Source organism: Bacillus sp. AFS002410, assembly GCF_002556365.1.
GTDB lineage: Bacteria > Bacillota > Bacilli > Bacillales > Bacillaceae_G > Gottfriedia.
The window spans coordinates 230,687-288,357 of the sequence record NZ_NUEU01000001.1 but is presented as its reverse complement, the minus strand read 5'-3'; the positions used below and the strand labels follow the sequence as shown (position 1 = coordinate 288,357).

Sequence of the window (57,671 nt, the reverse complement as noted above, 5' to 3'; positions counted from 1 at the left end):
TAGAAAATAGAAAAGTTCGAACAATAAAAGCAATTGCGATTCCGATAAAGATTGCTTTTCCCCAATCAAATACTTCTTTTCTTAGCATAAACAAACTCTCTCCCTTTTGAGTAATAATGCTTTATTGCTCATCAGATGATTGAGGTGTACCCTTTTTCTCTGTTGTTTTTTCTTTGATGTCCATACGTTTCTCAATCACTTTTCCAACAATCCACAATATAAAAATAAAGATTCCTATATATAATGCTTTAATTGGATTTTGAAACACAGAAGTTAAATCTTTCCCTAAATAGCTAATCACAGCAATCATTGTAAACTTTCCAAGTACTAATGCGATTAAAAACTGGGAAATTTTAATACGGGACAAACCCGCTACAATATTTATTAAAAAAGATGGAGAGAACGGAAAAGCAAACATGATAAAAATTGGACCAAATCCTCTTTTTTCAATCCATCCAATTGATGATTCTACTTTATTATGCTTACTTAAAAATGAAAAAAATCGTTTCTGACCAAATTTCCTCACAGCATAAAATAATAAAATGGAACCTAAGCAAGAACCAATCCAAGAATATAAAAATCCTAATAAAGGTCCAAATGCCGCAGCATTAGCAAATATAAAAACGACCAAAGGTAAAATTGGGCATAATGCTTCAAGAAATGGCATGGATATCCCAACTAATGGACCATAATCTTTGTATTGTTGAATAAGATGTAAAAAATGTTCCTCTGTAAAAAAAGCCTTTATGTCAAAAACGTTCATCTAAATATGAATCTCCTTAAGCCGTATTTCTATATTGATATCCTTACTGTTAACATTATCACATATAACTATTTATTCAATAATAATAAATGATTCTAACTACTATTTTTTGTCATAAATTGCCTCTTTTTATTTGAAGTACTTTTTTACTAATTTATTCCTAATAATCCTTAATTAAATTCTAATAAATGATCGATAAATACACTAAAAAAACTACTTTACTAAATGTAAAAGTAGTCAAATTTTAAACTTCCTCTTTATTTTTCGTGTACCGTTGCTCCTTTTATATAAGAAGTAATTTCTTTATCAGGAACTAATCTATAATTTCTTTGTTGTGCAGCATTCTCTTGATTGAGTCGATCCTCATAAATAGCTCTTAAATGGGCAGTTCGATATAATTGATTTTCAAATGAACCGCGGGATATATCTAGTGGGAGTTCAACACCATTAAAAAATTCAACAATTGATCGATTATATTTACCGCCTTTGAAGTTTGAAACGTGATTGTAGGAGATCCAAGAACATTCTACTTTTAAAGAAGATGAAGTGGGGAAAAAGAAAATTTGATTCATTGAGCTGATTGCAATTGGTGGTTTGTGAGTAATGGATATCATTTGTTTTGTGCCTTCACGCCTGCCGCGATAACTGCTTCCAAAATAAGCGCAGCTTCTCTCAATAATTTCAATCGGCTTCATTAGTACATAAAAATTATCATTTGATTCCAATACCTTTGAAATCACTACTAAATCCACCGTAAACTCAGGTATGATTGCCATTGTTGATTTGTTGATTTCATACTCGTTTAGTACCTTGACTTTTCCTTTCGAATTATTCATCATTACAACTCCTTCTGTTATTAGTTTTGAGTTCTGTTAAATGTCGAAAAGTATTAAAAATACCATTCTCTATATTTAACAACACCAATAAAAAATTTTTTAACACGAAGTATAGTAGCAAACATAGATGTTAGAAAAATAATATCATAAATTATTAATAGCAAAATCAATATTTAAATAGTTTAACAAAAGTGTCAATGTTTACTAAATTTTAGGATAATAGCCATAAAAAAACCACTTTCTCTTCTAGTAGAAAAAGTGGTTACTTTCATTAATTAGATGAAAATTGTTGTTCTTCTGTAGAACCTTTAAGAGCTGTAGTTGAAGAAGTTCCTCCAGTAATAACTTGAGCTACTTGATCAAAATAACCTGTTCCTACTTCGCGTTGATGTCTTGTCGCAGTGTAGCCATGTTGCTCACTTGCAAATTCAGCTTGTTGAAGCTCTGAATATGCTCCCATTCCACGCACTTTATAATTTCTAGCTAATTCAAACATTCCAAAGTTTAATGCATGGAAACCAGCCAGTGTAACGAATTGGAATTTGTAACCCATTGCAGCAATTTGCTGTTGGAATGTCTCGATTGTTTCGTCATCTAATTTCTTCTTCCAGTTAAATGAAGGAGAACAGTTATATGCAAGTAATTTACCAGGGAATTTTGCATGTATTGCATCTGCAAATCGTTTTGCATCTTCTAAATTTGGCTCTGATGTTTCACACCAAACTAAATCTGCATACGGTGCATAAGCAAGACCACGAGCAATTGCTTGGTCTAACCCTGCCTTTGTACGATAAAATCCTTCTGGTGTTCTTTCCCCTGTGATAAATTGCTGATCAACTGGGTCAATATCACTTGTAATTAAATCTGCTGCATCAGCATCAGTTCGTGCAACAATTAGAGTAGGAACTCCCATTACATCCGCTGCTAATCGAGCAGAGATTAAGTTACGGACTGCAGTTTGAGTAGGTAATAATACTTTTCCGCCTAAATGACCGCATTTTTTCTCAGACGACAATTGATCTTCAAAATGTACTCCAGCCGCTCCCGCTTCAATCATGCTTTTCATTAGTTCAAATACATTTAATTGGCCACCGAAGCCTGCCTCTGCATCTGCCATAATCGGTGCGAAGTAATCTACTTCCTCTCCACCTTCAACATATTGAATTTGATCTGCACGTTGGAAAGCCTGATTTATTCTTTTTACAACAGCTGGTACAGAATTTGCTGGATATAAGCTTTGATCTGGATACATTTGACCAGAAAGATTTGCATCTGCAGCTACTTGCCATCCACTTAAATAGATTGCCTTCAAACCTGCTTTTACTTGTTGAATTGCTTGATTTCCAGTTAATGCTCCCAATGCATTAACATAGCTCTCTTCGTTTAAAAGCTTCCATAATTTTTCTGCACCTTTTTTAGCTAATGTTTGTTCAATATCAATTGATCCTCTTAATTTAATAACATCCTCAGCTGTATAAGTCCTTGTAATACCATTCCACCTAGAATCAAGTTCCCAGCTTTCTTGTAATTCAGCAATACGTTTCTCACGATTTTTCGTCATATTCATTACCTCCTAATTTTATAAAAAGTTATATCCTTTTAAAGTTAGAAAATCTGCAAATTCATCGTTGCTAATTAAGTCATCAAATAATTCAATTGCTTTTTTAAATTGCTTTGCTTCAAATACTTCTTTACCGATTTGTAGTTGAAGCTTCATCATTTCTTCGTTTTTTAATGAATCAACTAATTGTAGAGTAATGTTTGTACCGTCCTCTAAAATACCCTTTTCATGACGTACCCATTGCCAAATTTGCGCACGCGAAATTTCAGCAGTTGCAGCATCCTCCATTAAATTGTAAAGTGGTACAGCTCCTCGTCCACTTAACCATGCCTCAATGTATTGGATCGCAACTGTTATATTCGTTCTAAGACCTTGTTCTGTAATGACTCCACTAGGAATCTCTAAAAGATCTGCTTCAGTTACATATACATCCTCGCGTTTTCTATGAATCTGGTTTGGTGTAGGCATAAATTGATTAAATTGTTCAAGTGCAACAGCTACTAAACCAGGATGAGCCACCCAAGTACCATCGTGACCATCTATTGCTTCTCGCTCTTTATCTTTTCTTACCTTTTCAAACGCAGCATCATTCCGTTCCTTATCACCCTTAATTGGAATTTGAGCAGCCATTCCTCCAATTGCCGGAGCATTTCTACGATGACATGTTTGGATTACTTTATGAGAATATGAGCGCATAAAAGGTACTTCCATCGTCACAACGGAACGATCTGGAAGAATAATTGATTGATCGTAACGCATCATTTTTATAAAACTAAAAATATAATCCCATCTTCCACAATTAAATCCTGCCGAATGATCTTTTAACTCATACAGAATTTCATCCATTTCAAATGAAGCAGCAATTGTTTCGATTAGTACAGTTGCTTTAATCGTTCCATTTGGAATATTCAATTCGTTTTGAGCAAATACAAAAACATCATTCCATAATCTTGCTTCCAAATAACTTTCCATTTTAGGCAAATAAAAATAAGGACCTGAGCCGTTTTTTAATGCCTGTTTTGCATTATGAAAAAAATAAAGTCCAAAATCTACTAAGCTACCAGACATATTTTCACCATTTACAGTGATATGTTTTTCTTCTAAATGCCAGCCTCTTGGGCGGACTAATAGTACAGCTGGCTTCTCTTTTAATTGATAGGTTTTTCCTTTTGAATGAAGTGAAATCGTTCGATTCACAGCATCTCTTAAATTGACCTGACCTGAAATAATATTTTCCCAAGTTGGAGAAGTTGCATCCTCAAAATCAGCCATGAAAACGAACGCATCTGAATTCAATGCATTAATTATCATTTTCCGATCAACCGGTCCCGTTATCTCTACTCTTCGATCTTGTAAATCCGTTGGAATAGGCGCAATTGTCCATTCACTTTCACGAATATGTTTTGTTTCCTCCAAAAATTGAAGCTTACCTCCATTTTGTAAAAAGCGCATTCTTTCTTTTCTGTTTAATAACAGCTCTTGTCTACGTTGATCAAATTTCAGATGTAATTGTTCTAAAAAATTTAAAGCTTCGGTCGTAAGAATGTCAGTTGAACCCTCTACATGATTACCTAGAACCTTAATTTTCGAAAGCTCAGTTGTCATACGATCCCTCCATTCAGTTATATAACAGTTTTTATATACTTACGTTATTATATAACAGAGTATTCAAAATGGATATTAATTTCTGAAAATTTTTCCAAAAGATTTTTCGACAGTTATACTCTAAATAAATAGAAAAATTTCAGTTAATTTTCTTACTTTTTGATCGAATTTTTTACTATATAAATTTTACTGAACTGAGAGATACAGATGATTTTCATGCTATTATTCTTTTTTAAGATGAATTCTCCGCGCACAAAAAAAGCTTGTAGACATGTGACATGCCTACAAGCTAAAAATTCAAAAGGAATTTTTATTTATTTGTTACCATTTCTTTTCTCAGCTGCCTCTAAATACTGCATTCTTTCTAACATAGTCGGATGATCATATCTAAATAACTTCACAAGAAATGGAGGATTTACCTGGGAAAGACTGTTTTTTGATAATTTTTGAAAAGCAATAATCCCTGCTTCAGGATCATGTGTTAACTTAACAGCATATAAATCCGCTCTTTTCTCCGCACTTCTAGAAAAAGTATTTGAAACCGGGTCAGAAATAAATTCTACAACTCCACTAATGATTAAAAATAGTGTTAAGACAACTGCCATTTTTTCAGCCTGGTTACTGCTCCTACTTTTTGATAGAACATACTTCATTAATAAGTGAATGATATACAGACCAACTAAGCTTCCGGCTAGCAAGCCAAACATTGATTTATAGATATCTTTGTGTACGTAATGAGACATTTCATGAGCCATGATGAACATAATCTCATCCTCAGTTAACCCCTTTAGAGTTGTATCCCATAAAACAATTCTTGCATTTTTACCTATACCTGTAACGTAGGCATTATAAGTCGTGGTCTTAGTCGACATATTTACTTCATAAACCCGATGTGCAGGAATATTCGCCTCTTTAGCTAATGTAATAATTTTCTTTTCTAAGTTTTTATCTTTCAATGGATAAAAATCATTATATAATGGATCGATGACGACCGGCTGAATAAACGTTAAAAATATTGTAAAAGGAATACTTAATAGCCACGCCGTTAGCCACCATTTCTTTGGTTGTTTTTTGATTAATAAATACAGCACATACAGCACAAAAAACATCATTCCAAAATTTATCCAAAAACTAATCATTTCATCTTTCATATACGCATTAAATGTTTGAACAGACAATCCATATTTAGTTGATAACTTAAATCGATATAAGTCAATTGGAAATGTAACAATATATGTAATGACTGAGACAAAGAAATAATATAAAAAGACTTGGATAAACTTAAATCTAGTCAACTTAGCTAACGATTCACCTAATCTTTCAATCGCTCCACTTAATAATAAAAGTGATAAAACAATCCAATCAATCGGTAAGCTAATAAAGTAAAGAACATTTTTTAATGTGCTATAACTAGAACTTAAATTAGCTTCTTTATGATTCATAAACGTATGTGGATCTACAAAAGTGCCTTTATATTTTGAAGGTAGGTCAGGACTTGTAAATACATAAAAGTATAACAGGATTAAAATGATATAGACGAGATAACCTAGACAAATGTATTTGGTCAACTTCGTTTTCGTAGCTTTTTTCATAAAATCTCCCCCCACTCTATATTATCAACTTTGTCCAATTTTTTAGAACTTCAACCTATTATATTTTTAAATACTTTTTTCTGTTAGACTCAAAAAAGTTAACTCCATTACATAAATTTTTAAAATTACATTACCGAATTTTAAAGTCTAAAAAATAAAACCACGAATCGTTTCGTAGTTTATGTTCAAACAGATTTCATTTTGGATTTAAATGTTTTTCTCTTATTTTCGCATACACATGGAGCTTAATAAAATCTAATACTTTTTGTAGACACATGAATTCTTCATCTTTTTTACGAGCTTTTGCAAGTTTATCAAATTGATCTTTCCCGATATGTAAGTGGAATGGATCAAACTCCTTCACTTCCTCTGGTGCTTCATCATGATGATAATGGTTGTGAAATTTCATAATTGCTCCAGCACTATTTTCCCAATCATAGAAATAAGCTACTATTTTATCAGATTTTTTATCTATGTATTCTATACATTTTAGATCAGGAATGTATGATTCAAACGTAAACTTTATCCTTTTTGCCTGACAATACACGTTGGGACCATAGTGTTTTGGGATATCAGCAGTTGGGATATTTTGAATTTCTCGAATTATATCTTTATAATATAATTCAATTAAGTGAAATTTAGTTCTTTCAATCTCAATTATTTTCTTCATTTTTTGCTCTATTTAAGAAGAAAGACCACATTGATTTATCTGTATCTTCTTCTGGAGTTAATTCGTCCCATTTTTTATGACCAAATACTTCTTCAAATGTACCGTGGTATTTATTTATAAAGTAATCGTTATATAGTCTGATTTGTTCTTCTTCTGTATTAACCGAGAATTCTCTTTCAAGTATTTCATGTTCTTTCTTATCTGCATAATATGCTTCAGCAATATCTTTTAATTTTAAGCGAACTCCAGTTGGAGCCTCGAACAAAGTGTTTGGATGGAAACGTAATTTTTCATTAATATTAGAACGCTCAACGTTAATAACTTGACCAGCCGCTTGTTCAATAAAAAACTTTCCTTCTTTTACCCAGTTATTAATTGTTGTAATGCTTACATATAAAAATTTTGCAATCTGACCAGTCGAATATCCTTGCATTTCTTTTGGTATTCTTTTTGCAACTAGAGGATTTTCAGTAAATTTTCTTTGTGGCTTCTCGACGGAATCGAAGGCTAAAAGTAATAATTCAGCAAGCATCTTTTTATTTTCTACTGATACAGCTGAACTATAACGGTGGTTAGATGAGGTTTGATTTAACTCGACAATATTATTCATCATTTTAAAAAATGCACTTCGAAAATCCTTATTGGAAAAACTTTTTGATGCCCATTCTTTAAAATCCATTTCTTGTAACTCTAAAGCAGACTCTTGAAAAACCTTTTTATCGTGATTAGTTAATGGCATTTTCATCACCTCTTACCTCCATTCTATCAATAACTGCAACTAACTGCAATTAACAAAAACTAACTAAAACCCAATACCTATTATTATTTTAGATAAAAGAAATTATACCTCCAGATAATTTGATAAATTAAATACACTCTGTTTGTAATTAATTTCTCACCAAAAAGTACAACCATATTCGGTTGTACTTTTATTACTGTTCCCTATTGAATAACAGAATCCTTTAATGCTCGTCTAAGTATTTTACCTGTTGCATTTTTTGGTAGCTCAGAAATAAACTCGATTGATCTTGGTACTTTATATTTTGCAAGATGTGCATTGCAATATTCTGCCAGTGTTTCTACACTTAATGATGGGTTTTTAGAAACGACATATGCTTTTACACTTTCGCCGAAATTATCGTCTGGTAATCCAATTACAGCACATTCAACAACATCAGGATGGTTGTAAATTACTTCTTCAACTTCACGCGGATACACATTATAGCCACCTACAATAATCAGTTCTTTTTTGCGATCGACTATATAGAAATAGCCATCCTCATCTATTCTTGCTAGGTCACCAGTATATAGCCAGCCGTCACGAATCGTCATTGCCGTTTCCTCTGGCATATTATAATAACCTTTCATAACATTTGGTCCTCGGACGATTAATTCACCTACTTCGCCAACTACAACTTCTTCACCAAGTGCATTAACAACTTTATTTTCTACATTGCTAATATTTGTTCCAATTGATCCTGCTTTTCTCGGACGATCTAATGGGTTAAATGTAGTAACAGGTGAAGCTTCTGATAATCCATAACCTTCTGAGATCATAACATTAAATTTCTTCTCAAAATTTTCTAATAGTGCAACTGGCAATGAGGAACCTCCCGAAATGCATAATCGAATAGACTCAAAGTCCTCTGTATTTCCTTCAGGGAATTGATATAGGAAATTATACATTGTTGGTACACCGGCAAATACTGTTGCCTTATAAGAACGAATGATATCAAATATTTCTTTTGGACTAAACTTAGGCACTAAAATAACAGTAGCTCCGTACATTAAAGGCGCATTTAAAGCTACAGTTAGACAGAATACATGAAAAGCAGGTAAAGTTGCTATTACTTTTTCAGAACTCGAAAAGCTTAAAAAATGGCCTGCATCCATTGCATTCGAATATAAGTTCTTATGCGTTAACATAGCTCCCTTTGGTTTTCCTGTTGTACCAGAAGTATATAAGATAACTGCTAAATCATCTTCTTCTAATTCAGGCCCTTTGAAATTTACATCTCCAAGGTCAACTACATTTGTAAACGATTTCAATTTATTGTTTTTAAATTCATACGGATTTTCTTGCTTTGTTTCACAAATAATGAAGTGTTCGATGTTTGGAAGAATCGGTGAAGCTTTTTCTACTAGTGGAAGAAATAAGTCTAAGGTGATTACTGCTTTTGCGTCGCCGTTTGTTAATATGTATACTAATTCATCTGGCGAATAAAGAGGATTAACTGGTATAACAGCCGCTCCAACCTTTAAGGCACCATATAGCGCTATAATAAAATGAGGAGAATTACCAACAACTAAAGCTACTTTATCTCCTTTTTCAATTCCTAGTTTTGAGAGACCACTCGCAAATTTCGTAATGTAAGTATCTAGTGTTGAATATGATAGAGTTTGTCCTTCAAAGATAACGGCAGAGTGTTCAGGATTCTTTAAAGCTGATTGTGACAGTGTTTCAACTAAATTCAAGAAAAACTACCCCCTTTAAATATAAAAATTTAAAATATTCTAAATATATTATATTGCTAGAAAACAATTCTGACAAGTGAGAATACTAGCACTTTTTAGTCTTTGATTTGCTACACCAAACAAAAAAAGAGTAGTTTCCTACTCTTTTTTTAAAATAATAAACTCATAAATTCTTCTTTAGAGACGTTACCAAAATAATGTGTAAAATTAACTTCATTTAGCTTATTTTCAATCTCTTGTTTATCAAATTTACTACCTATAAGAAGCTGTTCTATATCAGATACATCTCCAACTCCAAAGAAGTCACCGTAAATTTTAACATTTTCAATACTTCCTTTGTTTACATCTAAACGAATATCAATTGATCCAGCTGCAAATCTCTTATTTTGTTGAATATTACATTTAGGAGATTTCCCAAAATTCCAATCCCAATTGCGATATCGACTCTCAGCAAGCTCTTTAATATTCTTAATATCCTCATCTGTCCATTCGTAACGTTCTATTTTGCCGTGTTCTTTAAAAATTGATTGTAATATTAATTCTTTAAATTCTAGAATCGTAATATCTTCTTTTAAAAATTCCTTAATGTTTGCAACTCTACTTCTAACAGATTTAATCCCTTTGGATTGGATTTTTTCTAGTTTTACATTTAATGCATTTACAACTTCATCAATATTACTATTAAACAACAATGTACCGTGACTAAACATTCTACCTTTAGTAGAAAATTGTGCGTTACCAGAGATTTTTCTACCTTCAGCTAAAATATCATTTCTGCCACTAAGCTCGGCATTCACACCAAGTTCTTTTAGTGCATCGATTACTGGCTCAGTAAACTTTCTAAAATTATGAAAGCTATCACCATCATCCTTTGTAATAAAACTAAAATTTAGATTCCCTAAATCGTGATATACCGCTCCGCCACCAGATAATCTTCGTACAACATGGATGTTATGATCATTTACATAGGCCGCATTAATTTCCTCGGCAGTATTTTGATTTTTACCAATAATGATTGATGGTTCGTTAATATAAAATAAAAAATATGTATTTTCAGGATCTAGATTTTTTAGCGCATATTCTTCTATCGCTAAATTTAATGTTGGATCCGTAATTCCTCTATTATCTAAAAATAACATGTGTATTCTCCTATCCTTTTGATTTCCATTCAAATCCTGTATAAGCTAAATGAACAATTCCATTATAATACTTCTCTGCTTCAATGATTAAATCTTTTGTATTTCCCTTATGAGGAAGATGAGATAAAAGTAATTCTTTTACATTTGCTTCATTCGCTATCGTCGCAGCATCTTTACTGCTCATATGTCCCACTTTAGCTCCATCTTGGTGTTCAAACATATTACAGTCACTTATAAGTAAATCCGCATTGGAAGAGAATGGCATGAACTCTTCCGTAAAGCTTGAATCTGCAGTATATACGACCGAATGATTTGCAGTTTCAATTCGGAATGCGAAACAATCAACTGGATGAACAGTCTTAAGAAAACGTATTGTAAATGGACCTAGATCTAGGGCCTCATTTGGTTTATATTCATACCCTTTTGTTGCCTCTTTATATGTTAATGAATTAAATTTTTCTTGATTAAAGTTATGACCATATATAGGTAAAGCAAACTTAAGCTTATCAGCGTTTACAAGCTTGTAGTATTGTAGTACTCCTATATCCGCAATATGATCATGATGATAATGTGAAAGGATTACAGCATTTAAGCTATTAGGATCAATGTAATTTTGTAAAGCAGCTAACGCGCCTGAACCACAATCAACCAATAGATTAAAATTTTTAGATTTAAATAAATAACATGATGTTGCTTCACTTTTACCTGGATAGCCGCCCCAATAACCGATTACGGTTACTTTCATAAAAAAACACGCTCCTTTCTACTTATTATTTCTATGAAAATTCAAATTTATAAGTCGTCCTTACTGTTTAACTGAAAATAGGCATTTAGATTATTTTTTAAAAATTGTACTAATACAGATTGACATAAAATAAGTTGTAGTAATACAATACTAATAAGTTAATTAATCAAAGGAGATGGTAGCATGCTTGTAAAAATGTCCGAATTTTTTAAACAATTACCAAAGAAACTTTGTAAACAATGTAATTCGACGATTGAAGAACAACATGATTGCTACAGTAATACTTGCTCAAAATGCTTAAAAGATAGTTTTTGATTTAGAGGCCTTATTGTTTCACTAAATTCTTATAACACAAAACTGTTATAGTATAGCGTCAAAATAAAAAGAGCAACCTCAAAAGTATCAATCTACTTTACGGTTGCTCTATTCTTTAATAACTTGGAACAGATTGTTTTTCTTTAGAGAATAAGAACTCAATCGTATCTGAAACTGCTTTTTCACCTTGATCTATGCAATCTGGTAAACCTGAACCATAAAATGAGCAGCCAATCACTGATACTCCTGGCATTTCCTTTTGTAAATATTGTTCCATATTTTTCGTGCGCTCTTTATGATTAATCGTATATTGAGGCATCGCATCTTTCCATCTTGAAACAATATAAAATTCAGGTTTTTCAGTTATATCCATCGTTTTTCTTAAATCTTCTAAAACAATTTCAACAAGTTCTTCATCTGTTTTATCGACTATTTCCTTATTGTATGGACGGCCAACATAACAACGTAAAAGGACCTTACCCTTTGGACAGGCATGTGCCCATTTTTTATGAGTCCAAGTACATGCTGTTATATTATAGTCGTTGTTTCGTGAAACAACGAAGCCTGTACCATTAATATCCTTCTTAATTGCATGCTCCGGAAATGCAAGTGCAACATTCGCAACTGAAGTAGAAGGTACTTTTTTGAAAGGCTCAAATACAGGTTTATCGTTAAATAGTTGTGGAATGAAACGATGAGGTACAGTAACGATAATTGAATCTGATTCGATCTTCTCATTATTGCTTAGTGTAATCTCATATTTTTTTCCAATTTTATTTATATTAACAACTTGTACACCCTTTAAAACTTCCTCTTTACCTAACTCTTCTTCAATTCGTTCAACGATTGTTTGAAGCCCTGTACTTACAGTCTGGAAAATTCCTTTTCTAGGACCTTTTGATTTTTTTATTGGCATTTCTTTTTTCATACCTAGAACAATACTTTGATGTTTTTGTTCAATTTGGAAGAATTGAGGAAATGTCGCCATCAAACTCATTTGGTCAATATCTCCAGAATAAATACCTGATAATAATGGCTCAATTAAATTTTCAACTACTTCATTACCAAGTCTTCTTCTGAAAAATTTACCTAATGACATATCCCCTTGGACATGTGTTTTAGGTAAAACAAAATCTAGACCTGCACGAATTTTTCCCGCGGGTGAAAATAGACCTGAAAATATAAAAGGTTTAATTTGAGTAGGAATCCCCATATTAGAACCTTCTGGCATTCCATGTAATTTATTATGGGCTAAAACATAGGATTTTCCCGAAGAATTAAAAACGATTTGATCTTGAATACCTAAATTTTCAGCTAATCGATACGCACTCTTTTTCCTTGCCAAAAATGAGTCAGGTCCACGCTCAATCACAAATCCATCTTTTCTAATCGTTTGGATTTTCCCGCCAAGCCTTGATGATCCTTCAATTAATTGAATATCAATCGGAAGGTTATTTTTTATTTTTTCTTGTTTTAAATAGTAGGCAGCTGTCAATCCAGTAATACCGCCACCAATAATGACGACCTTCTTATTCACTTCTTTACCCCCTATTTCAAAACCATATTTATTGTTCGTTTAATTTTCTTAATACAACCGTACTTAGTCCACTAATAAATAATGGATCTGTATTAGGCATTTGTGGGCGAACATATGCTTTTTGAATTTCATCTGTTACAAGTTTACATTCTATGTCATTATCATAAAGTACTTCTAAATGCTCACTTACAAATCCTAATGGTAAGTATACATAAGTATCAAAATCATAATTATCATTCAGTTCACGTGTTAAATCTTGTACATCAGGTCCAAGCCAAGGCTCAGGCGTGTTTCCTGCACTTTGCCATCCTAAAAAATAATGACGAATATCAGATTGCTCAACAACTAACTCGGCAGTTTGTTTAAGCTGCTCAGGGTATGGATCACCATAAGTAAGAATTTTTTCAGGTAAGCTATGTGCTGAAAAAATAAATGCCGTTTTAACACGTTGCTCTTCATTCATTGGTTCTAAAACCTTTTCTACTTCGCGTACCCAATATTGAATAAATCTTTCTTCTTTATACCAGTCATCAACATGGATAATTTTTGGTCCGTCTACTTTTTCTGAATGATTTGTAGCACGTTCGTTATATGATTTTACACTGAATGTTGAATAGTGTGGTGCAAGTACGATACTAACCGCTTTTGTAATACCGTCTTTCTTCATTTCGTCTACTGCATCTTCAATGAATGGTTCAATATGCTTTAGTCCGATATACATTTTGAATTCTACTTTGTCTTGGATCTTATTTAAATCTTCTTCTAAAGCTCTTGCTTGTTCAACTGTTGTTTTTGCTAATGGAGAAATTCCTCCAATTGCACGATATCGCTCCGTCAACTCTTCTAACGCTTCAGGAGAAGGCTTTCTACCTCTACGGATATCTGTATAATAACGTTCAATATCTGATTCTTTATATGGCGTGCCGTAAGCCATAACTAATAAACCGATTTTTTCCTTCATGTCATCACCATAGTCCTTTTATATTAAGCTTTAACTCTAGATGAATACTCATGTACAAAACTTGTTAATCGTTTAAGAGTATCAGGATTAACTTCTGGGAATACCCCATGTCCTAAGTTAAAAATATGTCCCGGGTTTGCCATACCTTCATCTAAAATTTCCTTTGCACGTGCCTCAATTACTTCCCATGGAGCTAATAAGAATGCAGGATCTAAATTACCTTGAAGTGTTTTCGTAACACCTAAAGAACGAGCCTCAGAAATAGACGTTCTCCAATCTAATCCAATTACATCTACAGGCAATGAATTCCATTCATGGATTAAATGACTTGCACCAATTCCAAACATAGTAGTAGGAATATTATCCTCTTTAAGAGCTGCAAATATTTTATCCATACAAGGTTTAATATAAATGCGATAGTCGTTAGCATTTAATGCACCAACCCATGAATCAAATAATTGAATCGCACTTGCTCCCGCTTTAACTTGTGCTTTCACGTATTTGATCGTCATATCAGCTAAATGATCCATAAGAGCGAACCAAGCTTCTGACTCTGCATACATAAACGATTTAGTTTTATTATAGCTTCTTGATGGTCTTCCCTCGATCATATAGCTAGCAACTGTAAAAGGTGCACCTGCAAAACCAATTAATGGTACAGAAAGAACCTCTGTTGTTAATAATTTAATCGTCTCATAGATATAAGGTAGTTGCTCTTCTGGATGAATATCAGTTAACTTTTTTACATCTTCTAAAGAACGAATTGGATTGCTAATTACCGGTCCTACTCCTGATTGAATTTCAACATCGACTCCAATAGCAGGAAGTGGCGACATAATATCTTTATACAAAATAGCTGCATCAACGTTATATTGATCAACTGGAAGCGCTGTTACATATGCACATAATTCAGGTTGATGAGTAATTTCAAATAAAGAATATTTCTCTTTAATTTTTCGATATTCTGGCTGAGAACGTCCTGCTTGTCTCATATACCAAACTGGTGTATGTGTTACTTCTTCTCCTCTAACCGCTTTTAGAAATGTATCGTTAAAATCTTTTTTCATCCTTCAAAGTCTCCCTTTCACTTTTCCAAACTCTACTATTAAATATACTGATTGAACCATTAATTGTATAGAAAACTCGAATTTTGACACATAATGTTCACTCTTTTTACATTTTTTATCAATTAATAGGTCTAATTTACTACCAGACTTTTCCCATTAAAAATTATATCAAAATATAACTAAAATATCGAATTTAAAATTCAGAATTAAGGGATTAGGGATCAGGAGAAAGACGCAAGAAACTAGATCCCTTATTTACATAAAAAACTCCCCTTCAAATCATACGATAAGAAGGAGAGCCTTAATAAATGTCTATTCCTTATTTCTTATGTTTGGTGTGACAAGTTTAGACCTCTTACCTTCTTCTTTTGTTTGAGGATTGTACGGTACTACGTAATAAGAAGGTACATTAAACACGTTTACAAAGGTGTCTTTATATTGATCTAATCCTGTAACAGTATCTATCAATTTCTCTTTTCCATTTTTCACACGATAAATTCGATATTGTTGTCTATGATCAGTTGGTGCGTTCCAATTAAGGACGACAGTGAATAATCCAAATGGAGAGAATGATACTTTCGATTGAACATTTGAAATAGGCTCTAAATTTATTGGTGAATCTAAATCATCTATATTTTTTGGTTTTTTAAATTTCTTATTTGGTTCTCTTCCAGCTTCACTTAAAATCTTTTTAAATAATATAGTTGGATATGTGCTTCCATTTCTTAAGTAATGGGTTGAATCCGTTTTATCGTATCCCATCCAAATTGCTCCAACTACATCAGGTGTATATCCTACAAACCAAGCATCTTTATTTCCATTCGTTTGACCAGGAATATTAGTGGAACCAGTTTTCCCTGCTAAATCACCAGAAAAACTACCTCTACTTGCAGTCCCTTCATTAACAACACCTTTTAACATTTTTGTCATATACCAAGAGGTTTGAGATGAAAAAACTTTATATTCTTTAATTTTAGCTTCTCCGACTAATTCATTATTGCGATCGTAAATTGCATTAATAACAAAAGGCTCTAATGCATCCCCTTCATGATCAAGTGCGCTGTATGCTTTAACTAGCTCTAATGGCGTTAAACCATTCTTTAGACCACCAAGAGCCATACTTAAACCTTTGTCAGGAATATTCAAATCCATTTTCTTTAAATACTCTTTCGCATTATCAATTCCAATATCATTTAATAACCAAACTGCGGGCACATTTGCGGATTGTATTAATGCGTCAAACATCGAAATTGTTTTCGAGTATACTCCGTTATAATTTTTAGGTTTATAGTCTCCTAGTGCACTTTGCTCATTTGGCAATAAGGAATACGGATTGTAGTTTCCCGTTTCAAGCGCTGGGGAATAAACTAGTAATGGCTTCATCGTTGAACCAGGTTGTCTTTTTACATTTATTCGATTCAAGCCTTGAAAATAATAATTTCTTCCTCCAATGGCTGCCTCTACACCACCTGTTTCAGCGTTGATTAAGATGAATGCTCCCTCAGCATTTTGATCTGTACCAGGAAAATAGTTTCCATTTTTAAAATATTTATAAGCAGTTAATTGAGTCTTTTTATGAATCGGTACAACTACTTTGTAACCACCATTTAAAAGCTCGTCATAAGAAATTCCATACTTTTCTTTTGCCTCTTTTATAACCATATCAATATAAGTAGCATAGCCATTTTCAAATTTTTGCTCGGTGATATGTAATACTGATGGTATACTTATTGCTTTCTTGTATTCAGAATCCGTAATATAGTGCGTATCTAGCATCTTATAAAGGACAAGATTCCTACGCTCTAGAGATCGCGCTGGCTGAGTGACAGGATCATAATGCGATGGTGCTTTTAATAGCGCTGCTAATGACGCACTTTCTTCAATCGTTAAATTTTTAACGTCTTTTCCAAAATAGTATTTTGCTGCTCCACCAATCCCATAAACCCCATGTCCAAAATAAACTTGATTTAAATACATTTCTAGTATTTGATCTTTTGTATACTTTCTTTCTAGATTAATTGCAATAATTACTTCCTTCGTTTTTCGCATATATGTTTTGTCATTCGTCAAAAATACATTCTTTGCAAGCTGTTGCGTAAGTGTACTTGCACCTTGAACTTTACTAAATGATTTTATATCGTTTACGATCGCTCGAATAATTGATTGTGTATCAATTCCATGGTGCTTGTAGAATCGTTCATCTTCAATTGAAACTACCGCTTGTTTTGTATAGTCAGGTATATCATTAATTGAAACAATTTGATGGTTTTCATTATATAACTTTGAGACAAAATTCCCCTCTAAATCTACCATTTCAGATGATGAATGGACGACTAGTTTATCCTCATCTATTACATAATTACCTAAGAAGACTATTAGTAAGAATCCTATAAAACTAATCAGCAGGACACTAAATAGTCCTATTGCTACATATCCCCATTTTTTCAATGATTTCACCTTCATTCTCTTACCATATAAGTAATAGTATATCCATATATTCCCACGAATAAGTCATTATTTCCTTTTTTTCGATGCATATTTCCTTGGAAATACAATTTTCGTCAAATCCTAATAGGAGATAATTTTGAAGGATATCAACTACATTTCTTGAATAGGTTATATAGATAGTAAGTAGGAGGGTGAAAAAATGTCAGATTTATTTACATTATTAGATTCATATTATCCAGAAATGGTATCTACTCGTAGATATCTACATGAAAATCCCGAGCTTTCTTTTAAAGAATATGAAACAGCTAAATTTATTCAAAACTTCTATAAACACTTAAATATTCCATTTAAATCAAATGTTGGTGGAAATGGAATTGTGGCAACAATTCATGGAAAAAGCCCTGGAAAAACAATCGCTTTAAGAGCTGATTTCGATGCTTTACCTATTCAGGATGAGAAAGACGTACCTTACTCCTCAAAAGTACCTGGAGTTATGCATGCATGTGGTCACGATGGTCATACCGCTACATTATTATATTTAGCAAAAGCACTTCACGAGAAAAAAGACTCTTGGGACGGCACAGTCGTTTTACTTCATCAACATGCTGAAGAATACGCACCAGGCGGGGCAATTTCGATGATTGCTGATGGCTGTCTAGATGGTGTAGACGAGGTTTATGGAACTCATATTTGGGCTATCGAAGAATTAGGAACAATCGGTTATCGAAAAGGCCCGATCATGGCAGCAGCTGATCGCTTTTCAATCACAATCCAAGGTCAAGGCGGTCATGGTGCCGAACCCCACCGAACTAAAGATAGTATCGTAATTGCTAGCCAACTAGTAATGGCACTTCAACAAGTTGTTAGCCGTGAATCCAATCCAATTGACACAGTTGTTTTATCTATCGGTAGTTTCGAAGCAAAAAACGCTTTTAATGTAATTGCCAATCGAGCAACTTTAGTAGGAACTGTACGAACATTCAAAAAGGATACACAAGAAAAAGTGAAGGAACAAATGGCTAGAATCATAAAAGGTATTTGTCTAGCTAATGACGTTACATACGAATTTCAGTACGATGATGGCTACCCGCCAGTAGTAAATCACGAAAAAGAAACTGACCTACTTGTTACTGTCGCTGACAAAATCGAAGAAGTAACTAACCTAAAAGAAATGGACCCTAAAATGGGTGGAGAAGATTTTGCCTACTATTTACAAAAGGTTCCAGGAACATTCTTCTTCACAGGAGCAAAGCCTCCTCACGTTACAGAAGCTTACCCTCATCACCATCCTAAATTTGATTTTGACGAAAAAGCTATGCTAATTGCAGCAAAAACACTAGGCTCTGTGACACTAGCTTCATTAAAGCAATCACAAAAATTAGTTGAACAAAATTAAGAATTGAGGAGAACTTTTGAAGTTCTCCTTTTTTGCGTGGTGAAATACAACATACACCATATTGAAAAAATGCAAATTACTTACACATGATCAGTTCATGAGTTAGAAAAACAGTAAGATGATGAAATATCTTACTTAAATGGAGCTCATGAGTTAACAAAACAGCTAATTGTTCTAATTTTGTTACTCATAAAGGGCTCATGAGTTACTAACTCACCTTAATGTTCCAATTTTGTTACTCATAAGGGGTTCACAAGTATGAAAACAGCATGTTGTTGAAAAAGAACTTACTCAAAAAAACTATGTTCAACAGCAAAAAAAAGGAGAACTTTTAAAGTTCTCCTTTTTATATGTAGACCTTAGAAAAGCTCTTCTTTCTTGTTCATATACCTTAAACGATAAGCATTTTTGGCAGTTTCGCCTAATTGCTCAAGTAATTGATAATTTACATATGCTCCAACTGGTGCTCCAATTACGGGTACCAATTGTAGGAGTTTAGCTAAATCGATATGATCTCGATACTCTTGTTGTAATTGTTCCCAATTGACTTGTGGATTTTCGTCGATTTTGTCTTCCCACTTTTCGATGATTTGAAAAACTTTCTTTCGATGATTATCACTTGAAAAAGCAAGTTGAAAAATGTAAAGCATGAATTGGCGTTCAAGTTCATCTTTCGGTGAGTACCCATATATTTTGGCTGCCTCAACTAAAAATCTAATTTTTATTCCTAATAATAGTGGAAAATCAGCAAGACCTAGCAATAGTCCACCTGCTCCAGTTCCTGCTCCTTCTACTGCTGAAATCTTTTTATATTCGTTCATTTTCTTATCTAGCATTAAATCTCGTTCTCTAAGAGATAATGCTTCATATTCTTCGCCTGAGCCGTTAAAAACTGTCGATCCACCCATAAATAATACCATCATGTTTTTAACGGTTTTCGTAAACAAGTCTTGAATTTGCTCTGGCAATAATGATTGAATTTTTAATTGAACCTTTTTTGCTGATGTTTGGAAGATATTTGATTCGGCCATTACTTTTTGTTTCCATCTAGATAATTCATACTGAATACGAAGTTCATAAGAATCCATTTTGTCCACCCTTTACAATTTTTGTGGCTGACTCAATCTCTTTTGTACATAAAATTTAATTAACCACATTGAAAATAAAGTATATACAACGAACGCAATAATAAAATTTAAAATTGATGCGACTTTTATTAATACGATTAAACTAAAAACAACACTACATATTATCAGTAGTATATACAAAAGCGTTGAAATAGATTTTTTATTTTCTTCATTTGTATAAGGATAAATTTTCCACAATAAATGATAGTTATATTGTCCCAAAATTGATATATTCTGTAGTGAGATTACATAAAGAAATAAAATTCCTATTAATACCTTTCCCACAATAGTTGGAACTAAGTAAACTACAAATCCACCTACGAAAACCTGTCTTATAAACATACTTAAATAGTTACCATTTCGAATAAATGTACGGACTAAAAGATAGTTTGCTGCATTTTTTACTCGAATTTTATTTATAATTGGATCTGCCCATTTTCTTCGTTTAACTTGTTGTTGAATGGATGGTACATCTGTAAACATATTCGCAAATCGATAGAAAGTAGCTAATCTCGAAGTATCGAGTCTTACATTTCTTTCCCATTGTACTCTTTTATTTTTACTACCAATTTGGATATATAATGCATAGGCTGCTAAAATAACGATGATTATTAAAAGGATTAAACTATTCCACTTACTTAATAAACCGTAAATAAATAAGAAAGTGCCGATTAATCTAAAACAATAATCAAAAGTTCGATTTAAAACACCACTATTTGAAATATGTAAAAATGAAATGAAAAGATTGTATCCCTTTAATAAGAAAATGATTACCATAAATACGATAAAACTTGTAGTTTCCCCTAGTAAAAACTTCTTATAAATTGGATAAATTACCCCTAACATCATTAACATTAAATAAATTTGAACAATGTAAGTAATGAAAAAGGAACGAATAAAATAACTTTTCATCTTTTTTTCTAAAGGTAATAAATAGTGTAAATCAGGCCCTTTAAAAAAAGTTGTTATTTGACCTGTTACAACAAGAAAACCAAAAATAATTGAAATGACCAAAATGACTGGAAAGTCTGGAGAGATTGTTTTTAGCATTTCTTGATAATAATATGCGCCTCCGCCAAAAGCAAAAACAAGCACAAATTTTATATGATCATTAAAAATATAACGACCATATCTGCCCATTTCTTTCATGAAGCTTCGAAATCGTGCTAGCCATAATTCCTTTATCGTACTCATATTTCTCTTTCCTTTGTAGCAAAAATATAAATTTCATCTAATGAAGCATTTGGCATTTTATATTGATTTTGTAGTTCTGCTAATGTACCTTTTGCAATAATTACTCCCTCATGCAAAATAATAAATGAATCACAATAAATTTGAGCAGTCGATAAAATATGAGTAGACATCAATATGCCTGCTCCTTTTTCTTTTTCCTCTTTTAATATCTCAAGTAAGTCATTAATAGCAATTGGATCCAATCCTAAAAATGGTTCATCGATTATATATAACTGCGGTTGAACAATAAGGGCACAAATAATCATTACCTTTTGTTTCATCCCTTTTGAGAATGTAGACGGAAAATATTTTCTTTTTTCATATAGTCTAAATGTTTTTAATAACATTTCACTACGCTTTTTAAAATCCTTTTCAGGAATATTATAAGCTAAAGCTGTAATTTCAAGATGCTCCTGTAAAGTTAATTCCTCATAGATCATCGGTGTCTCTGGAACATATGATAAATTTGCACGGTATGTAGTTGGATCTTTATCAAATGATTGTCCATTAACTAATATTTCACCTTTTAAGGGCTTCAAGAGTCCTAAAATATGTTTTATTGTTGTACTTTTACCAGCACCATTTAAACCAATCAGTCCAACAAGCTCATTTTTATTAATCGTAAACGAGACATCTTTAATGACTGGTTGACGTGTATATCCACCCGAGACATCTTTTACATGTAATAATGTCATTCTTTTACAAATCCTTTCATATGTACTTTTCCTATAGAATGTATTGTATCAAATAATAAACATAACTGCCTTATTATCATATTTATGGAACACTCAAAAAAAATCCTTCTTTTTTTGAATACTATTTTACGTTAAGGGTATTCTAATTCTTGAAGGGAAAGCAACACACTTTCTTAATTCAAAATTTGAAATGAGGTGTGTGTTAAAGGAAGTTTAATTTGCGTTCAAACCTAAGTCTGATATTTGTTTAAGTGAAATGAGGTATCTCCATTGATTAACATCGTTGTCATATACAGCAGTGCTAAATTCAAAGGAGATGGTAAGCTTGAACGATATCTATAAAACCAAAGGGCATTAGTATACCAATTTGTAAATGAGGTGTCTCGAGCAGAACATATAATTTATTTATAGGTGTACCAATTTATTGAACATTAAAGCAAATGAGGTGTCTGTTAAAGACAATTTAACTTATTAACCTATATTCTAAATTCTTTCCCCTTCATCAAGGAGCAACTAAAGTTGCTCCTTGTTCATTTTGTTGAAAAAAGAACTCGTCAATTAATTAGCAATATTTTCCAAATAAATAAATGAAGTTGATTTACTCTTTTTCAAAGATCTAGATGCCCTGATCCTCTTTTAAATTGCCTGCTGGGTCTTTAGACTTCTTACATCCATAATAATGATGGCCCTCTTTTTTAACTACTTTCTTCTATTATAAATAATCAAATCCCCTTGCTTGCCTTTTATCTTTTAGAAAAACTAATTTCTCAAATTTTTTTCATACTTGCTGCATACTATCTTTTCAAAAGGGCATTATAATCTATGAAGGGAAAGCAATACACTCTTTCTTAATTCAAACACTTGAAAATGAGGTGTGTGTTAAAGGGAATTTAATTTGCGTTCAAACCTGTGTTAGATAACTGTTGAAGTGAAAATATCTCTAAAGATAAAACATCGTTGTATAAACAGCAGTGAAAACATCAAAGGAGATGGTACGCTTGAACAATATCACTTATATCAAAGGTTTTTAGTATACCAATTTGTAAATGAGGTGTCTCTACCAGAGCATATATATTTATTATTATAGGTGTACCAATTAATTGAACATTAAAGCAAATGAGGTGTCTGTTAAAGACAATTTAACTTATTAACCTATATTCTAAGTTCTTTCCCCTTCATCAAGAAGCAACGTAGGTTGCTTCTTGTTCTTTTTTTGTCATGATTTTATTAGCCACATTTACAATTAAACCAACGCCTATGTTAAAATAAGGAAAAAAGTGAAAGGATGTAATAAATATGGTGCATGATACTAATTGTATTTTTTGCAAAATTGTAGAAGGAAGCATTCCAGCTTCGAAAGTATATGAGGATGATGATGTGTTAGCTTTTTTAGATTTAAGTCAAGTTACAAAAGGTCATACATTAGTCATCCCAAAAGATCATACTGAGAACATATTCGAAATGAGTGAAGACACAGCAAGTACATACTTTCGTAAAGTACCTTTAATTGCAAATGCAATGAAAGAAGCATTTAATGTTGAAGGGGTCAATATCATAAATAATAGTGGTGAAGTTTCAGGACAAACTGTATTTCATTATCATATGCATATTTTACCACGATACGGAAAAAATGATGGATTTGATGTGAAATGGCAATCAAACCAAAATCAATACACAAATGAAACGCTCCAAGAAATCGCAAAATCGATTCATAATAACATTATTAAAAAATAATAAAATAAATCCAAATAAAAACAAAAACAGGAGTTTGATTTTCTCCTGTTTTTGTTTTTTCATTTATATTCCAGCTAAGTTCTGCATTTTACACTATATTTTTGAAGATTAATATTATATATTTACTATATTACTAATAATATTTTTTCGACAACTCCTCTGTATTTTCGCTAAAAATATTATACGAGCATATCTTTTTTAAAGCCTAACACTTAATTATAATATAAAATTGTAGAATTTTATCAATGACTTTGTGAAAATTTTTAAAAATTCTAACTAAAAGTTCTTTATTTCTTCACATATTATTGGCATAATAATAAATAGATAGTTAAATAGAAAAGAAGGTGAATTGATGAAAACTGAACAAAAATTATACACAATGAAAGAAGCTTTGATTTTTAGTCAAAGAATTGCCCAAATTTCTAAAGCATTATGGAAGTCAGTTGAGAAAGACTGGCAACAATGGATTAAGCCCTATGATTTAAATATCAATGAACATCATATTTTAATGATCGCCTTCCACTTAAAGGGTGCCTCTATTTCTGAAATTGCTAAGTTTGGTGTAATGCACGTATCTACAGCTTTTAATTTTTCGAAAAAGCTTGAAGAGCGTGGTTTATTAGTGTTTTCTAAGAAAGTAGAAGATAAGCGAAATACTTATATTGAATTAACAGAAAAAGGTAAGAATATGCTATTAGAAATACTAGGAGAATTTGATCCAGAAACAAATTCAGTTTTCCAAGGTACTCTGCCATTAAAAGAATTTTATGGTAAATTCCCAGAAAATATGGAAATTATGGCCATCTTACGTAATATTTACGGAAAAGATTTCATGGATATTTTTGAAACAACTTTAGGTAACATAGATAAAGAATTTATCGAAGAAGATAACCGTTTAATAAAAAAACCTTAATATCTTCTTAAATTGTTACAATTACGAGTTGATTGTCCTTGTAGTTGTTTAATAAACTCAAATAGAAGCGGGGCAAGATGAAAAATCCTTCCGCTTTTTATTTCAACCATTTTTGTTAAAAACTTCACATAAAAACCTCTAGTTATTCCTCTAACTTAGTCCAATTTATTACGATTTCTATTTTCTAATTATGTACAAAGGTATCTATTTTTTATCTGTAATAAAAACTCAACCGGAGGTACAATACCTCCGGTTGAATAATTGTCTTATTTACAAATTAGATGCAAGCTGCTCCTACGATAATTAATAAGATGAACAATACAACGATTAACGCAAATCCTCCACCATGGAATCCTACGCCCATCATTCACACCTCCTTTAGCTACATATCTTATCTTATGCGTGTAGTAAAAAATGGTCTGGGCAAATGTATAATTAACCTTCATTTTCGAAGATTTGTACTATAGACATGAACACCCAATAATGATTAGCAAAATAAATAGGATCACAATTAAAATAAATTCACGCGATGCTTTCCCTTCCATTTTTCCAACCCCCCTAAAGTAATTCTTAATAATATATAGACGAATGCCTTAAATGATTGGGCGAATGTCACGGTTGACTAGCTAATTTTTATAAAATAAATACATTCTATTGGTAGGTTATGGGAAAAGTAATTTAATAAAGTTTTATTAAAATTTTTTCGTATTGCTTCAGTCTCATCACTTAACCTTGCTCTCATAAATACCTATTTTTTATTTAAAACTAGTTCAAGATTCCTTTAATTAGATTAATTTTTTATTAAAAAACATTCCAAATTATTCTTTTTTTGGATAAACTTTGTCACATTGTAGAAAAATATGTTATATTAAGTGAAGTAATTTCCAGTAAAAGGTATGTCTAAATACAGGAAAAATTAAGATTTATGCTCCATACTTAAATAAGTAAATTTTTTTTTATAAAAAACAATTTAAATTATTATTAGGAGATGTTTAAATGAAAAAGATAATCGTATCTGCAGTTTTAGCTACCTCAGTATTCGGACTAGCCGCATGTGGTTCAGCTGGTATTAGTAATGATGTAGTTGCTACATCTAATGCGGGAGATATCACTTCAAAAGATTTATATGACAAAATGAAGGATACAGCAGGATTAGCAATGCTTAAGCAAATGGCTATTGAAGATTATTTAAAGAAAAACTTCAAAGTTAGCGATAAAGACGTTGATAAAAAATTCAATGAGTATAAAACACAAAATGGTGACCAATTTAAAGCATTCTTAGCTCAATACGGATTTAAAGATGAAGCAGCATTTAAAGATCGCGTTAAAGTTGATTTATTAACTGAAAAAGCTGCTGAAGCTTCAGTTACACAAGCTGAGATTGCAAAATATAAACCTGAAATTAGAGCTAGTCATATTTTAGTAAAAGATGAAGCTACAGCTAATAAAGTAGAAACAGACTTAGCGAATGGTGCAGATTTTGCACAAGAAGCTAAAAAATATTCTACTGACACTGGTTCAAAAGATAAAGGTGGAGATTTAGGCTATTTTGGAGAAGGTGCTATGGTAGCTGAATTTGAATCAGCTGCATACGCTCTAAAAGTTGGAGAAATTAGCAAACCAGTTAAATCACAATTTGGATACCATATCATTAAATTAACTGGTAAAAAGACTGCTAATGAAAAAGACGCTCGTTCAAAAATTGCTGAGACTAAATTAAGCCAAGATAACTTCGCTGCATTTTCAGATGAACTTCTTAAAAAAGCTAAATTTAAAGTTAAAGACAAAGATTTAGAAAGCCAAGATAAAAAATCATAAAAAAAACCTGCCATAATGGCAGGTTTTTTAATTTGAAGAAATCTCAGAGTTAATAAGTAACTGCTCTCTTCTTTCTCGTTCCTCTTTAATTCGTTGTAAGTAAATTTCTCCCTCTTTTTCGATGAAAGCTTCATCTGCGTCTCTTTCTTGTTTAGAGGTGTATAGTACCATAAATCCACTAACAAAAATTCCTAATATCACAATATACATCCAAAATGGTAAGATTGGCATTGATTTTCCTCCTTAGTAGACAAGCATTTGCTTCATTATATGGCTATTAAGGAGAAAGTATGATTATTTTAAAATTTTGGTTTATAAAAACTACGATTTTCTAGTGGGAAAATGCGCTCAGTATATTCACCTGGTTCAATTCTTTCAAGTGCACGATCTAACATATTCATTTTCGCATCAATATTATCAATATAATGTAATATTTCCGCTTCTTTAATTAAAGGTAGCTTTGGACTACCATATTCATATTTACCATGATGGCTTAAAATAAGATGCTGAAGTACAGTAACTTCTTCTCCCTCAATTCCTAATTCAATCGAGGCATTACCAATTTCAATTGCCATTAGTGAAATATGGCCTAGCAAATTACCTTCAACAGTATATTTTGTTGAAACCGGACCCGATAACTCTCTTACTTTGCCTAAATCATGTAATATAATTCCAGCGTATAGTAAATCTTTATTAAGCGAAGGATATAAATTCGCTATTGATTCACCTAATTGCAGCATACAAAAAACATGATAAGCTAATCCAGAAACAAATTCGTGATGATTCTTAGTTGCTGCCGGAAAATCAAGGAATTCTTCTTGATTTTTTAATACTAGATATTCAGTTAGTTTCTTAAGTTTTTCATTCGTCATATTATTGATGTAAGAAGTAATTTTCTCATACAATACTTCTTTCGAAACTGGTGCTCTCGCAAAAAAGTCTTCTGGATTTACTTCGTCTGTGTCTTTTACTGGACGAATTTGGCGTAATTTAAGCTGAAGCTTCCCTCTATAATCGTGTAGCTCACCTTCAACTTTTACAACTGTTCCCTCTGCATAGGCTGCTTCTTGCTCTGTAGTAATATCCCAAAGCTTCGCCTCTATATCTCCACTTTGATCTTGTAAAGTTAATGATAAAAAGGATTTTTGATTACTTGCTACACCTTTAGTAGCTGCTTTAACAAATAAAAACGTCACAAAACGTTCGCCAACTTCATGATCATATACTTTTTTATCCATAAGTACCTCCACTATGTATATGCTTCCTTCGCCATACTAAACAAAATGAACAAATTGTATAAATAGCTTAAAATATTTTGGAAAACCATTTTCTCCAAAATAAGAAAAAGGAAAATCAATTTATGTATTAGTCGTTTTACTTATCCTATTATACGTTAAAATAGCTACTTATCCCAACAATGATCATACAAAAATTAAGACATATTCTAACAATTCTCAAGAACTTGCTATGAAAGATTGTATTTCAGAACTTTAGCTTATCGCAGAATCTTTTTACAATTCAAATTATTACTTTACATGCCTTTTCAATTTATGCCAAAATAGTAATATAGCAACTATTTAAAGGGAGGACTAGAACATGGGAACATATCGAATTACTGCTTTTGAAAAAAGTGGAGAATCAATTGTCGACGAACAATTTGAAGCTAATTCTGACTTAGAAGCAAAAGATATTGGTAAAGAAAAACTTTCAGTAATTGGTGCACTTGATAAGACACACCGTTGCATTAGTCAAACTGGTAAACTCCTATTATTTCATCCGTAATAAGAAGCTGCGAAATAATGTTCGCAGTTTTTTTGTTTATATCATTTTTTACTTAAGACAGAATATAATAGGAGTTTTCTTAAATGAAGAAAAATAAATATCCATTCGTTGATGACATTCAAGATGTAATTAAAAACATAAAACAATTTAATGAAGACATTAAAATAGATGTAAACCTTCAAATGAAGTTATCACATTTTGCCGCGTGGTATTATGTAAAAGAAATCGATCTTTTCGGTCCAAGTAATTATATAGCCTATAAAGACATGTGTTCAGATATTTATTTTGATTCAGATTTTCTAACTGAAATTGACTTCCGAAAAACTGAGAATATTTTAAAACGTTGGTTTGTTAAACAACCGATTAAATCACTATCAAATAGTCTCAAAGAAAATTTATATGAATACTCTCCATTAAGAGCTAACTATGAAATGAGTATATTAAAGACAGAAGCCAATGCACTATTGGACGAAATGTATGAAGAACTTTCTATATTAGATGACACTCCACCAATTAGAACTTTCCCTATTTCATGTGAAAATCTCGAATTTAGTTATGATAGCATCGAAGAATTACAGGAGTGGTTTTTAGACGAATTACCTGTTAGAGGTTATCAATTTAAAAAAGGATTGAACACACCAAAAGGGGCAATCTTATTGTTTCAAAACAATGACCAAATAATTGCTTCAGGTAAATTGTCTTCAATATTTGAGCATCCTAATAATGCTAATGGAACTATAGGAACGTTTATATTCGATCCATCATCAATCTGTATTTTTAACCCTCTAAACTTAGATGATATGAAATTAATTTGGGAAGAATTTATTAATTTTTCAGAAGTACCACAAAATCTAGATAAACATAAATATGATGATTTCATGAACTATCTTTATAGTAAAAATATAAGATACGCTTTAGACAATGAAATGGATGAGGAAACTTTTACTATTGAAGTTGAAAAAACATTCGTTGATTCACATACTCCTGTTAAGGATGAGCCTAAAGCTAAATATAATTGTACATTCATTACGAATAAATCTAATCGTAATCGAACCGTTACAAAAAGAGCGATTGTTGAAGCAAATTTCAAATGTGAAATCGATGAATCACATTCATTCTTTCTATCTAAACAAACTGGAGAAAATTATGTTGAAGGGCATCATTTAATACCATTGGAATTCGAGGAAATGTTCGATTATAACTTAGATGTTGAAGCGAATGTTATAAGCCTATGTCCTATCTGCCATAAAAAAATCCATCATGGACCGATTGAAACAGTTGAAAAACTGATTAAAAAATTATACAAAAACCGTAAAGAACGTTTAAAGAATTCTGGTATAGAGGTCAAACCTAAGACTTTATTAAGCTTTTATACTTAATAGTAATAGTACTATTAGATAGCTGCGATGATTGATCGCAGTTTTTTCCTTATTACTCATCCTTACATCCAAAAAGAAAACTCGCCGATTGGCGAAGACAGAGGGGTAGTTGCACTTATACTTATATCTAAAATTGGCATCTACGTCGATTGATCTCCACCGTTGCCAATTTATACTTTCTTAAAGTACAAAAAACCGACTATAATATAGTCGGCTTTTCAATCCTTATTTACCAGTAAAAATTGGTAGTCTCTTCTGTAAAAACGCTTGAACACCTTCTTGGTGATCAGCAGTTCTTCTCATAGCACTTTGTCCTTCTTTTTCAGCTAATAGCACTCTTTTTAAAACCTCTAAATTTCCATTGCTGTAAATTTGTTTAGTTTGAATCATCGCACTGACTGGCTTTTGAAGGATACTCTTAACACGTTCGTTAATTTCTTGTTCGAAGTCACCGTTAATCACTTCATCAATTAAGCCAATTTCTAATGCTTGTGCTGAGTTTAGTTTTTTACCTTCCCAAATCAGTTGTTTAGCTTTTGTTTCACCTAATCGTTTTTCTAAGAAGTAATGTGCACCACCATCAGGTATTAGGCCAATTCCAATAAAGTTCATTGCTAGAATTCCTGAATCATGTGCAAGAACGAAATCACTTGCTAAAGCAAAACTTAGTCCTATCCCTGCAGCAGGTCCATGAATTGCACTAATAACGATTTTAGGTAAAGTGTATAATTTGACTACTACTTCTGAAATTAAATCCATTATTGGACCAAAAGCTGATTCATCAGTATTGCTTAGCATTGATTTTAAATCTCCACCAGAAGAGAAACCTTTGCCATTTCCACATAGTACGACTACATCAACTTCGGAGCTTGCGATTTCATCTAATACATCACGAAATTGTCTGAATGTATCTTCATTCATTGCATTTAAAACTTCAGGTCGATTAAATACTACAGTTGCAACTCGCCCCTCTTTTTTTAACAATACGTGTTCTGCAGTGTTCGAAATAGACATAAAAAAATCCCCCTTAATTTCATAGTTAATGTAAACATTAAACATTGAAAGGGGATTTTCCTTTATTTTTCATTAATTTGATTGATTACTTTTTGAAAATAACTCGTCTAAAATTTTAATTTTAGCATTCGTATAATGCTCATAACCGTCATTATATGATTTAGGATCCTTTGCATTCGCAAATCGAGTAATTTGACGAGTATTTGGATTGACAAACTTACTTGAAGCGCCGCAGCCTAGCCCAATTATTGTTTGTTCTTCTTCCATAATTAAAATATTATATAAGCTTTCTTGTCCATCTACGGAATACCCAATATTTTCAAGATTACCTAATATATTTTTTTGACGATATAAATAGTACGGATGATAGTTATGTTTTTCTGTCCATACTGTTGCCTCATTCATCATTTGCTGTACTTCATCACGATCAGCAACTTTATATTTCTGCTTGTTTTGCGTCATTTCTGATGCTCTTTTAAATGAAAGTGTATGAACAGTTAACGATTCAGGCATTAACTTTTCAGTTTCATCTAAAGTATACTGAAATTCTTTTAATCCCTCGCCAGGTAACCCAATAATTAAATCCATATTAATATTATTCATACCCATTTCACGAGCTAGATGGAATTTTGTTACTGTTTCTTCAACCGTGTGATGTCTTCCAATCGCTTTTAAAGTTTCTTGAATATACGATTGTGGATTAATACTAATTCGGTCAATATTCCATTTATTTAACACATCTAATTTATCTGGTGTAATTGTATCTGGTCTCCCTGCCTCAACTGTAATTTCACGAACCTGCTTCATATTTGGAAATGATTCGTGCATTTTAGCGTACAGTAAATCCATTTCTTCAGCTGTAATACTAGTAGGCGTACCTCCACCATAATAAATCGTTGTAATGTTTATTCCACGCTCTTTTAAGAATTCACCGACTTTTTCCATTTCATAATGTAATCCATATAAGAATGAATCAACTGCGCCTTGTTTACCTTGAATCGCATAGGCTGGGAATGTACAATAAGCACATTTTGTCGGACAATATGGAATTCCAATATAAATACTTACTTCATTTTGCAAATTATATAAATCAGGAATTACTTTTAATTGACGATCAACGATTGATTGCATTAAATCTATCTTTTCATCGTGAATCAAGTAATCATTTCGTAACTCTTCATGTGCCATTTCCTTTGACATACCAGACTTAAGCTTCGAATGAAGAAGCTTCGTCGGTCTAATCCCAGTTAAAATTCCCCACTTTTGCTGAATGCCAGTATACTCTTGTAGTAATGATAAAAAGACAAAATTAACAGCCTTCTTTTTAAATTTGAACGATTCTTTTTCGTCTTTACCATCTACATAGCTCGTATTTGCTTGAAAATCAGATCCTAATTCTCCTGAGACTTGTTTGTTTACTTCATCTAAATCAAAACTTACTTCAATATCAGCATCTATTTTTTCTAACGATACATCACAGTCTTCAAAGAATAGTTGAGCTAATAACTCCAACGGCCTTTGAAAACGACTATCCTCTAAACCTTTTATATATATTTTCATCTTTTATCACCTTTTTAAGTTATCACTTAAGTATAGAATTAAAGAGATAAGAGGTCAATATATAGGACAGGCACAATGTATTATGTTTAAGTGAATAGTCGATAAAAAATAAACATAATAAAAGCCTGATTTTCAAAGAGAAGTCTCCATGAAAGCCAGGCTTAATATCTATTTTTCAATTTTTAAATGTGTTTTTAAGAAAGGAAGTGGAAATTGTTTCCTGAAATGCTCTTTAATCATATATGGAACACCATTTTGATCATTTGATCTTGTAATCCAGTCTGCAACCTTTTTAATCTCCACAGGAGCATTTGACATTGCAACCCCTAAACCTGCATGCTCGATTAATGGTAAATCACTATAATTATCGCCTATTACAACCATTTCATGATAGGAAATTCCTAAGTGTTCACCTAATCGTTTTAAACCTGTATATTTAGAGATTCCTTTACGAACAATTTCAATTTTCTTATCTTCCTCACAGAGACAATCTAGATGTGGATATTTCGTATTTAATTCATTTTTCACTTTGTTTTTCTCTACTTCATCAGAGAAATAACATTCTATTTTTAATGGAGAAATTGAATTTTCCAGAATACTATCTGAAAGTGATTCAACAAATTGAATAGGATAAAATACTGGATCTGCATTTGATAAAACTGCTTTCGCAACTAAGTTTGATTGCAATTTTTTTCGATTTCCAATTGAAAAATGCTCATGTGACAATCGAATATTACAATCATACTTTTCTAGTTTTTTTACAATGTCATAAGCTTCTTCTTCTTCAATCCTTTTTTCAAAAAGTGGCTCATCAAGCTTAGAAGAAATAAAGGCGCCTGAGTGCGAAACCAAAAGATTATTAACCTTTAATGCTTTTGCAATCTTTTTTGTAGCTTGGAAATTTCTACTTGTAAATAAGGTTACGTAAATCCCTTTATCTTGAACGTATTCAACAGCTTCTTTCGTTTCTTTTGAGAGTTTTCCGTTTGATTGTAATAAAGTACCATCTATATTAATTGCAAGTAACTTATAAATCACTTAATCTCCCCCATTTCGCGAAGAAATACCTTACTAGAATATATGACATGCTTCATTTAATTAGAACATTGCAGATTGTTATTATGCCCTTCGTTATACTAAAAAAGACTCCATAAAAATGAAGTCTCTCTTATATTCAGAACAGGAAACTCCCTGTTCTTCCTCTCGTCTTACATTTCCATTAAAGATTTATAAAATTCTTCTAATGGATTCATGACGATTTTATTTACATCTTGAATAACTAAATTTAATCTTTGTTCCGTTTGCATTAAGTTTGCAATTAAAGGATTTTGAGACACTTTTGCAACTATCTCTTGGCCTTTTGCATTTTCTTCAGGTGTAACTGCTTCACCTTGATACATTTTTTGTTGCATAGTTTTTTGGAAATTTTGAAATTCCATAAATAATGGTTTTGCAGTTGGATCAGCTAATACTTGTGAGTATAGTGCTTGTAAATTTTTAAATTCTGGTTGCTCCTTAAAAGCATTTTGTAGTGAGTATGCAATATCATAAATGTTTACTGCCATGTTAACTACCTCCTATAAACTTTTGTATCTCCACTATAGCAAACATTCTATTATATGTCAGTCTTTCAAAAAACAAATCAAACTTTCTACCTTAAAATTTCTTAAAGACATTCACCAACTGGGCGAATATCACATAGTATACAACGACATTATTTTGGAAAGGAGGAGAATCATTGCAATCTTTTCCTAAAAATCAAGAGCCTCAATCTTTCGCAGTAGTAACTGATTCGATCAATGAAGAATCATTAAATCCGCTCGGCTCCATTACAACACTTTGTGAGGAGTTATCAGAGTTATGCGGGGAATCTGAGATCGATTTTTATGTAACTACTTTCAAAAAGCTATTTACGAATGAATTAAAAGGTTATAAACGCTCAGAAGATGGCTGGACTTTAATGAATGTACCTCCTGCATCAATCATTCATAATCGCATTCATTCGAGAAAGCTTGAGCGTTCTAAAGAATTTAAATTACTAAATTCTTCTCTAACAACTCAGCAAATACCTTTTTTTAATGCACGTTTCTTAAATAAACTTGAAGTTTTTCAAGCATTAATTGATTCTGCCTATATAAAACCATATGTACCGTACACTGAGGAATGTATTTCAGCAGAACAATTAGAAAATTTCATCCAAAAATATGAAACTGTTTTTATTAAGCCAATCCACGGCAGTCAAGGAAGAAATATTCTTAAGGTCACAAAAGAAAAGGATCTATTTCGGTTAAAAAATAGTCAGAACTCTGAAGTAGAACTAGAATTTCAATCAATACATGAAGTATTTCAAATCATTAAACAGCAATTAAGTAAGCGTACTTGTATTATTCAAGAAGGCTTACCTTTAATCAGTAAAGATAATCGACTTGTTGATTTTAGATTTTTATGTCACAAAAATAAATTTAATCATTGGGAAGTAACTTCAACTGTAGCAAGGATTGGTCATCCAACTCAGTTTGTCAGTAATTTAGCTCGAGGCGGAGACCTTCAAAAAATCGATGAATTTTTAAGTCAATATTTACCAAAAAAAGAGCGCGTTCACTTTAAAAAATTATTAGTTGAATTAGCGATTGAATGTTGTAGGTGTATAGACTCCTCCTTTGATGGTTTATTCGCTGAGTTTGGAGTGGATCTTGCTATTGATAACCAATTCAATCCTTGGGTCATTGAATTAAATTCAAAGCCATCTAAGGATTTACATTTAACGGACCCAATTCAAAAAATTAGACCTTCAACAAAGGCTATTTTTTCTCTTGTTCAATCATATTTATAAGTACAAGGAGTGAAAAGAATGAGAATAGGTTATTTATCTCTCAAAGAAAGACAAGAAGGTGAATACGTACAGCACATGGCAAAGGAAGCAAGTAAACTAGGTTATGAATTCGTTCAATTTACCCCTTTTAGTATTCAACCAGCTTCAGAAGAAATACTTGGCTGGAAGTATATTGCAGAAACAGAACAATGGGAGAAAACAACATTTGAAATTCCAAATTATATTTATGATCGATGCTTTTACTCTCCTAACATTAAAAGTAAGCAAGCAAAACCAATTGTTGATTGGCTGAAAAAACGTAAAGATATTACTTTTTTAGGTTACGGACTACCGGGAAAATGGGAAACTTATCAAGCGCTAGCGACTGATGAAAGTTTAAATCCTTATATACCAAAAACAAAAAAGTTATTGCATTTAGCTGTATTTTTTGAAGAGCTTAGAAAAACACGTAAGCTAGTTATTAAACCAATACATGGATCAAGAGGAATAAATATTTACTTTGTTACTTTAAGTCCTTATTCAATTAGCGTTTCAACTCAAAAACAAAATGAAGTTGTTGAAACAGTATACGATACAAGAGATGAATTTTTTGAATGGCTACAGCCTCTTGTCGAATCAAAAAACTATGTTTATCAAAACAATTTAGACCTTCAAACAAAATCACGCGAAGCATTTGATTTACGCGTTCTTTTACAAAAAAACGAAAAAGGCGAGTGGCAAGTTGTTGGTAAAGGGATCCGAGTGGGAAAACCAAATTCAATTATTGCAAACTTAAGTGCTGGCAGTAATGCAGTTGCATTTGATGAGTGGATTACTCAATTTAGTCAAAGAACTGCACTAATTTTACAACAAGATATTGAAACAATTTGTAATCAATTACCGATTGTACTTGAGAAGAATTTTCTTCCATTATTTGAAATAGGATTAGATTTAGGAATTGATTCGAATCAAGCAATCTGGATTTTAGATGTTAATTCAAAACCAGGAAGAAAAGTTTTAATCCAAACTGATCCTTCCATTCAACAAAAGCTCTATTCGGCACCAATTCAGTATTGTCTACACTTACAATCGAAATCTAAAAGTGAAAGAAGTGAAATTAAATAATGAATGAAGTTTATAAAATCGTTACTCATCGACAGAGTAAAAACCTAGTATGTATACCTGAAAAACTTACGACATCAAGAAATATTGAATATATTGCTTTTGGTCAAAAAAAATACCCTTGTCAACTAGTTACGATGAATACACTTCAAAATACCATTTCAATATCAGAGCATTTAATTGAAATGCTCTGTATCCCTTTTGAAGGAACTATTGAGCCTATTATTATTGGGAATACATTACAGCTCGGTCCACTAGTTGGAATTTTCACTGCTGGCTTTACTGAGTCCCTCCTTCGCCCAATTGGCGATCGAAGCTTTATGTTTGCAAATTTAATAGCCGAAAATAATCAAAAAAACAGCTTCATATTTGTATTTGGCACACATGGAATTGACTGGGAAAACGAAACAATTCAAGGTTATTTCTTTACAAATAAAAGATGGATTAAAGAAGTAGTTCCTTTTCCAACCGTGATTTATAATAGGCTTCCGAATAGGAAAGTCGAAGTTCATAAATCAATCAAACGAGTGCGCCAAAAACTAGAAAAAGAATATAAAATCCCTTGGTTTAACCCAGGATTCTTCAATAAATGGGATTTATATTTAAAATTAAAAAATGACGATTCAGTTGCACAGTATTTACCTAAAACATTAAAGTTTAATAATTTCGATACAATTGAAGAGTTATTATCCAAATATCATTTTGTGTATGTTAAACCCGAAAACGGTAGCCTCGGATCGAGAGTAATTTTAATACGCTACCAGCGTGAAGAAGGTATTTATTATTGTAGGTATCGTGATTTTGAAACAAACAGACTTCAAAAATTCTCAACACTCCAATCCTTAATTAATCATGTTTTCCGTAACATGAAAATACATGACTTCATCGTTCAACAAGGTATTTCATTAATTCGATATGAGCATCAACCTGTTGATTTTCGAGTTCATACAAACAAAGATGCTTTAGGAAAATGGCATGTAACCGTAATAGCTGGGAAAATAGCAGGAAAAGGTAGTACTACTACTCACTTAAATAACGGTGGTCGCGTGAAAACTCTTGAAGAATTATTTGATCAAGAAAAAGCTAAAAGGATTCATGAAAAATTATCTACTGCAGCTTTAAAAATTAGTGAATCTTTAGATCGTCAAGTTGACGGTCACATCGGAGAAATTGGATTTGATATCGGTGTTGATAAAGATGAAACAATTTGGCTTTTTGAAGCGAACTCTAAGCCTGGTAGATCAATTTTTTCAAATCCAAGCTTCCAAGAAAATGACAAACAAATTAAAAAACTATTTTTAGAATATGCTACTCATTTATCCAAACAGGGAAATGAACTCGAGGCTTCAATGAAATGATTTCTGTTTTTTACCATCTTGATACAAATACTTGGTCGCATGATCACATAGAATCAAAGTTTTCAATTGGCTATAACCACCTTCCTATTTTACCAATGCAAGATAATGCTTCAAATTCCATTCAATTTCATGTTAAAAAAAATGGTTCACATTTAGGCCCAATTATCGGCATTTTAACGAATGAAGATCGACTACCCTTTAGCGGAAATATTAAAACATTTAAACGAATTTGCAAGAAGGTATTAAATAACGGCGGTATTCCGGTTATCTTAACGCCTACCGCCTTTTCTAATCATTCAGTTACATGTTATACATTTTGTTTTAAAACAAAAAAATGGATTAAACTATTTTCCCCTTTACCAGACGTAATTTACAATCGAATTCCATCTGTACAATATGAATCCAATCATGATTATAAAGAATTTCGAGAAAAAATTTCTGCGTTAAACATCCCTTTTTTTAATGAATCATATCTTTCAAAAATACAAACAACGGCAATCTTATCCACTAACGAATATTTAAAAACATATATTCCGAAAACAATTGAATTAATAAGTGAAAAAGATTTGTTTTTCTATTTAAAAAAATGGAAATTCCTTTATATTAAAAAGCATAATTCTTCAAGAGGATTTGGAGTGTTTAAGCTTTCCTTGAAAAGTGATAATGAAGTCATCATCCGAAATGCTTTTCATGTAGAATTAGTGAAATCAATTAGTGATTGTTGGAAATTTCTTAGCTCTTTAAATGAGGATTTTATTTGCCAACAAGGTATAATAAGCGAATTGCCAGATGGAAGAAAGTTTGATTTACGAATTCTTGCACACAAAAAAGAAAATAATTTCATTCTTTCTGGTATCGGAGTAAGAGTTGGTACATTTAATGGCATTACAACTCATGTTCCTAGAGGTGGCAGCATTATTTCAATCGAAGAACTACCAATTAATTTAAACTATGAATTATTACAGGAAATCGTTAGACAAACTGGAATTGCATTAAATAATGAAGAGGCACATTTTTATGAATTCTCAATGGATATCGGTATTCAAAATAACCAATATTATATTTTTGAAATAAACTCTAAACCAATGGTATTTGACGAAATCTCGATAAAAGAACAAGGACTTGAAAACTTAATTCATCTATTTTATGAACTTTCAAATTTTAGGCAGTAGTTTGTATACTACTGTTCTTTTTTATTTTAATTAACAATGATACACTAAATGAAAAATGCTTCGAAAGGTAAATATTATGATTGATAAAATTAAGACGTTATTTGGAAGTGAGTCCGTTTCGGTCACACCAGTTCAGAATACATATATGGATTACTTGTGGTTTTCTACAGAAAATCAAGAAATTTTTGGGATTAAACAAAGTTCTATATCTGATGAACAACATAACCTATTGGAATGTCTTTTTACAAAATTAGAATCAGATGCAATTATGATGCCATCTGCACAAAGCGAATGGTTTCAATATTTATATTTCAATAAAGGGCATAATCCTTTATTATTCGAAAATGAAAATACTCTCCCTTCCTCCATTCGATTTATTCATTTTTACAGTAATCAGCTTTTTACAAATAAAATTGAGTTTGAAGAAGCAATCAATGCTTTTTTTCATAAAGATGTAATCGTCGTTTGGAATTCTGCAAAAGAAGGCGTCATTATTGAAAAAATAATCGATCAACCATTTAATAAAGAATTTCTAGAGCATATGCAAGAAATCATTGCAGCTGACTTATACCATGATGTAACTTTTCTTGTTGGAAAACGCTACTCGCCACTAGCAAATTTATTTCTGTATTTTGACATTGAACATCATTGTTTTAAAAAAGCTTTATCTATAAAGAAACAAAAACATATACTCTGGTTTTCAAAAGAGATGCTTTACTATATCCTTTCCTTTTTACCAGATGATTTACAGAAAGAACTACCTAATCTATTTTTGAATGATATGAAAATTGATGACCCAATTCTTTCAACTGTAAAAATTTATCTTCAACAAAATCTAAATGTTACGGCTACTTCTAAAAAAGCTTTTTTACATCGGAATACTGTTCAATACCGTCTTGATAAATTTTCAGAACAAACAGGAATAGATTTAAAGCATTTTGAGGAAGGTCTTGTTATATTTCTAGCCATTCGCCTACTTGAGTTAACGAACGAAAATTAACAAAAGCTTTTTTTGTGCACCTTGTACAATTGAAGCTATTTTTTTTGTGTACCTTTGCCATTGTTGGAAAATGTTTAAATGTTTACAATTTAGTTAATGAAACCGATTACAACTATTTGGAGGTAATATCAATGGCAGAATTAAAATTAGATCATATTTATAAAATTTATGACAATAACGTAACGGCTGTAAAAGATTTTAATCTTCATATTGAAGATAAAGAATTTATCGTATTCGTAGGTCCGTCAGGATGTGGTAAATCAACAACACTTCGTATGATTGCTGGTTTAGAAGATATTTCAAAAGGTGATTTCTTTATTGATGGGCTTCGTGTAAATGACGTTCAACCAAAAGATCGTGACATTGCAATGGTATTCCAAAACTATGCGCTTTATCCGCATATGACTGTATATGACAACATGGCTTTCGGATTAAAATTACGTAAATTTGATAAAGCTGAAATCGATAGACGCGTAAAAGATGCTGCTCGAATTTTAGGACTTGAAGAATATTTAAGTCGTAAACCAAAAGCACTATCTGGTGGACAACGTCAACGTGTTGCTCTAGGACGTGCTATTGTACGTGATGCAAAAGTATTCTTAATGGATGAGCCATTATCTAACTTAGATGCTAAATTACGTGTTGCGATGCGTTCTGAGATTTCTAAATTACATCAACGTCTACAAACAACTACTATCTATGTAACACATGATCAAACTGAAGCAATGACAATGGCTACGCGCTTAGTTGTAATGAAAGATGGTATTATTCAACAAGTTGGTACGCCTAAAGAAGTTTACGATCGTCCTGAAAACGTATTCGTTGGTGGATTCATCGGTTCACCTGCAATGAACTTTGTTTCTGGTAAAGTTGAAGATGGTCACTTTAACTTAGGAAGCAAAAAAATTGCTATACCTGAAGGAAAAATGAAAACATTACGCGATAATGGATATATTGGAAAAGAAGTTACTTTAGGTGTACGTCCAGAAGATTTACATGATGAGCCAGTGTTTATCGAAGCATCTCAAGGTACAGTTCTTGATTTAAAAATTGAAGTAGCTGAGCTTCTAGGAGCTGAATCAATGCTTTACACTAACTATGAAGGCCATACTATAGTAGCAAGATTAGATGCACGTTCAACATTTACACATGGTCAAGTGATTAAATTAGCTGTAGACATGAACAAAGTTCATTTCTTTGATAAAGAAACTGAATCACGTATTCGTTAAAAATAAATAAAATAACGCAGTACCNNGGTACTGCGTTATTTTATTTTCTCAATAATTTTTAAAAAGCCCTCATTACAATCTGGACAATTAAACATATGTGTACAATACTGATTTGAATTTTGTTCAGTTAATCCATCAGATTTTGCTGAAATATCATAATCTAAATATGGACTGTATTTATCTTCATAATCAACTGCTCTTCCTTTATCTTCACAATGATTTTCACAAATAGGACATTTTAATTTATATTGCTCGATCCCATTGCATAGTGGACAAATACCATCCATTATTAACACTCCTATTATGTACTCTTCATTAAGAAAGGATGGAGATTAATCTCCATCCTTATTAGCCATAGATATTATTTTGAATAACCACCTAAGCTTTGCTCAGCCATTTGAACTAAACGTTTAGTGATTTCTCCTCCTACAGAACCGTTAGCACGAGCTGTAGAATCAGGACCTAAAGTTACTCCAAACTCAGAAGCGATTTCATACTTCATAGAATCTAATGCTTGTTGTGCACCATTTACTACTAAGCTGTTGTTGTTTGCCATGTTGTCTCACCTCCTTATGTAAGTGTAATGATAGTATGACTCTAATCGATTAACATATGTATGTTTAGCTAATGTAAATTTTGGAAAAAATTTTTTTATTTCTTTATCGGCTTTTTTACATAAAAAAAAGCACTAGAAGGCGCTCTAGTGCTGGGTTTCTCTTAATTCTTGGATTACTGTATTAATTGTAAAAATTGTTTTGTTCTTGCATGCTTAGGATTTTCTAATACATCACTTGGATGACCTTGCTCAATAATGTATCCACCGTCCATAAAAATAACTTCATCTGCAACATTACGAGCAAATTTCATTTCATGCGTAACTACGATCATTGTCATACCATCTTCAGCTAATTCCTTCATTACTTTCAATACTTCTTGTACAAGCTCAGGATCAAGCGCTGAAGTTGGTTCATCAAACAAGATAACTGTTGGCTCTAGAGCTAATGCTCTAGCTATACCTACTCGTTGCTGTTGACCACCTGAAAGCTGATGTGGTAATAGATTGATTTTTTCTTCTAAACCCACTTTTGTAAGTAAATCAACAGCTTTCTTTTTCGCTACATCTCTTTTTACTTTTTGTACCGTTACTAGCCCTTCCATTACGTTTTCCAACGCTGTTAAATGTGGGAATAAATGATGTTGTTGAAAAACCATACCTGTTTTACTTCTTAATGAGATAATTTCTTTTTTAGTCACTTTATTCGAAAAGTCAATTGACTGGTCGTCAATTGTGATTTTCCCATCAGTTGGATGCTCTAAAACATTTATACATCTTAAAAATGTAGTTTTTCCAGATCCAGAAGGACCAATAATTGCCGTAACCGTACCTTTTTCTACATTTAAGCTAACATCTTTTAATACTTCTAGTTCTCCAAAGCTTTTTTTAATATTTTCTAGTTTTATCATCTACTCTTCCTCCATTACTTAGCAACATAGCGTTCAACTCGAGCTTCTAATCGACCTTGAATGACTGAAAGGAAGAAGCATACGATCCAATAGATTATTGCAGCTTCTGTATAAACAACTAAAAATTTATAGTTAGTTGCAGCTATTTCCTGAGCTGTTCTAAACATCTCAGTTACTAATATTAATGAGGCCAAAGACGTGTCTTTTACTAAACTAATAAAAGTATTTGATAATGGTGGTAATGAAACTCTCGCAGCCTGAGGAATAATAATACGTTTCAACGTTTGATTATATGTCATGCCTATTGAATAAGCAGCTTCCCATTGGCCTTTATCAATAGACTGAATTGATCCTCTTATAATTTCAGAAGCATATGCCCCAACACTTAATGAAAAACCAATAATTGCAGAAATATAAGGTGAAATTGTTACATGTAGAGTAGGTAATCCATAAAAAATAATAAATAATTGAACTAATAGAGGCGTTCCTCTAATAATGGAAACATAAAATCTCGCTAAACCATTTAAGAATTTATTACCTGATAGACGGAAAAGTGCGGTAATAAATGCTAATATTATACCTACTATGAAAGTAATAATTGTTAATGGAATAGTACCGATTAAAGCAGTTTTAACCATTGGAAGGAAAGAATCCTTCGCAATGGTTAAATTGTCAATCCACTCTGGGCTGAGTATATTATTTAAGTCCATCTTTACCGAACCATTTTGTAACTATTTCATCATACTTTCCGTCTTTTTTCATATCTTCTATTGCTTTGTTAACTGCCTTTACTAATGATTCATCGTCTTTACGGAACATAAATCCACTGTTTGAAGCATCATTTTCTAGAGCAGCAATTTTAACTTTGTTGTCACCAGTTTCTTTTAAATAATTTTGAATTGATAACTTATCGTTGATTGTTGCATCAGCACGGCCAGATTCAATTAATTGAATCGCTTGGCTAAATCCTTCAACTCCAACTAATTTAGCTCCATATTTTTTAGCTAAATCCCCGTAGTTACTAGTTAAAGATTGAGCAGCATTTTTTCCTTTAATGCCATCAAATGAGTTAATTTTTGAATCTGATTTTACAACTAATGCACCTGAAGAAGTAATATATGGATCAGAGAAATAATATTTCTTCTCACGATCTGCTCTAATACCAACTTCATTTGCAATGATGTCAAAACGTTTTGCATCTAATCCTGCAAACATTGCATCCCATTGTGTTTCATAAAATTTTGGTTTTACGCCTAAACGTTTAGCAACTTCATTCGATAAATCAACATCGAAACCTGTTAATTTACCAGATTTATCATGGAACGTGAATGGTGCATATGTACCTTCAGTACCAATTTTTAACTCTCCACTATCTTTTACTTGAGTTAATAAATCTTTTCCTTTTGCAGTATTTTCATTTTTATTTGAATTACAGCCTGCCATAAAACCTGCTGCTAAAACTAACGAACCTAATGTTAAACCAATTTTCTTAATATTCATTCTTTAATCTCCCTTAACCTTATCGGAATTGTTTGTTTTGAATTGTGTGTCTTAAATATATTGCATGTATTAAAAAATTACAACAAAAAAATCTCATATTTTTATTATTTTTCTTTTTATCTTTTTAATTCTTTTTTTGTGATCAAATATTTAATCATAAGAACAGGGAATTGCTAATATTCAATCTTTTTGTAAGTTGTATTGAGTTGATACTCTTCTATTGTTTTCACAGAGTTTTACACAATTTATTGCAAACCCGCAAAAAACTCGGTTCTCTTAAGAACCGAGTTTACTTTGTAAATTTGTATTATTTACTTTTACAATTACACTTTGAATTCTTCTATTTTGAACTTCTTGAATTGTGAAGGTTAAGTTTTTATATTGGAGTAATTCTCCATTTTGGGGAATGTGTTTAAAACTTTCAAATAACCAGCCACCTAATGTTAAATATCGACTGGTAGGTTTTTTAATTTTAAACCTTTGAAAAAAACTGGATAATTCAATCGAGGCTTGGAATTGGTATTCATTCTCATTTATTTGGAAAAAATCATCATCTAAATCGTCGAACTCATCCCTTATTTCACCAACTAGCTCTTCGATTATGTCTTCCATTGTCACGATTCCTGAAGTACCTCCAAACTCATCAACAACAATAGCTATATGTGCGTTTTGTTTTTGAAGAATTTTTAATACCATTGAAATTTTCATTGTTTCCATAACAAATATTGGTTCTCTAATCAGTTCATTAATTTTAGCAGTTTGATGTTGAATTAATTGAGTTAAAAATTCTCTTTCAGAAATAACACCTATAATGTGATCAATATCGTGATCATATACTGGAATTCTCGAGTATCTTTCTTGTAAAAATATTCCATACACTACATCTAAAGATTCATTTATGTCAATCGCAACAACATTTGTTCGAGGTGTTAAAATGTCGCTTACTTTTTTTTCTTTAAATGTAATTGTTCTTAAAAATAATTCATCTTCGTACAAATTAGACTGTTCACCATCGTTGTTAATCAAAAAGCTCGGATCGTGATTTTGCAGTTGAGCATTCTGATTATTACTACTAAAAAATAACCGTTCGATTAAGTTAAAAAAATTCAATATTCCTTTACCCGAGGGAGCATCAGACAAGCACTTCACATCCCTAATTAAAGATTTTAAACATTAACTATCGACAATCCTTTACAAATATTTATTTAATATGTATTCAAAACAGGAAATTTTATGCAAAAAAAAAGCCTCTTTCTTAAAATAAGAAGAGGGGGGGAAAAATGAGGTATTGTACGAAACGATTAAAAAATAAGCTGATTGAAATAGTTAAAATCCAACTATAACTAGAAGGTTCTCTCCTTGTAACTTAGAAAGAAATAGTACTTCTGCACAAATCAACTTTACACCCTTATTTTATACTAAATATAGACCAACTGGTTTAGTAATATGTTAACGTTTTGTGAAACATTGTACAATGTACCTTAACTAAAAAAAAGAAGGTATAAAGAGTTAACTCTTTATCCTTCTTTTTTTATTGATATTATTATTTTACTGCTTCTATAAATTCATTTTTTTTTATTTCAACAAGTTTTACTTGATGTGAATCTAATTCAACAACTTTAAATTCAAAGTCCTCAAATATGATCGATTCACCTTGTTGAATATCGTGGTTTTGAGTTAAAATCCAGCCACCAATTGTGTCAACATCATCTTCTTCTACGTATAGTCCGAATAAGTCATTAATTTCAGTGATTAACACTTTTCCGTCTACAATTTTATGAGAGTCTGAAATATGTTGAACAGCAGGCTTTTCATCATCATCATATTCGTCACGAATTTCTCCAACAATCTCTTCAAGTATATCTTCCATTGTTAATAATCCAGCAGTTCCGCCATATTCATCATACAATATTGCAAGCGGAATACGTTTCTTTTGCATTAACAATAATAAATCGTGAATTGCGATCGTTTCAATTACCTGAATTACTGGTCGGGTGTAGTTAGCGAAATCATATGATTTTTCAACCTCACCATCAAGATAACGGATAAAAAAGTCTTTAACATTTACCATGCCTAAAATATCATCTTTATCCTCACCAAAAACCGGGTAACGTGTATATTTTTCATTTTTAATTATTTCAATTTGTTCTTCAATTGGGTCTTCCGCATATAAACCGATAATTTCAGTACGAGGGACCATAATTTCTTTTGCAAGTCGGTTATCGAACTCAAAAATATTATTTAAATATTTATACTCAGCTTGATTAATTTCTCCGCTTTCAAAGCTTTCTGATAAAATAATTCGTAATTCTTCCTCAGTATGAACTTCTTCTGATTCTGATGCTGGCTTAATACCAAATAATCCTGTAAAAAATCTTGCAGAACCATTTAATACCCAAATAAATGGATAAGCTATTTTATAGAAAACAATAAGTGGAGTAGAAAGTATTAGTGTGAGTGATTCAGCTTTTTGAATAGCAACCGTTTTTGGAGCTAGCTCACCAATTACAACGTGAATAAATGTCATAAATGAAAAAGCTAGAATAAACGAAATTGTTGAAGCAATTGTCCCGTTTAATCCAAGAAATTCTACTACTGGGTATATAAGATGCTTAAACGTTGGCTCACCTAAATAACCTAATCCTAAAGCTGTAACCGTAATACCTAATTGACAAGCTGATAAATATTCATCCAAACTCGTCGTAACCTTTTTAGCAGCTACTGCACCTCGCTTTTTTTCAGCTACTAGTTGATCAATTCGACTTGATCTAACTTTCACGATCGCAAACTCTGCTGCGACGAAAAAAGCTGTAAGTGCGATTAATACTGCAATCATAAACAAGTTAACTATGTCCAATGACGAACTCGAGTTTTAATACTCGAGTATTCACCTCCTGAGATTTTCAATCTACAAAAATATAAAAATATTATTTTACTTACTTAATAGATTACCATAATTTAGTAAAACATACTTATTTTATAGCTTTAATAAATTGTTAAGTTTTAATATTAATTTAGTCGTTATTTTACAAAATGCTTTAATGTCTGAAATAACGGTGATGTATGATGTGACAAAGAATCTACTAAAGCATTTTTTTCACATTCATTCATACCCGAAATAACAGGAACTAACTGAGCTAATTTAACTTCAAGCTCAATAATTTGATTTGATATTTGTTGAATTTGTTCAAAAACACAATTTTTTTGATTATAATTAGTTTGCAATAAATCTTTTATCTCTTCTAAGGATATTCTCATTTTCTTACAATGTTCAATAAATCTGAGAGTCTCAATTGCCTCTGTGGAATAATATCGATAATTTGATACAGATCGTTTTGCTTCAAGTAACCCTAACTTTGTATAATAATCAATTGTTCTTTTTGAAACTTGAGCTATTTCAGCTAACTCCCCAATGCGATACTCGATCCCAAGTGACAACCCTCCCCATTTTAAATAGTATTACTATTATATAATTTAGAAAGTATACAGTCAAACGTTACAGTTCGACGAAAAAAAGGATAAAAATACATATTATTATTGGTTTATGAGTGATCTTTGTTGTCTTTAAAGAAAATTCGTTTGATGATTTCCTCTTCGGGGTCTCAGCTTCCCCGTATTTCCCATTAACAAAGTAAAAATACAGTGAATTTAAAGCATTTTCTTGTAATTTATAAAAACTGGAGGTGTAATTTTGAAATTAAATGATCGCATAATACAAAAGGTTCCATTTTTGCAGTCTGCTGTTTCTATTTCGCAAGTAAAAAAAGGATTTTCATTTGAAGAGAAGTGGAAGGTTAAAAGTGATTTAGGTGAAGAGTTGTTTATCAAAATTTATGATTTTGAACGTACTAGTCATGTTAAATTGCTTAATACATATTTAGAGAACTTTTATGAAATTGGATCAATTATTCCTAAACCGATTCACTTAATTGAGTTAAGTGAGGAAGCTCTCACAATACACGCTGTCGAGTCTGTTGATGGATTTGATGGTGAGGAATATTTACAAACAATTCCTAAGGAACAACAGTATCAATTAGGTTACCAATCTGGAAAAGAATTACTTAAAATTCATTCATTAACAAATCCAAGTCAAAATCAATCTTGGGAAGATACGCGACTTGCTAAATTCAATCGATACGTCTATTTACTGAAGGAATCTACTATTTCATTTCCGGAACTCGATTTTGTTCTCTCCTTTGTTCAGGAAAACAGACACTTATTAAAAAATAGACCTATTACTTTTTTACATGATGATTTTCATCCAGCAAATTTACTTTTTAAAGATGGGCAGCTAAAAGCGGTTATTGATTTTGATCGATTTGAATGGGGAGATCCTTATCATGATTTTCACAAGGTTGCTTTATTTACAAAAGATATAAGCACTCCGTTTGCAATTGGACAAATTGATGGGTATTTCTCGAACAATCCCCCTGATGATTTTTGGACTTTGTACGCACTCTATGCTGCAATGATTATTCCGTCGGATATTATTTGGTCTTATAAGACAACACCTCATTTAATTGATTCAATGTGGAAAAGAGTTCGAATGATATTAGATGATCATAGGAATTTTAATCAATCTATTCCAGGTTGGTACAGCGAAAAGAGTAGCCTTTATCGATAAGGCTACTCTCATTTCGTTTAAAAAGATTTTTGTACTACTCTGCCATGGCCACTAATCGTTTTATCAACAAATTTCCCCATTATATCAACAAATTTTATTATTATATCAACAAAAATGATTACTTTATCAATAAAGTTCACTTAGTGTTCGTATATCACGACTTATTTTTTATTTAGCATACATATATATTAACTATTTACTTCCTCCGTTCAATAGCGCTCCTTTCATCACACTTAAAATTTAACCTACTCAAACTGATTATTTCATATAAGACTTATACTATTTGTGAAAATTTTGTGATTTTATTTCATTCTTTATTGACCAACGTATTACGGTAGTTTAAAGTTAGAATATTAAAAAAATAAGAAGTGAGGATGATTGTTATGGAACGTGTCTTTAATTTCTCTGCTGGTCCCTCTGTCTTACCCCTTCCAGTATTAGAAAAAGTACAAAAAGAGCTTGTTTCTTTTGGAAATTCTGGAATGTCTGTTATGGAAATGAGCCATCGTTCTGCTGAATTTGAAGGAATTATTAAAAACTGTGAAAACTTATTACGTGAAGTTTTAGAAATTCCAGCAAATTATAAAGTTTTATTTTTGCAAGGTGGAGCTTCGACTCAGTTCTCAATGGTTCCACTAAACTTATTGAAAAAGTATAAAAAGGCTGCTTTTATCAATACGGGTTCTTGGTCTAAGAAAGCAATCTCTGAGGCAAAGAAATATGGTGAAGTTGAAGTGATCGGTTCTTCTGAGGATAAAAATTTTTCATATATTCCTAATTTAGAAGCTTTAGATTTAAACGAACCATATGACTATGTACATATTACATCGAATAACACAATTGAAGGGACAAAATACACTACTTACCCTAAAACAATTTCTCCACTAGTTGCAGATTTTTCTTCAAATATACTTTCCGAACCAATTGATGTCTCTAAATTCGGTTTAATCTATGCGGGTGCACAAAAGAACATCGGCCCTGCAGGATTAACGATTGTTATTATTCGAGATGATCTAATTGGTCATGCTGATAGACTTTGTCCAACAATGCTCGACTATAAAACACATGCGGAAGCATCTTCACTTTATAACACACCACCGACTTTCAGCATTTATGTAGCGATGTTAGTTTTAGAATGGATACAAGAATCTGGCGGATTAAATAGTATTCATCAAAACAACCTGTTAAAAGCTCAATTATTATATGATTTTATCGATCAATCTGACTTGTTCTCTTCTCCAATTGAAAAAGAGAGCAGATCACTTATGAATATCCCATTTACTTCAACTACTGATGAGTTAAATAAACAATTTCTTGCTGAGGCAAATTCAGCTGGTTTTGTGAATCTTGAAGGTCATCGATCAGTAGGAGGTATGCGAGCTAGTATTTATAATGCGATGCCTTTAGAAGGTGTTGAGAAATTAGTTCAGTTTATGAGCCGCTTTGAAAAGAAAATTGTAGAGGAGATTGTAAGATGATAAAAATTCAAACATTGAATAATATTTCTGAGCATGGTATTAAAGAATTTCCTTTAGATCATTATACGATTAACAATAATTTAAATGAACCTGATGGAATTTTATTAAGAAGCCATAGTATGCATGAGATGAGCATTCCAAATAGTGTAAAGGCAATCGCAAGGGCTGGAGCTGGCGTAAATAATATTCCAATAGATGAATGTACTTCAAGAGGAATTGTCGTATTTAATACGCCTGGTGCAAATGCAAATGCAGTTAAAGAACTAGTTTTGACAAGTTTATTTCTTTCTTCTCGCCGAATTATTGAAGGGATTGAATGGACTCGATCTTTATTTGGTGAAGAAAATGTTTCCAAAATTGTAGAAGCTGGTAAAAAAGAATTTGCTGGAGCAGAAATCGCAGGTAAGAAATTAGGGATTATTGGTTTGGGAGCAATTGGCGCACTTGTGGCAAATGATGCTCTTGCATTAGATATGGAAGTATATGGTTATGACCCTTATATTTCTGTTGAAACAGCTTGGCGATTATCTAGAAATGTACAGCGAATTGATAATTTGGAGCAAATTTTTTCAACATGTGATTATATAACAATTCATGTTCCACTTACAGCTGAAACAAAAGAATTTGTAAATGAAAAACTGTTATCAGTCGTAAAAAAAGGAGTGAAAATACTTAACTTTTCACGTTCTGAATTAGTGGAAGATACTGCGATCGAATATGCGCTAAATAATGGTACTGTTGGAGTTTATGTAACTGATTTCCCAAATGGAAAAGTAATCGGTATGAAAAATGTCATACCAATCCCTCATTTAGGAGCATCAACAGCTGAATCAGAAGAGAACTGTGCGCGTATGGCTGCAAAACAACTAAAAAATTATTTAGAAACAGGTAACATAAAGAATTCAGTTAACTTCCCAAATGTGGAATTACCTTATACAGGGAAGAAACGAATTACGATTGCACATAAAAACATTCCAAATATGGTCGGACAAATTACTGGATTACTCGCAAAATATCATGTGAACATCGCCGACATGCTTAACCGAAGTAAAGGTGCTTTTGCGTATACGATGATTGACCTTGATGATACATTCAATGAACCAGTCGAACAATTATTAAAAGAAATTGAGGGCGTTATTTCGGTAAGAATCATCTAAATAGAAATAAAACGGTAGGAGCAAATTTTGCCCTACCGCTTTTTATTTATTCGAAGCAATTTTCAATAATTGTAGCAACACCTTCTCCGCCACCAATGCATAGTGTTGCAAGACCATATTGTGTTTCTCTTCTCTTCATCTCATGAATCAATGTAACTAGTATTCTAGTTCCACTTGCACCAATTGGATGACCTAATGCAATCGCTCCACCATTCACATTGACAATCGTGTCATCAAATCCGCATTCCTTCAACACAGAAAGCGATTGCACTGCAAATGCTTCGTTTGCTTCAATTAAGCCAATATCACTTAATTCGATTGATGATTTTTCAATTGCTTTTTTAGCTGCAAAGGCTGCTCCAATTCCCATAATACTAGGATCAACACCTGCACTACTATTTGCATTAATTTTTACTAACGGTTTAATACCAAGTTCTCTTGCTTTACTTTCACTCATCAATATAACAGCAGCTGCGCCATCATTTATTCCAGAAGCATTTGCCGCTGTAACTGTTCCATTTTTATCGAAAGCCGGTCTTAATGTTGAAATTTTCTCTACTGTTGCACCAAATTTAGGATACTCATCTTCTTTAAAAATGATTGGATCCTTCTTTCGTTGTGGTATTTCAATTGCAACAATTTCATCTTCAAATTTACCAGCCTTAATTGCCATTTCAGCTTTTTGTTGACTATTTACCGAAAACTCATCTTGCTTTTCTCTAGAAACTTCATAGCGAACCGCTAAGTTTTCAGCTGTGTTTCCCATGTGATAGTCATTAAATGCGCACCAAAGTCCGTCTGCAATCATACTATCAACAATTTTCTGATTACCCATTCTATAGCCATCTCTTGCACCTTTTAGCAGATATGGAGCTTGACTCATGTTCTCCATACCGCCAGCAACGATAATATCAGCATCTCCTGCTAAAATCGCTTGAGTAGCCAAATGGACTGATTTTAAACCTGAACCACAAACCTTATTTATTGTCATTGCAGAGACAGTATTTGGTAGTCCAGCCTTTAAAGCTGCCTGCCTTGCTGGATTTTGGCCTAAACCAGCCTGTAGGACATTTCCCATGATTACTTCATCAACCTGACTCTCTTGTATACCCGCTCTATAAATCGCTTCTTTAATCACTTTAGCACCTAGTTCTACTGCACTTACATCTTTCAATGTACCACTAAAATTTCCAATTGCAGTTCTAACAGCGCTAACGATTACAACATTCTCACGCATTTTATTTCCCCCTTTTATTTTATCCTTTTGAACCAAACCACCTTTAACAAATTAATTTTTAATGTGATAAGCTTTACATTTTTCATAAAAAGTTGACTTACTTATTTCTAATAATTTCGCAGCTTCAATCTTATTACCTTGAGATTCAACTAGCGCTCTTTTAATAGCATCCTTTTCGGTCTCTTCAATCATTTCTTTTAGCGATTTTATGGAATTTTGATAAATGAATTGGGATGTATTTTTTTCTACAGTAAATGGTTTTTTTTGATTGATCGGATTATCGTATAAATAAAGAGGTAATTGCTTTGGTGTAATCACTTTACCATTTAGGACATTTATGCATCTCTCAAGTACATTTTCTAGTTCTCGAATATTTCCTGGCCAATGATGTGACTTAAGAATTTGAAAAACTTCATTTGAAATTTGAATACCGTTTCTATGAAATTTCCTTTCGAGTTTTTTTATTAATGAATTTGCAATGAGAGGTAAATCATTTATCCGTGATCTAAGTGGAGGGATATCTATTTTAATTACATTTAAGCGGTAATACAAATCCTGACGAAATTCCTTTAAAACGACCATCTTTTCAAGATCTCGATGAGTAGCAGCAATCACTCGTACATCAATGGAGATTGGAGAACTTCCACCAACTCTTTCTATTTCTCTTTCTTGAAGTACTCTAAGTAATTTACTTTGCATATGCAATGACATATCACCAATCTCGTCTAGAAAAATCGTTCCTCGATTTGCTATCTCAAATTTTCCTTTTTTCCCACCTCTTTTTGCACCTGTAAATGCACCTTCTTCATAACCAAAGAGCTCTGATTCTAGTAAATGCTCTGGAATTGAAGCACAGTTTACTCGTACAAACGGAAAATTCCTTCTTGGACTTGCATCGTGAATTGCATGTGCAAATAATTCTTTACCTGTACCTGATTCTCCAAAAAGTAAAATGGCTGATGAACTTGCAGATACTTGCCCTGCCAAATTTTTTGCAGCGTTGAAAACAGGAGTTTCACCAATTAATTGATTGAAGTTGTATTTACTACTTAACTCTTTTTCAAATTTCTTTTTATAATAATTTAATTCCTCTACTATTGGTTCTACTTTTTTAGAATACTCAACCCACTCTTGTGCATTCCTAAACATAACTGTTCCAACTGCACCTACTAATTCGTCCCCTACATAAAGCGGATATCGATTTGCTACCATCTCTGTGTTTTTTATTGGATGTATTTCAGCAACCTCTGCTTGACCAGTTTTAGCTACAATATGCATTCTTGAGTTTTCAATAACTTCATGGACCGCCATTCCAATTACTTCATCTGCAGAACGTCCAACAAACTCACAATACGATTCATTCATATATAAAATTCTGCCATCACGATTAACTACGACAATCCATTCAGTTGCTAGATTAATAATCTCTTGTATCCATTCAAACGGAAGTCTTTCTAACATACTATTCATACGATACCTCACTTTAAAAGTAGGATACAGGTAAAGCGAAAAGCAGGAACACGTCCCTGCTCTTCCTACCTTTTTTGTGTCCTACTGCACTGTATATCCTGCATCTATTACATTTGCTTGACCTGTAACCCCGCCAGTGTATTCACTAGCGAGAAATACTGCATAGTTTGCGATTTCTTTTACTGAAAGTAATCTTTTTTGAGGTACTAATGGATAAATTACTTCTTCAATTACACTCTCAAGTGGTACATTTCTTGATTTTGCTAAGTCAGCTAATTGGTTTTGAACTAGTGGTGTATCAACATAACCGGGACAGATTGCATTAACTGTAATCCCATCACAAGCACCTTCTAATGCAGCCACCTTTGTTAAACCAATTACTCCATGCTTCGCTGAATTATAAGCTGCTTTACCAGCGAATCCTATTAATCCATTGATCGAAGCCATATTAATAATTCGACCATACTTTTGGGTTTTCATGATCGGAAATACATGTTTGATGCTGATAAATGGTGCTGTTAACATGACCTTAACAAGTAATTCAAATTTTTCCGTAGGAAAGTCTTCAATTGATGAAACGTATTGTAAACCTGCATTGTTTATTAAAATATGTAATTCACCAAATTGATCGATTACTTTATGAATCGTGTCAACTACTTGTTCTTCATTTGTAACATCACACGCATAACCGATCGCATTAAACCCTAATTCTTGTAGTGAAGAAGCTGACTTTTGAACATTTCCTTCGTTTAAGTCGGTTAAAACAACTGTTGCTCCTTGCTCTGCAAAGGTTTTAGCAATTTCAAAACCAATTCCACTACCAGCACCAGTTATTAGTGCAACCTTCTCAGAAAGCATTTGCTGCATTTGTTTGCCTCCCTTAAAAAACTAGTTCACATTATTTAATAAGATTGGACTAATTGTGAATGTAGCTTCAGTCTTTTCAGTAATTTCTTGAATCGTTGCTTCACCTACACACTCTACTAAAACCATGCCTTTGTCTGTAAAATCAAAAACTGCTAATTCAGTAATTAGTCTATGAACTACGCTTTTTCCAGTTAAAGGTAAAGTACAAGCTTTTTTCACTTTACTTTCACCATATTTGTTTGCATGTTCCATAACAACGACGATTTTCTTTGCACCATTTACTAAGTCCATCGCACCGCCCATACCTTTTACCATTTTCCCTGGTATCATCCAGTTTGCAAGATCACCAGTTTCAGAGACTTCCATACCACCTAAAATAGCTAAATCGATATGGCCTCCTCTGATCATTGCAAAAGATTCAGCACTATCAAAATAAGAAGCTCCTTTAGCAGCAGTTACTGTTTCTTTTCCTGCATTGATTAAATCAGCATCTATTGCTGCTTCTGTTGGATATGGTCCAATACCTAATAAACCATTTTCAGACTGTAGCATTACTTCAATACCTTCTGGAAGATAGTTTGCTAACAAAGTAGGAAGTCCGATTCCAAGGTTTACATACATGCCATCTTGAATTTCCTTAACCGCAGTTTGAATAATTAATTGACGAATATCTTTCATGTTATTAGCCTCCTATACTCCTGTAGTCATTCTACGTTCAATGCGTTTTTCGTATGTTTCGCCGTGGAAAACATGTTGTACATAAATGCTCGGTGTATGAATTGCATCAGCATCAAGTTCTCCAACTTCTACAACCTCTTCAACTTCGGCAATTGTAATTTTCCCAGCCATCGCTGCAAGTGGATTAAAGTTACGAGCAGTTTTTCTAAACACTAGATTTCCTTGCTTATCAGCTTTCCAAGCTTTAACAAATGCAAAGTCACCTACGATTCCCTCTTCTAATAAATATGTTCTTCCATTAAAAACTTTATGTTCTTTTCCTTCTGCAATTGGAGTTCCTACGCCTGTAGCTGTGTAGAATCCTGGGATTCCAGCGCCACCTGCACGAATACGCTCTGCTAAAGTCCCTTGAGGAACTAGTTCTACTTCAAGTTCTCCGCTTAAGAACTGCTTTTCAAAAATTTTATTTTCTCCAACATATGATGAAACCATTTTTTTAATTTGTTTATTTGCTAGTAATAATCCAAGTCCCCAATCGTCAACTCCACAGTTGTTACTTACGATTGTTAAATCCTTTGTCCCTTTATCTCGTAATGCTAGAATCATTTTTTCAGGAATACCGCAAAGACCAAAGCCACCGACAATAATCGTAGCCCCATCATGAATTTGTGAAACAACCTCTTCTACTGAAGTAATTACCTTATTCTTGCCCATTATTTTGCTCCCTTCAAAAGTAAGATTAGTAGTTTAACATTCTTAAACAAGTCCTGTAAGTTTAAATACTGCAATGATTAAGAATACTGCAACTGTTTTAATGATTGTTATTGCAAAAATATCTTTATATGACTGGCGATGTGTTAAACCAGTTACAGCCAATAATGTAATAACTGCACCATTATGAGGCAATGTATCCATACCACCTGATGCCATCGAAATAACACGATGCATCACTTCTGGCGGAATATTATATTTATTGATTGCCTCAATATACTTATCAGACATTGCACTAAGTGCAATGCCCATACCACCTGATGCAGAACCTGTAATACCTGCTAATGTTGTAGTCGTCACAGCTCCATTTACTAATGGATCTGTGAATGTATGAGAAATTCCTTTACTGACTAATCCAAAACCTGGTAATGCAGAGATTACTCCACCAAAACCATACTCAGCACCAGTATTCATCGACGCAAGTAGTGCTCCGCCAATGCTTATATTAATGCCTGATTTTAAATTTGTTCGAATATTTTTGTAGCCATAAATCATCGCTGAAAGGATCCCAATAACGAGGGCACATTCTACTGACCAAATACCAACAACTGCAGTAATATCAACAACCCCAAAAGCTTCTAAACCAATCGATTTAAAATCAAATCCATTTGGATACCATTTTGGGAATGAAACAACAAAAAATTTATTTGAAAATCCAACTAATAATAGTGGAACGAAAGCTACAATTTGTTTTAAAACTGGTGTAGGAGTATTTGTCGTTATTGAAGGAACTTCTGTTTGAGTTTCTTGTGTAGCAGCTAGTTCTCCATTAAACCCAAAATAACCTTCCCCTGCTTTTTCTGCCTTCTTACGTCTTGATTCTAAGTACCAAAGACCGACTGCAAGTACAAAAACAGCAGCTAGAATTCCTAAAAATGGTGCCGCATAAATATCCGTTTTGAAAAATGTAGTCGGGATAACATTTTGAATTTGCGGTGTACCAGGCAATGCATCCATCGTAAACGTAAAAGCACCTAATGCAATTGTTCCAGGAATCAATCGCTTTGGAATATTGCCTTCACGGAATAAGTTTGCAGCAAATGGATAAATTGCAAATACTACAACGAACAAGCTTACTCCACTATATGTTAAAATTGCCCCCATTAATACAATCGCTAAAATTGCTCTTTTTGCTCCAACTAGCTGAATAATTGTTTTTGCGATTGATTCAGCAATTCCAGACATTTCAACGATTTTACCAAAAATTGCTCCAAGTAAAAATACAGGGAAATATAGCTTTATAAAACCAACCATTTTTTCCATGAAAATATTACTAAAGAATGGTAATACATAACTTGGTTCAGTTAAAAGTACTGCAAATAATGCACAAATTGGGGCAAATAAAATAACAGAAAACCCACGATAAG

Annotated in this window: 56 protein-coding genes (2 of these 56 running past the window's edge); 16 read left to right on the top strand and 40 right to left on the bottom strand. The window is 32.4% G+C overall.

What is annotated here, in order from left to right; translation table 11 throughout:
* The 11 genes from lepB to CN692_RS01255 form a co-directional block, all read right to left on the bottom strand.
* A protein-coding gene (lepB, locus tag CN692_RS01305) for a signal peptidase I (protein WP_098117201.1) crosses the window boundary here: on the bottom strand, positions 1-88 show its 5' end (the start). It extends 464 nt beyond the left edge of the window; only the first 88 of its 552 coding nucleotides appear in the window; the start codon lies at positions 86-88; its stop codon lies off the left edge, out of view.
* 33 nt (positions 89-121) lie between these two features.
* The gene (locus tag CN692_RS01300) at positions 122-763 is read right to left on the bottom strand and encodes a TVP38/TMEM64 family protein (RefSeq protein ID WP_098117200.1); all 642 of its coding nucleotides are present in this window, start codon (positions 761-763) and stop codon (positions 122-124) included.
* Positions 764-1,020: 257 nt separating this feature from the next.
* Positions 1,021-1,599 (bottom strand): competence protein ComK, encoded by a 579-nt coding sequence (locus tag CN692_RS01295; RefSeq protein WP_179865557.1) that lies wholly within the window; start codon positions 1,597-1,599, stop codon positions 1,021-1,023.
* A gap of 271 nt (positions 1,600-1,870) precedes the next feature.
* Positions 1,871-3,160, bottom strand: coding sequence for an isocitrate lyase (gene aceA / locus CN692_RS01290; RefSeq protein WP_098117198.1), 1,290 nt, complete (start codon positions 3,158-3,160; stop codon positions 1,871-1,873).
* 18 nt (positions 3,161-3,178) lie between these two features.
* Positions 3,179-4,765: a malate synthase A gene (gene aceB, locus CN692_RS01285; RefSeq protein ID WP_098117197.1), complete on the bottom strand. Its 1,587-nt coding sequence runs from the start codon at positions 4,763-4,765 to the stop codon at positions 3,179-3,181.
* 314 nt (positions 4,766-5,079) lie between these two features.
* Positions 5,080-6,357: a M48 family metallopeptidase gene (locus tag CN692_RS01280; protein ID WP_098117196.1), complete on the bottom strand. Its 1,278-nt coding sequence runs from the start codon at positions 6,355-6,357 to the stop codon at positions 5,080-5,082.
* A gap of 196 nt (positions 6,358-6,553) precedes the next feature.
* Entirely contained in the window at positions 6,554-7,027 is a 474-nt protein-coding gene (locus CN692_RS01275; protein ID WP_098117195.1) for a toxin-antitoxin system TumE family protein, read from the bottom strand.
* The gene (locus tag CN692_RS01270; protein WP_098117194.1) at positions 7,011-7,772 is read right to left on the bottom strand and encodes a hypothetical protein; all 762 of its coding nucleotides are present in this window, start codon (positions 7,770-7,772) and stop codon (positions 7,011-7,013) included. Before CN692_RS01270 ends, CN692_RS01275 begins: the two co-directional genes overlap by 17 nt.
* A gap of 197 nt (positions 7,773-7,969) precedes the next feature.
* Entirely contained in the window at positions 7,970-9,502 is a 1,533-nt protein-coding gene (locus tag CN692_RS01265; protein ID WP_098117193.1) for a fatty acid--CoA ligase family protein, read from the bottom strand.
* Between the two features lie 149 nt (positions 9,503-9,651).
* Complete coding sequence (locus CN692_RS01260; RefSeq protein WP_098117192.1) at positions 9,652-10,641, bottom strand: lipoate--protein ligase; 990 nt, start codon at positions 10,639-10,641, stop codon at positions 9,652-9,654.
* 10 nt (positions 10,642-10,651) lie between these two features.
* Positions 10,652-11,386, bottom strand: a complete 735-nt coding sequence (locus tag CN692_RS01255) for an MBL fold metallo-hydrolase (protein ID WP_098117191.1) — start codon at positions 11,384-11,386, stop codon at positions 10,652-10,654.
* Positions 11,387-11,569: 183 nt separating this feature from the next.
* Here CN692_RS01255 and yhfH point away from each other — a divergent pair, with 183 nt between their 5' ends.
* Complete coding sequence (gene yhfH, locus CN692_RS01250; protein WP_098117190.1) at positions 11,570-11,701, top strand: protein YhfH; 132 nt, start codon at positions 11,570-11,572, stop codon at positions 11,699-11,701.
* 115 nt (positions 11,702-11,816) lie between these two features.
* Here the strand turns inward: yhfH and hemY are convergent, their stop codons facing one another.
* From hemY to CN692_RS01230, 4 genes are all read right to left on the bottom strand, one after another.
* Positions 11,817-13,238 carry a protoporphyrinogen oxidase gene (gene hemY, locus CN692_RS01245; protein ID WP_098117189.1) on the bottom strand — a complete coding sequence of 474 codons (1,422 nt, stop codon included), beginning with the start codon at positions 13,236-13,238 and terminating at the stop codon, positions 11,817-11,819.
* A gap of 28 nt (positions 13,239-13,266) precedes the next feature.
* Entirely contained in the window at positions 13,267-14,199 is a 933-nt protein-coding gene (gene hemH, locus CN692_RS01240; RefSeq protein ID WP_098117188.1) for a ferrochelatase, read from the bottom strand.
* 23 nt (positions 14,200-14,222) lie between these two features.
* On the bottom strand, positions 14,223-15,266 hold the full coding sequence (gene hemE, locus CN692_RS01235; protein WP_098117187.1) for a uroporphyrinogen decarboxylase: 1,044 nt from the start codon (positions 15,264-15,266) through the stop codon (positions 14,223-14,225).
* A gap of 312 nt (positions 15,267-15,578) precedes the next feature.
* Positions 15,579-17,729 (bottom strand): transglycosylase domain-containing protein, encoded by a 2,151-nt coding sequence (locus CN692_RS01230; protein ID WP_142317478.1) that lies wholly within the window; start codon positions 17,727-17,729, stop codon positions 15,579-15,581.
* Positions 17,730-17,913: 184 nt separating this feature from the next.
* Here CN692_RS01230 and CN692_RS01225 point away from each other — a divergent pair, with 184 nt between their 5' ends.
* Positions 17,914-19,110, top strand: coding sequence for a M20 family metallopeptidase (locus CN692_RS01225; RefSeq protein WP_098117185.1), 1,197 nt, complete (start codon positions 17,914-17,916; stop codon positions 19,108-19,110).
* A 359-nt stretch (positions 19,111-19,469) separates the two neighbouring features.
* Here CN692_RS01225 and CN692_RS01220 read toward each other — a convergent pair whose 3' ends face one another.
* The 3 genes from CN692_RS01220 to CN692_RS01210 are packed head-to-tail and all read right to left on the bottom strand — an operon-like array spanning position 19,470 to position 22,165.
* Positions 19,470-20,198, bottom strand: coding sequence for an EcsC family protein (locus CN692_RS01220; RefSeq protein ID WP_098117184.1), 729 nt, complete (start codon positions 20,196-20,198; stop codon positions 19,470-19,472).
* A gap of 12 nt (positions 20,199-20,210) precedes the next feature.
* Entirely contained in the window at positions 20,211-21,431 is a 1,221-nt protein-coding gene (locus CN692_RS01215; RefSeq protein WP_098117183.1) for an ABC transporter permease, read from the bottom strand.
* Positions 21,428-22,165, bottom strand: a complete 738-nt coding sequence (locus CN692_RS01210; protein WP_098117182.1) for an ABC transporter ATP-binding protein — start codon at positions 22,163-22,165, stop codon at positions 21,428-21,430. Before CN692_RS01210 ends, CN692_RS01215 begins: the two co-directional genes overlap by 4 nt.
* Positions 22,166-23,461: 1,296 nt before the next feature.
* Between CN692_RS01210 and CN692_RS01205 the strand changes: the two genes are divergently transcribed.
* Both CN692_RS01205 and CN692_RS01200 read left to right on the top strand, forming a co-directional pair.
* On the top strand, positions 23,462-23,899 hold the full coding sequence (locus CN692_RS01205) for an HIT family protein (protein ID WP_098117181.1): 438 nt from the start codon (positions 23,462-23,464) through the stop codon (positions 23,897-23,899).
* Between the two features lie 352 nt (positions 23,900-24,251).
* Entirely contained in the window at positions 24,252-24,812 is a 561-nt protein-coding gene (locus CN692_RS01200; protein ID WP_056472088.1) for an HTH-type transcriptional regulator Hpr, read from the top strand.
* A gap of 277 nt (positions 24,813-25,089) precedes the next feature.
* Here the strand turns inward: CN692_RS01200 and CN692_RS01195 are convergent, their stop codons facing one another.
* Positions 25,090-25,179, bottom strand: coding sequence for a YjcZ family sporulation protein (locus CN692_RS01195; protein WP_097973758.1), 90 nt, complete (start codon positions 25,177-25,179; stop codon positions 25,090-25,092).
* Positions 25,180-25,273: 94 nt separating this feature from the next.
* The gene (locus CN692_RS01190; protein ID WP_098117180.1) at positions 25,274-25,357 is read right to left on the bottom strand and encodes a YjcZ family sporulation protein; all 84 of its coding nucleotides are present in this window, start codon (positions 25,355-25,357) and stop codon (positions 25,274-25,276) included.
* Positions 25,358-25,808: 451 nt separating this feature from the next.
* Between CN692_RS01190 and CN692_RS01185 the strand changes: the two genes are divergently transcribed.
* Entirely contained in the window at positions 25,809-26,630 is an 822-nt protein-coding gene (locus CN692_RS01185) for a peptidylprolyl isomerase (RefSeq protein ID WP_098117179.1), read from the top strand.
* Positions 26,631-26,657: 27 nt separating this feature from the next.
* On the opposite strand, the gene CN692_RS01180 is transcribed toward CN692_RS01185, so the two are convergent.
* Both CN692_RS01180 and yhaM read right to left on the bottom strand, forming a co-directional pair.
* Positions 26,658-26,861 carry a sporulation YhaL family protein gene (locus CN692_RS01180; protein ID WP_056472082.1) on the bottom strand — a complete coding sequence of 68 codons (204 nt, stop codon included), beginning with the start codon at positions 26,859-26,861 and terminating at the stop codon, positions 26,658-26,660.
* 68 nt (positions 26,862-26,929) lie between these two features.
* Positions 26,930-27,868, bottom strand: coding sequence for a 3'-5' exoribonuclease YhaM (gene yhaM, locus CN692_RS01175; protein WP_098117178.1), 939 nt, complete (start codon positions 27,866-27,868; stop codon positions 26,930-26,932).
* Between the two features lie 358 nt (positions 27,869-28,226).
* Between yhaM and CN692_RS01170 the strand changes: the two genes are divergently transcribed.
* Together CN692_RS01170 and CN692_RS01165 are read left to right on the top strand one after the other, a co-directional pair.
* The gene (locus CN692_RS01170) at positions 28,227-28,412 is read left to right on the top strand and encodes a YhzD family protein (RefSeq protein WP_098117177.1); all 186 of its coding nucleotides are present in this window, start codon (positions 28,227-28,229) and stop codon (positions 28,410-28,412) included.
* 83 nt (positions 28,413-28,495) lie between these two features.
* A complete protein-coding gene (locus CN692_RS01165) occupies positions 28,496-29,791 on the top strand; it encodes an HNH endonuclease (RefSeq protein WP_098117176.1) in 1,296 nt (431 codons plus the stop codon).
* Positions 29,792-30,016: 225 nt separating this feature from the next.
* Here the strand turns inward: CN692_RS01165 and CN692_RS01160 are convergent, their stop codons facing one another.
* The 4 genes from CN692_RS01160 to CN692_RS01145 all read right to left on the bottom strand — a co-directional run bounded on the left by CN692_RS01160 (position 30,017) and on the right by CN692_RS01145 (position 33,930).
* Complete coding sequence (locus CN692_RS01160; protein ID WP_098117175.1) at positions 30,017-30,805, bottom strand: enoyl-CoA hydratase; 789 nt, start codon at positions 30,803-30,805, stop codon at positions 30,017-30,019.
* Between the two features lie 72 nt (positions 30,806-30,877).
* A complete protein-coding gene (locus CN692_RS01155; protein WP_098117174.1) occupies positions 30,878-32,365 on the bottom strand; it encodes a coproporphyrinogen III oxidase in 1,488 nt (495 codons plus the stop codon).
* 168 nt (positions 32,366-32,533) lie between these two features.
* Positions 32,534-33,403 carry a Cof-type HAD-IIB family hydrolase gene (locus CN692_RS01150; RefSeq protein ID WP_098117173.1) on the bottom strand — a complete coding sequence of 290 codons (870 nt, stop codon included), beginning with the start codon at positions 33,401-33,403 and terminating at the stop codon, positions 32,534-32,536.
* A gap of 170 nt (positions 33,404-33,573) precedes the next feature.
* The gene (locus tag CN692_RS01145; RefSeq protein ID WP_098117172.1) at positions 33,574-33,930 is read right to left on the bottom strand and encodes a YlbF family regulator; all 357 of its coding nucleotides are present in this window, start codon (positions 33,928-33,930) and stop codon (positions 33,574-33,576) included.
* Between the two features lie 173 nt (positions 33,931-34,103).
* Here CN692_RS01145 and CN692_RS01140 point away from each other — a divergent pair, with 173 nt between their 5' ends.
* From CN692_RS01140 to CN692_RS01115, 6 genes are all read left to right on the top strand, one after another.
* On the top strand, positions 34,104-35,198 hold the full coding sequence (locus CN692_RS01140; protein WP_098117171.1) for a YheC/YheD family endospore coat-associated protein: 1,095 nt from the start codon (positions 34,104-34,106) through the stop codon (positions 35,196-35,198).
* Positions 35,199-35,216: 18 nt separating this feature from the next.
* Positions 35,217-36,302 carry a YheC/YheD family endospore coat-associated protein gene (locus tag CN692_RS01135; RefSeq protein WP_098117170.1) on the top strand — a complete coding sequence of 362 codons (1,086 nt, stop codon included), beginning with the start codon at positions 35,217-35,219 and terminating at the stop codon, positions 36,300-36,302.
* On the top strand, positions 36,302-37,657 hold the full coding sequence (locus CN692_RS01130; RefSeq protein ID WP_257143950.1) for a YheC/YheD family endospore coat-associated protein: 1,356 nt from the start codon (positions 36,302-36,304) through the stop codon (positions 37,655-37,657). Before CN692_RS01135 ends, CN692_RS01130 begins: the two co-directional genes overlap by 1 nt.
* The gene (locus CN692_RS01125) at positions 37,654-38,829 is read left to right on the top strand and encodes a YheC/YheD family protein (protein ID WP_098117169.1); all 1,176 of its coding nucleotides are present in this window, start codon (positions 37,654-37,656) and stop codon (positions 38,827-38,829) included. The genes CN692_RS01130 and CN692_RS01125 overlap by 4 nt, the downstream gene beginning before the upstream one ends.
* A gap of 76 nt (positions 38,830-38,905) precedes the next feature.
* Entirely contained in the window at positions 38,906-39,829 is a 924-nt protein-coding gene (locus tag CN692_RS01120; RefSeq protein ID WP_179874349.1) for a PucR family transcriptional regulator, read from the top strand.
* 131 nt (positions 39,830-39,960) lie between these two features.
* Positions 39,961-41,058: an ABC transporter ATP-binding protein gene (locus CN692_RS01115; RefSeq protein ID WP_098117167.1), complete on the top strand. Its 1,098-nt coding sequence runs from the start codon at positions 39,961-39,963 to the stop codon at positions 41,056-41,058.
* 35 nt (positions 41,059-41,093) lie between these two features.
* Here the strand turns inward: CN692_RS01115 and CN692_RS01110 are convergent, their stop codons facing one another.
* The 8 genes from CN692_RS01110 to CN692_RS01075 all read right to left on the bottom strand — a co-directional run bounded on the left by CN692_RS01110 (position 41,094) and on the right by CN692_RS01075 (position 47,460).
* A complete protein-coding gene (locus CN692_RS01110; protein ID WP_098117166.1) occupies positions 41,094-41,345 on the bottom strand; it encodes a hypothetical protein in 252 nt (83 codons plus the stop codon).
* A 74-nt stretch (positions 41,346-41,419) separates the two neighbouring features.
* Positions 41,420-41,614, bottom strand: coding sequence for an alpha/beta-type small acid-soluble spore protein (locus tag CN692_RS01105; protein ID WP_056472044.1), 195 nt, complete (start codon positions 41,612-41,614; stop codon positions 41,420-41,422).
* Positions 41,615-41,787: 173 nt separating this feature from the next.
* Positions 41,788-42,522 (bottom strand): amino acid ABC transporter ATP-binding protein, encoded by a 735-nt coding sequence (locus CN692_RS01100; protein WP_098117165.1) that lies wholly within the window; start codon positions 42,520-42,522, stop codon positions 41,788-41,790.
* Positions 42,523-42,536: 14 nt separating this feature from the next.
* Entirely contained in the window at positions 42,537-43,232 is a 696-nt protein-coding gene (locus CN692_RS01095) for an amino acid ABC transporter permease (protein WP_098117164.1), read from the bottom strand.
* Positions 43,219-44,016 (bottom strand): amino acid ABC transporter substrate-binding protein, encoded by a 798-nt coding sequence (locus CN692_RS01090; RefSeq protein ID WP_373604982.1) that lies wholly within the window; start codon positions 44,014-44,016, stop codon positions 43,219-43,221. Before CN692_RS01090 ends, CN692_RS01095 begins: the two co-directional genes overlap by 14 nt.
* Positions 44,017-44,298: 282 nt before the next feature.
* The gene (locus CN692_RS01085) at positions 44,299-45,162 is read right to left on the bottom strand and encodes a hemolysin family protein (protein ID WP_142317477.1); all 864 of its coding nucleotides are present in this window, start codon (positions 45,160-45,162) and stop codon (positions 44,299-44,301) included.
* A gap of 403 nt (positions 45,163-45,565) precedes the next feature.
* Complete coding sequence (locus CN692_RS01080) at positions 45,566-46,879, bottom strand: hemolysin family protein (protein ID WP_098117161.1); 1,314 nt, start codon at positions 46,877-46,879, stop codon at positions 45,566-45,568.
* 164 nt (positions 46,880-47,043) lie between these two features.
* Positions 47,044-47,460, bottom strand: a complete 417-nt coding sequence (locus CN692_RS01075) for a MerR family transcriptional regulator (RefSeq protein WP_098117160.1) — start codon at positions 47,458-47,460, stop codon at positions 47,044-47,046.
* 253 nt (positions 47,461-47,713) lie between these two features.
* On the opposite strand from CN692_RS01075, the gene CN692_RS01070 reads away from it, so the two are divergent.
* The 3 genes from CN692_RS01070 (at position 47,714) to CN692_RS01060 (ending at position 51,281) form a co-directional block, all read left to right on the top strand.
* A complete protein-coding gene (locus tag CN692_RS01070) occupies positions 47,714-48,646 on the top strand; it encodes an aminoglycoside phosphotransferase family protein (RefSeq protein ID WP_179874348.1) in 933 nt (310 codons plus the stop codon).
* A 383-nt stretch (positions 48,647-49,029) separates the two neighbouring features.
* Entirely contained in the window at positions 49,030-50,124 is a 1,095-nt protein-coding gene (gene serC / locus CN692_RS01065; RefSeq protein WP_098117158.1) for a 3-phosphoserine/phosphohydroxythreonine transaminase, read from the top strand.
* The gene (locus tag CN692_RS01060; RefSeq protein WP_098117157.1) at positions 50,121-51,281 is read left to right on the top strand and encodes a phosphoglycerate dehydrogenase; all 1,161 of its coding nucleotides are present in this window, start codon (positions 50,121-50,123) and stop codon (positions 51,279-51,281) included. Before serC ends, CN692_RS01060 begins: the two co-directional genes overlap by 4 nt.
* 46 nt (positions 51,282-51,327) lie before the next feature.
* Here the strand turns inward: CN692_RS01060 and CN692_RS01055 are convergent, their stop codons facing one another.
* From CN692_RS01055 to CN692_RS01030, 6 genes are all read right to left on the bottom strand, one after another.
* The gene (locus CN692_RS01055; protein ID WP_098117156.1) at positions 51,328-52,518 is read right to left on the bottom strand and encodes an acetyl-CoA C-acetyltransferase; all 1,191 of its coding nucleotides are present in this window, start codon (positions 52,516-52,518) and stop codon (positions 51,328-51,330) included.
* Positions 52,519-52,569: 51 nt separating this feature from the next.
* Positions 52,570-53,988, bottom strand: a complete 1,419-nt coding sequence (locus tag CN692_RS01050; protein WP_098117155.1) for a sigma-54 interaction domain-containing protein — start codon at positions 53,986-53,988, stop codon at positions 52,570-52,572.
* An 81-nt stretch (positions 53,989-54,069) separates the two neighbouring features.
* The gene (locus CN692_RS01045) at positions 54,070-54,846 is read right to left on the bottom strand and encodes a 3-hydroxybutyrate dehydrogenase (RefSeq protein ID WP_098117339.1); all 777 of its coding nucleotides are present in this window, start codon (positions 54,844-54,846) and stop codon (positions 54,070-54,072) included.
* 30 nt (positions 54,847-54,876) lie between these two features.
* Positions 54,877-55,533 (bottom strand): 3-oxoacid CoA-transferase subunit B, encoded by a 657-nt coding sequence (locus CN692_RS01040; RefSeq protein WP_098117154.1) that lies wholly within the window; start codon positions 55,531-55,533, stop codon positions 54,877-54,879.
* A 12-nt stretch (positions 55,534-55,545) separates the two neighbouring features.
* On the bottom strand, positions 55,546-56,247 hold the full coding sequence (locus CN692_RS01035) for a CoA transferase subunit A (protein ID WP_098117153.1): 702 nt from the start codon (positions 56,245-56,247) through the stop codon (positions 55,546-55,548).
* Between the two features lie 42 nt (positions 56,248-56,289).
* Positions 56,290-57,671, bottom strand: the 3' portion of a protein-coding gene (locus tag CN692_RS01030; protein ID WP_098117152.1) for a GntP family permease. The gene runs 49 nt beyond the window's last position; the window shows 1,382 of its 1,431 coding nt (coding positions 50-1,431); its start codon lies beyond the right edge, outside the window; its stop codon occupies positions 56,290-56,292.

Excerpts from the sequence above, each read along its gene's own strand:
- CN692_RS01040 (WP_098117154.1), bottom strand. The coding sequence starts at position 55,533 with ATGAAAGATATTCGTCAATTAATTATTCAAACTGCGGTTAAGGAAATT.
- CN692_RS01160 (WP_098117175.1), bottom strand. The coding sequence starts at position 30,805 with ATGTCTATTTCGAACACTGCAGAACACGTATTGTTAAAAAAAGAGGGG.
- CN692_RS01170 (WP_098117177.1), top strand. The coding sequence starts at position 28,227 with ATGGGAACATATCGAATTACTGCTTTTGAAAAAAGTGGAGAATCAATT.
- CN692_RS01115 (WP_098117167.1), top strand. The coding sequence starts at position 39,961 with ATGGCAGAATTAAAATTAGATCATATTTATAAAATTTATGACAATAAC.
- CN692_RS01260 (WP_098117192.1), bottom strand. The coding sequence starts at position 10,641 with ATGTTATTTTTAGATAATAGAGGAATTACGGATCCAACATTAAATTTA.
- hemH (WP_098117188.1), bottom strand. The coding sequence starts at position 14,199 with ATGAAGGAAAAAATCGGTTTATTAGTTATGGCTTACGGCACGCCATAT.
- CN692_RS01300 (WP_098117200.1), bottom strand. The coding sequence starts at position 763 with ATGAACGTTTTTGACATAAAGGCTTTTTTTACAGAGGAACATTTTTTA.
- hemE (WP_098117187.1), bottom strand. The coding sequence starts at position 15,266 with ATGAAAAAAGATTTTAACGATACATTTCTAAAAGCGGTTAGAGGAGAA.
- CN692_RS01275 (WP_098117195.1), bottom strand. The coding sequence starts at position 7,027 with ATGAAGAAAATAATTGAGATTGAAAGAACTAAATTTCACTTAATTGAA.
- CN692_RS01165 (WP_098117176.1), top strand. The coding sequence starts at position 28,496 with ATGAAGAAAAATAAATATCCATTCGTTGATGACATTCAAGATGTAATT.
- CN692_RS01225 (WP_098117185.1), top strand. The coding sequence starts at position 17,914 with ATGTCAGATTTATTTACATTATTAGATTCATATTATCCAGAAATGGTA.
- CN692_RS01220 (WP_098117184.1), bottom strand. The coding sequence starts at position 20,198 with ATGGATTCTTATGAACTTCGTATTCAGTATGAATTATCTAGATGGAAA.
- CN692_RS01155 (WP_098117174.1), bottom strand. The coding sequence starts at position 32,365 with ATGAAAATATATATAAAAGGTTTAGAGGATAGTCGTTTTCAAAGGCCG.
- CN692_RS01050 (WP_098117155.1), bottom strand. The coding sequence starts at position 53,988 with ATGAATAGTATGTTAGAAAGACTTCCGTTTGAATGGATACAAGAGATT.
- aceA (WP_098117198.1), bottom strand. The coding sequence starts at position 3,160 with ATGACGAAAAATCGTGAGAAACGTATTGCTGAATTACAAGAAAGCTGG.
- aceB (WP_098117197.1), bottom strand. The coding sequence starts at position 4,765 with ATGACAACTGAGCTTTCGAAAATTAAGGTTCTAGGTAATCATGTAGAG.
- CN692_RS01045 (WP_098117339.1), bottom strand. The coding sequence starts at position 54,846 with ATGCTTTCTGAGAAGGTTGCACTAATAACTGGTGCTGGTAGTGGAATT.
- CN692_RS01055 (WP_098117156.1), bottom strand. The coding sequence starts at position 52,518 with ATGCGTGAGAATGTTGTAATCGTTAGCGCTGTTAGAACTGCAATTGGA.
- serC (WP_098117158.1), top strand. The coding sequence starts at position 49,030 with ATGGAACGTGTCTTTAATTTCTCTGCTGGTCCCTCTGTCTTACCCCTT.
- yhfH (WP_098117190.1), top strand. The coding sequence starts at position 11,570 with ATGCTTGTAAAAATGTCCGAATTTTTTAAACAATTACCAAAGAAACTT.
- CN692_RS01095 (WP_098117164.1), bottom strand. The coding sequence starts at position 43,232 with ATGGACTTAAATAATATACTCAGCCCAGAGTGGATTGACAATTTAACC.
- yhaM (WP_098117178.1), bottom strand. The coding sequence starts at position 27,868 with ATGGATAAAAAAGTATATGATCATGAAGTTGGCGAACGTTTTGTGACG.
- CN692_RS01060 (WP_098117157.1), top strand. The coding sequence starts at position 50,121 with ATGATAAAAATTCAAACATTGAATAATATTTCTGAGCATGGTATTAAA.
- CN692_RS01135 (WP_098117170.1), top strand. The coding sequence starts at position 35,217 with ATGAGAATAGGTTATTTATCTCTCAAAGAAAGACAAGAAGGTGAATAC.
- CN692_RS01105 (WP_056472044.1), bottom strand. The coding sequence starts at position 41,614 with ATGGCAAACAACAACAGCTTAGTAGTAAATGGTGCACAACAAGCATTA.
- CN692_RS01205 (WP_098117181.1), top strand. The coding sequence starts at position 23,462 with ATGGTGCATGATACTAATTGTATTTTTTGCAAAATTGTAGAAGGAAGC.
- CN692_RS01190 (WP_098117180.1), bottom strand. The coding sequence starts at position 25,357 with ATGGAAGGGAAAGCATCGCGTGAATTTATTTTAATTGTGATCCTATTT.
- CN692_RS01270 (WP_098117194.1), bottom strand. The coding sequence starts at position 7,772 with ATGAAAATGCCATTAACTAATCACGATAAAAAGGTTTTTCAAGAGTCT.
- CN692_RS01215 (WP_098117183.1), bottom strand. The coding sequence starts at position 21,431 with ATGAGTACGATAAAGGAATTATGGCTAGCACGATTTCGAAGCTTCATG.
- CN692_RS01200 (WP_056472088.1), top strand. The coding sequence starts at position 24,252 with ATGAAAACTGAACAAAAATTATACACAATGAAAGAAGCTTTGATTTTT.
- CN692_RS01195 (WP_097973758.1), bottom strand. The coding sequence starts at position 25,179 with ATGATGGGCGTAGGATTCCATGGTGGAGGATTTGCGTTAATCGTTGTA.
- CN692_RS01125 (WP_098117169.1), top strand. The coding sequence starts at position 37,654 with ATGATTTCTGTTTTTTACCATCTTGATACAAATACTTGGTCGCATGAT.
- CN692_RS01280 (WP_098117196.1), bottom strand. The coding sequence starts at position 6,357 with ATGAAAAAAGCTACGAAAACGAAGTTGACCAAATACATTTGTCTAGGT.
- CN692_RS01210 (WP_098117182.1), bottom strand. The coding sequence starts at position 22,165 with ATGACATTATTACATGTAAAAGATGTCTCGGGTGGATATACACGTCAA.
- CN692_RS01255 (WP_098117191.1), bottom strand. The coding sequence starts at position 11,386 with ATGAAAGTAACCGTAATCGGTTATTGGGGCGGCTATCCAGGTAAAAGT.
- CN692_RS01145 (WP_098117172.1), bottom strand. The coding sequence starts at position 33,930 with ATGGCAGTAAACATTTATGATATTGCATACTCACTACAAAATGCTTTT.
- CN692_RS01185 (WP_098117179.1), top strand. The coding sequence starts at position 25,809 with ATGAAAAAGATAATCGTATCTGCAGTTTTAGCTACCTCAGTATTCGGA.
- CN692_RS01295 (WP_179865557.1), bottom strand. The coding sequence starts at position 1,599 with ATGAATAATTCGAAAGGAAAAGTCAAGGTACTAAACGAGTATGAAATC.
- CN692_RS01035 (WP_098117153.1), bottom strand. The coding sequence starts at position 56,247 with ATGGGCAAGAATAAGGTAATTACTTCAGTAGAAGAGGTTGTTTCACAA.
- CN692_RS01120 (WP_179874349.1), top strand. The coding sequence starts at position 38,906 with ATGATTGATAAAATTAAGACGTTATTTGGAAGTGAGTCCGTTTCGGTC.
- CN692_RS01110 (WP_098117166.1), bottom strand. The coding sequence starts at position 41,345 with ATGGATGGTATTTGTCCACTATGCAATGGGATCGAGCAATATAAATTA.
- CN692_RS01130 (WP_257143950.1), top strand. The coding sequence starts at position 36,302 with ATGAATGAAGTTTATAAAATCGTTACTCATCGACAGAGTAAAAACCTA.
- CN692_RS01230 (WP_142317478.1), bottom strand. The coding sequence starts at position 17,729 with ATGAAGGTGAAATCATTGAAAAAATGGGGATATGTAGCAATAGGACTA.
- CN692_RS01180 (WP_056472082.1), bottom strand. The coding sequence starts at position 26,861 with ATGCCAATCTTACCATTTTGGATGTATATTGTGATATTAGGAATTTTT.
- CN692_RS01100 (WP_098117165.1), bottom strand. The coding sequence starts at position 42,522 with ATGATAAAACTAGAAAATATTAAAAAAAGCTTTGGAGAACTAGAAGTA.